This window comes from Candidatus Hydrogenedentota bacterium (assembly GCA_016791475.1).
Lineage (GTDB): Bacteria > Hydrogenedentota > Hydrogenedentia > Hydrogenedentales > JAEUWI01 > JAEUWI01.
Map to the genome: position 1 here is coordinate 1 of JAEUWI010000009.1, position 57,671 is coordinate 57,671.

General features: G+C 61.2%; 52 protein-coding genes and 1 tRNA gene (1 of these 53 running past the window's edge). 33 read left to right on the top strand and 20 right to left on the bottom strand.

All coding sequences use genetic code 11. The annotated features are described in order from the left end of the window. Positions 1–188: 188 nt before the first annotated feature. The 6 genes from JNK74_06535 to JNK74_06560 all read left to right on the top strand — a co-directional run bounded on the left by JNK74_06535 (position 189) and on the right by JNK74_06560 (position 7,947). Positions 189–863 carry a (d)CMP kinase gene (locus tag JNK74_06535; protein MBL7645833.1) on the top strand — a complete coding sequence of 225 codons (675 nt, stop codon included), beginning with the start codon at positions 189–191 and terminating at the stop codon, positions 861–863. Then, complete coding sequence (recJ, locus tag JNK74_06540) at positions 860–2,560, top strand: single-stranded-DNA-specific exonuclease RecJ (GenBank protein ID MBL7645834.1); 1,701 nt, start codon at positions 860–862, stop codon at positions 2,558–2,560. Before JNK74_06535 ends, recJ begins: the two co-directional genes overlap by 4 nt. 765 nt (positions 2,561–3,325) lie before the next feature. Continuing rightward, entirely contained in the window at positions 3,326–4,228 is a 903-nt protein-coding gene (locus JNK74_06545) for an ABC transporter ATP-binding protein (GenBank protein ID MBL7645835.1), read from the top strand. 28 nt (positions 4,229–4,256) lie between these two features. Then, complete coding sequence (locus tag JNK74_06550) at positions 4,257–5,051, top strand: ABC transporter permease subunit (protein MBL7645836.1); 795 nt, start codon at positions 4,257–4,259, stop codon at positions 5,049–5,051. Continuing rightward, a complete protein-coding gene (locus tag JNK74_06555; GenBank protein ID MBL7645837.1) occupies positions 5,045–6,538 on the top strand; it encodes a VCBS repeat-containing protein in 1,494 nt (497 codons plus the stop codon). Before JNK74_06550 ends, JNK74_06555 begins: the two co-directional genes overlap by 7 nt. After that, positions 6,535–7,947, top strand: coding sequence for a VCBS repeat-containing protein (locus tag JNK74_06560; protein ID MBL7645838.1), 1,413 nt, complete (start codon positions 6,535–6,537; stop codon positions 7,945–7,947). Before JNK74_06555 ends, JNK74_06560 begins: the two co-directional genes overlap by 4 nt. A gap of 10 nt (positions 7,948–7,957) precedes the next feature. On the opposite strand, the gene JNK74_06565 is transcribed toward JNK74_06560, so the two are convergent. Together JNK74_06565 and JNK74_06570 are read right to left on the bottom strand one after the other, a co-directional pair. Further along, positions 7,958–8,863, bottom strand: coding sequence for a hypothetical protein (locus JNK74_06565; GenBank protein ID MBL7645839.1), 906 nt, complete (start codon positions 8,861–8,863; stop codon positions 7,958–7,960). Between the two features lie 13 nt (positions 8,864–8,876). After that, positions 8,877–9,824 carry a BON domain-containing protein gene (locus JNK74_06570; GenBank protein MBL7645840.1) on the bottom strand — a complete coding sequence of 316 codons (948 nt, stop codon included), beginning with the start codon at positions 9,822–9,824 and terminating at the stop codon, positions 8,877–8,879. Between the two features lie 122 nt (positions 9,825–9,946). Between JNK74_06570 and JNK74_06575 the strand changes: the two genes are divergently transcribed. After that, the gene (locus JNK74_06575) at positions 9,947–10,126 is read left to right on the top strand and encodes a hypothetical protein (protein ID MBL7645841.1); all 180 of its coding nucleotides are present in this window, start codon (positions 9,947–9,949) and stop codon (positions 10,124–10,126) included. Next, a complete protein-coding gene (locus JNK74_06580) occupies positions 10,123–10,821 on the top strand; it encodes a DUF1080 domain-containing protein (GenBank protein MBL7645842.1) in 699 nt (232 codons plus the stop codon). Before JNK74_06575 ends, JNK74_06580 begins: the two co-directional genes overlap by 4 nt. A gap of 39 nt (positions 10,822–10,860) precedes the next feature. On the opposite strand, the gene JNK74_06585 is transcribed toward JNK74_06580, so the two are convergent. After that, positions 10,861–11,628 carry an ion transporter gene (locus JNK74_06585; protein MBL7645843.1) on the bottom strand — a complete coding sequence of 256 codons (768 nt, stop codon included), beginning with the start codon at positions 11,626–11,628 and terminating at the stop codon, positions 10,861–10,863. 324 nt (positions 11,629–11,952) lie between these two features. Here JNK74_06585 and JNK74_06590 point away from each other — a divergent pair, with 324 nt between their 5' ends. The 10 genes from JNK74_06590 to JNK74_06635 all read left to right on the top strand — a co-directional run bounded on the left by JNK74_06590 (position 11,953) and on the right by JNK74_06635 (position 25,125). Further along, positions 11,953–12,858 (top strand): hypothetical protein, encoded by a 906-nt coding sequence (locus tag JNK74_06590; GenBank protein MBL7645844.1) that lies wholly within the window; start codon positions 11,953–11,955, stop codon positions 12,856–12,858. A 15-nt stretch (positions 12,859–12,873) separates the two neighbouring features. Further along, positions 12,874–13,365 (top strand): YajQ family cyclic di-GMP-binding protein, encoded by a 492-nt coding sequence (locus tag JNK74_06595; protein MBL7645845.1) that lies wholly within the window; start codon positions 12,874–12,876, stop codon positions 13,363–13,365. A 106-nt stretch (positions 13,366–13,471) separates the two neighbouring features. Further along, positions 13,472–14,560 carry an exo-alpha-sialidase gene (locus tag JNK74_06600; protein MBL7645846.1) on the top strand — a complete coding sequence of 363 codons (1,089 nt, stop codon included), beginning with the start codon at positions 13,472–13,474 and terminating at the stop codon, positions 14,558–14,560. Between the two features lie 31 nt (positions 14,561–14,591). After that, positions 14,592–15,437 carry a phytanoyl-CoA dioxygenase family protein gene (locus tag JNK74_06605; protein ID MBL7645847.1) on the top strand — a complete coding sequence of 282 codons (846 nt, stop codon included), beginning with the start codon at positions 14,592–14,594 and terminating at the stop codon, positions 15,435–15,437. A 141-nt stretch (positions 15,438–15,578) separates the two neighbouring features. After that, a complete protein-coding gene (locus JNK74_06610) occupies positions 15,579–16,490 on the top strand; it encodes a dihydrodipicolinate synthase family protein (protein ID MBL7645848.1) in 912 nt (303 codons plus the stop codon). 262 nt (positions 16,491–16,752) lie between these two features. Next, positions 16,753–17,610, top strand: coding sequence for a hypothetical protein (locus JNK74_06615; GenBank protein ID MBL7645849.1), 858 nt, complete (start codon positions 16,753–16,755; stop codon positions 17,608–17,610). A 1,176-nt stretch (positions 17,611–18,786) separates the two neighbouring features. After that, on the top strand, positions 18,787–20,073 hold the full coding sequence (locus JNK74_06620) for a Gfo/Idh/MocA family oxidoreductase (GenBank protein ID MBL7645850.1): 1,287 nt from the start codon (positions 18,787–18,789) through the stop codon (positions 20,071–20,073). A gap of 49 nt (positions 20,074–20,122) precedes the next feature. Then, on the top strand, positions 20,123–22,228 hold the full coding sequence (locus JNK74_06625) for a hypothetical protein (protein MBL7645851.1): 2,106 nt from the start codon (positions 20,123–20,125) through the stop codon (positions 22,226–22,228). 94 nt (positions 22,229–22,322) lie between these two features. Continuing rightward, the gene (locus tag JNK74_06630) at positions 22,323–23,891 is read left to right on the top strand and encodes a putative DNA binding domain-containing protein (GenBank protein ID MBL7645852.1); all 1,569 of its coding nucleotides are present in this window, start codon (positions 22,323–22,325) and stop codon (positions 23,889–23,891) included. Positions 23,892–24,003: 112 nt separating this feature from the next. Next, the gene (locus tag JNK74_06635) at positions 24,004–25,125 is read left to right on the top strand and encodes a VCBS repeat-containing protein (protein MBL7645853.1); all 1,122 of its coding nucleotides are present in this window, start codon (positions 24,004–24,006) and stop codon (positions 25,123–25,125) included. 91 nt (positions 25,126–25,216) lie between these two features. Here the strand turns inward: JNK74_06635 and JNK74_06640 are convergent, their stop codons facing one another. Together JNK74_06640 and JNK74_06645 are read right to left on the bottom strand one after the other, a co-directional pair. After that, positions 25,217–26,926 (bottom strand): glycosyltransferase family 39 protein, encoded by a 1,710-nt coding sequence (locus JNK74_06640; protein MBL7645854.1) that lies wholly within the window; start codon positions 26,924–26,926, stop codon positions 25,217–25,219. A gap of 9 nt (positions 26,927–26,935) precedes the next feature. Continuing rightward, a complete protein-coding gene (locus JNK74_06645) occupies positions 26,936–27,325 on the bottom strand; it encodes a translation initiation factor (GenBank protein MBL7645855.1) in 390 nt (129 codons plus the stop codon). A gap of 220 nt (positions 27,326–27,545) precedes the next feature. Here JNK74_06645 and JNK74_06650 point away from each other — a divergent pair, with 220 nt between their 5' ends. The 7 genes from JNK74_06650 (at position 27,546) to lpxC (ending at position 37,443) form a co-directional block, all read left to right on the top strand. Beyond that, positions 27,546–28,067, top strand: a complete 522-nt coding sequence (locus JNK74_06650) for a UvrB/UvrC motif-containing protein (GenBank protein MBL7645856.1) — start codon at positions 27,546–27,548, stop codon at positions 28,065–28,067. A gap of 3 nt (positions 28,068–28,070) precedes the next feature. Beyond that, positions 28,071–29,243, top strand: coding sequence for a hypothetical protein (locus tag JNK74_06655; GenBank protein ID MBL7645857.1), 1,173 nt, complete (start codon positions 28,071–28,073; stop codon positions 29,241–29,243). Positions 29,244–29,384: 141 nt separating this feature from the next. After that, positions 29,385–31,847 carry an ATP-dependent Clp protease ATP-binding subunit gene (locus JNK74_06660; protein MBL7645858.1) on the top strand — a complete coding sequence of 821 codons (2,463 nt, stop codon included), beginning with the start codon at positions 29,385–29,387 and terminating at the stop codon, positions 31,845–31,847. Beyond that, on the top strand, positions 31,844–34,141 hold the full coding sequence (bamA, locus tag JNK74_06665; protein ID MBL7645859.1) for an outer membrane protein assembly factor BamA: 2,298 nt from the start codon (positions 31,844–31,846) through the stop codon (positions 34,139–34,141). The genes JNK74_06660 and bamA overlap by 4 nt, the downstream gene beginning before the upstream one ends. Before the next feature lie 270 nt (positions 34,142–34,411). After that, complete coding sequence (locus JNK74_06670) at positions 34,412–34,960, top strand: OmpH family outer membrane protein (protein MBL7645860.1); 549 nt, start codon at positions 34,412–34,414, stop codon at positions 34,958–34,960. 117 nt (positions 34,961–35,077) lie between these two features. Beyond that, positions 35,078–36,109, top strand: coding sequence for a UDP-3-O-(3-hydroxymyristoyl)glucosamine N-acyltransferase (gene lpxD / locus JNK74_06675; GenBank protein MBL7645861.1), 1,032 nt, complete (start codon positions 35,078–35,080; stop codon positions 36,107–36,109). Then, positions 36,106–37,443, top strand: a complete 1,338-nt coding sequence (lpxC, locus tag JNK74_06680) for a UDP-3-O-[3-hydroxymyristoyl] N-acetylglucosamine deacetylase (protein ID MBL7645862.1) — start codon at positions 36,106–36,108, stop codon at positions 37,441–37,443. Before lpxD ends, lpxC begins: the two co-directional genes overlap by 4 nt. 86 nt (positions 37,444–37,529) lie before the next feature. Here lpxC and JNK74_06685 read toward each other — a convergent pair whose 3' ends face one another. After that, positions 37,530–39,005, bottom strand: coding sequence for a hypothetical protein (locus JNK74_06685; protein MBL7645863.1), 1,476 nt, complete (start codon positions 39,003–39,005; stop codon positions 37,530–37,532). 575 nt (positions 39,006–39,580) lie between these two features. Here JNK74_06685 and JNK74_06690 point away from each other — a divergent pair. The 3 genes from JNK74_06690 to JNK74_06700 all read left to right on the top strand — a co-directional run bounded on the left by JNK74_06690 (position 39,581) and on the right by JNK74_06700 (position 42,891). Next, on the top strand, positions 39,581–40,708 hold the full coding sequence (locus JNK74_06690; GenBank protein MBL7645864.1) for a 2-aminoethylphosphonate--pyruvate transaminase: 1,128 nt from the start codon (positions 39,581–39,583) through the stop codon (positions 40,706–40,708). 65 nt (positions 40,709–40,773) lie between these two features. Further along, positions 40,774–41,601, top strand: a complete 828-nt coding sequence (locus tag JNK74_06695; protein ID MBL7645865.1) for a phosphonoacetaldehyde hydrolase — start codon at positions 40,774–40,776, stop codon at positions 41,599–41,601. A 93-nt stretch (positions 41,602–41,694) separates the two neighbouring features. Beyond that, positions 41,695–42,891: a redoxin family protein gene (locus JNK74_06700; GenBank protein MBL7645866.1), complete on the top strand. Its 1,197-nt coding sequence runs from the start codon at positions 41,695–41,697 to the stop codon at positions 42,889–42,891. Between the two features lie 22 nt (positions 42,892–42,913). Here the strand turns inward: JNK74_06700 and JNK74_06705 are convergent, their stop codons facing one another. The 14 genes from JNK74_06705 to JNK74_06770 form a co-directional block, all read right to left on the bottom strand. After that, a complete protein-coding gene (locus JNK74_06705) occupies positions 42,914–43,135 on the bottom strand; it encodes a hypothetical protein (protein MBL7645867.1) in 222 nt (73 codons plus the stop codon). Between the two features lie 63 nt (positions 43,136–43,198). Beyond that, positions 43,199–45,199 (bottom strand): cation:proton antiporter, encoded by a 2,001-nt coding sequence (locus JNK74_06710; protein ID MBL7645868.1) that lies wholly within the window; start codon positions 45,197–45,199, stop codon positions 43,199–43,201. A gap of 25 nt (positions 45,200–45,224) precedes the next feature. Then, positions 45,225–45,377, bottom strand: coding sequence for a hypothetical protein (locus JNK74_06715; protein MBL7645869.1), 153 nt, complete (start codon positions 45,375–45,377; stop codon positions 45,225–45,227). A gap of 95 nt (positions 45,378–45,472) precedes the next feature. Further along, positions 45,473–46,624, bottom strand: coding sequence for a methionine adenosyltransferase (locus JNK74_06720; GenBank protein ID MBL7645870.1), 1,152 nt, complete (start codon positions 46,622–46,624; stop codon positions 45,473–45,475). A gap of 59 nt (positions 46,625–46,683) precedes the next feature. Then, on the bottom strand, positions 46,684–47,391 hold the full coding sequence (locus tag JNK74_06725) for a 50S ribosomal protein L1 (protein MBL7645871.1): 708 nt from the start codon (positions 47,389–47,391) through the stop codon (positions 46,684–46,686). A 128-nt stretch (positions 47,392–47,519) separates the two neighbouring features. Continuing rightward, complete coding sequence (gene rplK, locus JNK74_06730; protein MBL7645872.1) at positions 47,520–47,948, bottom strand: 50S ribosomal protein L11; 429 nt, start codon at positions 47,946–47,948, stop codon at positions 47,520–47,522. A gap of 108 nt (positions 47,949–48,056) precedes the next feature. After that, on the bottom strand, positions 48,057–48,704 hold the full coding sequence (nusG, locus tag JNK74_06735) for a transcription termination/antitermination factor NusG (protein ID MBL7645873.1): 648 nt from the start codon (positions 48,702–48,704) through the stop codon (positions 48,057–48,059). 13 nt (positions 48,705–48,717) lie between these two features. Next, positions 48,718–48,945, bottom strand: coding sequence for a preprotein translocase subunit SecE (gene secE, locus JNK74_06740; GenBank protein MBL7645874.1), 228 nt, complete (start codon positions 48,943–48,945; stop codon positions 48,718–48,720). Between the two features lie 33 nt (positions 48,946–48,978). Next, a tRNA-Trp gene (locus JNK74_06745) sits at positions 48,979–49,054 on the bottom strand. Between the two features lie 41 nt (positions 49,055–49,095). Then, entirely contained in the window at positions 49,096–49,245 is a 150-nt protein-coding gene (rpmG, locus tag JNK74_06750; GenBank protein ID MBL7645875.1) for a 50S ribosomal protein L33, read from the bottom strand. A gap of 35 nt (positions 49,246–49,280) precedes the next feature. Then, a complete protein-coding gene (gene tuf / locus JNK74_06755; protein MBL7645876.1) occupies positions 49,281–50,471 on the bottom strand; it encodes an elongation factor Tu in 1,191 nt (396 codons plus the stop codon). Between the two features lie 85 nt (positions 50,472–50,556). After that, the gene (gene fusA, locus JNK74_06760) at positions 50,557–52,650 is read right to left on the bottom strand and encodes an elongation factor G (protein MBL7645877.1); all 2,094 of its coding nucleotides are present in this window, start codon (positions 52,648–52,650) and stop codon (positions 50,557–50,559) included. A gap of 215 nt (positions 52,651–52,865) precedes the next feature. Then, complete coding sequence (gene rpsG, locus JNK74_06765; GenBank protein MBL7645878.1) at positions 52,866–53,339, bottom strand: 30S ribosomal protein S7; 474 nt, start codon at positions 53,337–53,339, stop codon at positions 52,866–52,868. 49 nt (positions 53,340–53,388) lie between these two features. Beyond that, positions 53,389–53,811: a 30S ribosomal protein S12 gene (locus JNK74_06770; GenBank protein MBL7645879.1), complete on the bottom strand. Its 423-nt coding sequence runs from the start codon at positions 53,809–53,811 to the stop codon at positions 53,389–53,391. Between the two features lie 294 nt (positions 53,812–54,105). Here JNK74_06770 and JNK74_06775 point away from each other — a divergent pair, with 294 nt between their 5' ends. The 5 genes from JNK74_06775 to JNK74_06795 form a co-directional block, all read left to right on the top strand. Beyond that, a complete protein-coding gene (locus JNK74_06775) occupies positions 54,106–55,338 on the top strand; it encodes an exo-alpha-sialidase (GenBank protein ID MBL7645880.1) in 1,233 nt (410 codons plus the stop codon). Between the two features lie 278 nt (positions 55,339–55,616). Further along, complete coding sequence (locus tag JNK74_06780; protein ID MBL7645881.1) at positions 55,617–56,060, top strand: hypothetical protein; 444 nt, start codon at positions 55,617–55,619, stop codon at positions 56,058–56,060. A gap of 91 nt (positions 56,061–56,151) precedes the next feature. Continuing rightward, positions 56,152–56,493 carry an XRE family transcriptional regulator gene (locus JNK74_06785; protein MBL7645882.1) on the top strand — a complete coding sequence of 114 codons (342 nt, stop codon included), beginning with the start codon at positions 56,152–56,154 and terminating at the stop codon, positions 56,491–56,493. Positions 56,494–56,762: 269 nt separating this feature from the next. Then, positions 56,763–57,062, top strand: coding sequence for a HEAT repeat domain-containing protein (locus JNK74_06790; protein MBL7645883.1), 300 nt, complete (start codon positions 56,763–56,765; stop codon positions 57,060–57,062). Between the two features lie 264 nt (positions 57,063–57,326). Continuing rightward, positions 57,327–57,671 carry the 5' portion of an alpha-galactosidase gene (locus JNK74_06795; protein ID MBL7645884.1) on the top strand. 1,659 nt of this gene lie beyond the right edge of the window, so the window shows 345 of its 2,004 coding nt (coding positions 1–345); its start codon is at positions 57,327–57,329; the stop codon falls past the right edge of the window.

A 57,671-nucleotide genomic window follows, 5' to 3' on the forward strand; every position in this document is an offset into this window, starting at 1 on the left:
GTATCATGGCAAAGCAAAACGCGGAGGGGACATTTTCATTGAGTTAAGGATGGGGACATTTCTAAAGAGTTCCGACAACGCGCGCCGTGGTCCGTTGAGTGAAGCCGGAAGCCCGTGGTATCATGGGACCGCGAGAGTGCGCCGGAGATCCTGGCGGGCCAAATCCAGCAAGGGGAAGTCCTTACAGCATGAGTGAAGCAACCCAGATTGTGGCCATTGACGGCCCCGCCGGCGCCGGCAAGAGTACGACCGCGAAGCATGTGGCGCGAATCCTGGGCTTTGCTTTTCTGGATACGGGAGCCATGTACCGTTCGGCGACCTGGTGGGCCCTGGATCAGGGAGTGGACCTCGATGATCCCGAGGCGCTGGCCGCGAATACGGCGAAGATGACGCTCGAAATTGAGGAGACGGATCGCGGACAGGTGGTCCGAGTCAATGGCGTGGATGTAAGCGATGCCATACGCACGCCGGCCATCACCAATCTGATCTACAAGCTCGACCAGAACTCCAGCGTTCGTGCCCAGTTGGTGGCGCTGCAGCGCCGCTTCGGCGAGCAGCAGCCCACGGTGGCCGAAGGCCGCGATATCGGCACGGTTGTTTTTCCGAAGGCGAAGTGCAAGATCTTCCTGGATGCCTCGCTGGATGCGCGCACGGAGCGGCGGGCGCGGCAACTGCGGGAAAAGGGTTCCCCGGTGGATTGGGATAAACTCCGGGCGGATCTCCACGAGCGGGACGAACAGAGCCGTAATCGGGCGGATTCTCCTTTGAAACAGGCCGAAGACGCGATTTTGCTCGATACCACGCTGTTGACCTTTGAAGAAGCCGTGGACGAGATCGTCGCGCTGGCGCGAAAGGCACTGTGAACGGACTCGGCGTCAGCAACAAGTGGAATATCGCGCCCCAGGATCATCCGGGGGTTCGGCACTTGTCGACGGCCCTGGGCATCCCCCCCATTCTTGCCCAGTTGTTGATCCGGCGCGGGCTGGATACGCCCGAGGCCGCCCAGACCTTTCTCACCCCTTCCCTGCAGCACCTTTCGGATCCCTTTCTGCTGACGGGCATGCGGGAGGCCGTGGAACGCATTACGCGGGCGCGCGATGCGGGCGAGCATGTGCTGGTCTTTGGCGACTACGACGTGGACGGAATCAGCGGCACGGCGATCCTGGTAAACGGCCTCAAGCGCTTCGGGCTGACCCAGGTGAGCTTCAACATGCCCAAGCGGCTCACCGAGGGCTACGGCCTGGACAATGAGCATGTGGACGAAGCCCTGGCGCAGGGGGTGTCGCTGATCGTGACCGTGGACAACGGCATCGCGGCCCATGGCCCCGCGGCCCACGCCCGGGCCGCCGGCCTCGACCTGATCATCACGGATCATCACTCCATCGAGCACGGACTGCCGGACGCCCTGGCGGTGATCAATCCCCAGCGCGAGCCGGAATCCTATCAGGGCCGCTATCTCTGCGGCGCGGGGGTGGCCTTCAAGCTCTCCACGGCCCTGAACGGCACACCGAACGACCTCGACATCGCGGCCCTGGGCACGGTGGCGGATATCGTACCCTTGTTGGAAGAGAACCGGGTCATCGTGGCGCTGGGCCTGAAGCATATCGCCCGGTATCAGCGCAACGGCATCGCCCGGCTCGCGAGCGTGGCGGGGATCGATCTCCAGTCGATCACGTCGGTGGACATCGGCTTTCAGATCGGCCCGCGGATCAATGCGGCGGGCCGGCTGAACAATGGGCTTGCGGCCCTTCATCTGCTGCTGACGGAGTGCCCCGATCAGGCCGCGGAAATGGCGAATTTTCTCAATGACGCGAATGCGGAGCGCCGCAGTATCGAGAAGGATATTTACGAAGAGGCCCTGGAAGAACTGGATGCCTGCTTCACGCCCGCGCAGCGGGGTATTGTGCTGGCGCGGGAGGGCTGGCATCCCGGTGTTATCGGGATTGTCGCCTCTAAAATCCAGGGCCGCTACCAGCGCCCCGTGGTGATCATCGCGGTGGGCGAAGACGGCCTGGGCCGGGGCTCCGCCCGGGCCAACGGCGGCTTCGACATGGTCAAGGCCTTCCGGGGCTGCCAGGAGCATCTGGTGAAATTCGGCGGGCACCGTTCGGCGGCCGGGCTCACGATCGCTATGGAAAATCTGGAGCGATTCAGCGCGTCCTTCGAGCAGGCGGCCCGGGAGCAACTGGGCGATGGGGAGATCATCTCGGAGCTTGAGGTGGATGTTATCGCGTCGCTGAGCGAGCTCGACCCTGTCTTGTTGAACGCGATTGCGCGTCTGGAGCCGCTGGGGCACCACAATCCCGCGCCGGTTTTCTGCACGCTGGGCGTGGAAGCCCTCGGGGCGTCGGCCCGTATTCTGAAAGATCAGCACCTCAAGGTGTCTTTCCGCCAGGGCGATACGGTGGTTCCGGCCATCGGCTTCAACATGGCGGAGCGCTTCTACACCGAAGATCTTACCGGACTGGTGGATATCGCCTATACGCCCCAGTTCAACGTGTGGCGCGGCGAGACGACGATTCAGTTGCTGCTGAAGGACATCCGACCGGCGGCGGGCTGAGCCAGGGTGATCCCCCCACTTCTCAGGGCTGTTCCCGCTCCGCGTTCGTCGAGGTGGGGATCTCGCTCGATACAGGGGGCGCACATCGAGGGTGGTGAAGCGCCAGTCCAATATCCCACGGGACACGCGGAACGGGCCCTCGATCCGTTCAATGGTGTGTCCGCCTTCTTTAAACTCCGCGCGGACCCAATAGTTGCCGGGTCGGGTGAGCACGGCGGAATAGACGGAGTCGGGTTCGAGCGGTTTCGGCAATCGGTTGGCGGCCCGCTCCACATCCTGTTCGGATAAGCCCACGGCGATAAGGGTGATTGGCGAGTCGCTGGCATTCTCCAGATGAATCCGGGTGACGCTGGCGGAATCCGAAGTTCCGCATCCGGCGCCGAGACTCAGGCACACCAGGGTGGTGCGAAGTATCGTCGAGCAGGTTTTCATGAATACCTCCAAAACTACCGGGGCCCGGGGCGGCCATATGGGAAGGTCATCATCACTGTATCTACAAGAACGCACGAAGTTACAGGCAATTGGACAGTCGCCTTAAAAAAAATGGTATTCCGGCGGGGGCAGGGCGATCCTTTTCGGGTATTCTCACTTCCGAGATTCGGGGCCAAGTATTTTCCTCTCGGGGGTGAGGGCATCTCTCGTCGGGATGCATGGTGGGGCCGTGTCCGCGGACCCGAGGCGGGTTGCCCTGGGGGTATCCTTCGGGTCCCGGTTACACCGCCCGCCGCCTGCATTTGCGGCCCGGATCGTGGTAGACTCTCCCCCATGCCTGCGTGTATTTCTTTCTCAAACGTATCGAAGTTCTACGGATCCCACTTCGCGGTCGGCGGCTTCACCCTCGAAATCGAGCCGGGTGAGACGGTGGGCCTTCTCGGGCCCAATGGGGCGGGGAAGAGCACCGTGCTGCACATGCTGACGGGGCTGGTGCGCCCTACCTCGGGCACGATTACCGTGTTTGGCAAGGACCTTCGGGAAAACTTCGTGGATATCGCCGGGCGCCTGGGCGCGCTGGTGGAGCGCCCGGCGTTTTATGAGTACCTTTCGGTGCGGCGCAACCTGCACATTCACGCGATGCTTTCGGGACGCGAGGTGAATCTGGATCGGGCGCTGGATCTGGCCAACATGCTGGAGCACGGCGATGTGCGCGCGGGTGAACTTTCCCAGGGGCTGCGCCAGCGTCTGGGGCTGGCCATGGCCATGCTGACGGAACCGGAGTTGCTCATCCTGGACGAACCCACGGCCGGGCTGGATCCGGAGGCGACGCAGGATATTCTCACTTTGTTGCGGCGGCTCGGGGAGGAGACGCGGGTCACGCTGCTGTTTTCCAGCCATTTGATGCATGAGGTGGAGACGTTGTGCAATCGCGTGGCGATCTTGAACAAGGGGCGGCTGGTTTCCTGCGAGGACACGGCGGCGCTCATCTCTTTTGACCGCAGCCATGTGGAGGTGCTGCTGGACGGTGCGGAAAACGCGGCGCGGCGGCTGCAGGAGCAGGACTGGGTGGTGAAGGCGACGGCGAAACCGGGCCGGATTTTTGTGCAACTTCGCGACGAAAACGTCCACCAGTTGAACAGCTTTTTGATCCATGCGGGCTATCAGGTTTCGGGCGTTATTCCCCGGCGTCGCACGCTCCAGGACTACTTCCTCAAAGTGATGAATGCGCAATGAGGGCGGGCGTGAAGGGAGGTCTGGGTCTATGATCAGGCGAATCTGGCTGCTTTACCGGATCGAGGTATTCAAGGCGTCGCGGCGGCGTCAGCCCTATGTGGGTCCGCTCCTCCTGACCGCGCTGGTGCTCCTTTCGCCGCTGCTGCGCCCCATCCTGCGGGACGGGATCCAGGACTATGGTTTCATTGCTTATATCACGCCGGTCGCGCTGAACTTTCTGGGCTACATCATGCTGTTGACCTTTGCGTCGACCCTCGTGGTCTCGGAAACGGCGCGGGGCAGCGTGCGGGCGATCCTGCTGCGCCCGGTACTGCGGGAGGAGTTCATTCTGGCCAAGGTGCTGCTGGGCTTCAGCTATGCGGCGCTGCTCACGGCGGTGGTGGGGGTGTGTGCGTGGGCGGTGGCGTGGACGCGGGGCGACCTGATGGGCGTGCATGTGGGCGGCGAACTGGTGTACACCACGGACGAGATGTGGAAGAGCTATGTGGCGGGGGCCCTGCTGTCGCTGCTGCCCCAATGGGCGGGTGTAAGCGTGGCGGTGCTTTTTTCCACGCTGGCGCGTAGCACGAGCATGGCGATCAGCCTTGCGCTGGGGTCCTGGATACTGGTCGATCTCGCCAAGTATCCGCTGGGTATTGCGCCCTATGTCTTTACGACCTATCTGGAGGCGCCCTGGCGGATTTTCTCCGGCCAGTGCGACGCCCTGGCGCAGCCGTGGATGCCTATGGCGGCCTGGTGCGCGGCGAGCTCCGGATTGCTCATTGTGTTGCCCACGGCGCTGGCGATCCTCGTGTTCAAACGGCGGAATCTGGGCGCATGCTGACGCTGGTCGCGCTGCTGGCCCTGGGCCAGATTACGTTGGAGGCGCAGCCCCTGCCGGGCGTGCGGGTCGGCCCGGTGACGCCGTTCACGGGCCAGCCGACCACGAATTATCTCCAGGCGGATCTGGATGGGGACGGGGCGCTGGATCTTATCCTGCCCGAGTACGCAAATCTTCAAGAGGGCGGGCAGTTTCCGGAATCGAGGCGGGCCCCTCTTCCGCCCTGCGACGGGGCCACGGAGGCGGACCTTTTCGGGGGACAACTCTACTATCGTGGCCCGGCTTCGCTGAAGGTTTACACCTGGACCGACGGTCGATGGAATCCGGCGCTGGAGCAATCCCTGGAGCGGCCCGGCAACGATATCTCCTTCAGTCCGGTGGGTGCGGGCGGCGCGGTTCCCGTGTTCCGGCGCTTCACCTGCGATCTTGACGGGGATCAAATTCCGGAACTGGTGGATCTGGATACGGATGGCGTTCACCTCTACCGGCGCGGCGAGGCGCGTTACGAGCGCGCGGGGATGCTTGCGGTTTTTCCTACGACCGTGGTGAACCGCTCGGGCCCTCAGACGATCTGGCCGCCGGCGGACCGGCAACTGGTGCTTCCCGAACAACGGATGTCGTGCAGGCTTCTGCTGATGGAGTATGCCCTGGCGGTGATTATCGATCTGGAGGGGGCGGAAGGACGGGCCCGCTTCCGCCGGGACGATCTTTCGTTGAAACTTGACGATGCGGGGCAGTTTGTTGTTTCGGGCACGGCGAGTTTCACTTCGGAGGAGCTCCCGGAACATGTGCGGCCCTGTTTTCTGAACGGCGACGCGATCCCGGACTATGGGGGCTCTCACTGGGTGATCTCCGACGTGGCGCCGGTTCCAATGCCGGTCCACGAGACGTGGGCGAGCCTGGATGGGGGCAAGACGTTTCAGATCGAGCGGGCGACCACCTTTCACAATTTCCGGCCCTACGCGTCCTTTGTGGATTTCGATTCGGATGGGGATCAGGACATGATCGTGGAGTCCACGGGTTTTTTCGAGCTGGGCCTGCGTGAATCGATCAACCAGTATCTGTCCAGCAAGATTATCCCCCATACGATCCGCATACTGCCGCAGGCCGATGGACGATTCGGCGGCGAAGAACTCGTGTGCGAGTTGTCGCTGGAAATCGAGGCGCCGCCGGTTTCGCCGGGCCCCATGCTGGCGCGCTATCAGGCGGGCGAGCTGGTGAACCTGACCGGGGATTTCAACGGCGATGGCTTTCGGGATCTTGCGTGCCGGCGCAATGCCGCGGAGCTCGAAATACGTCTCGCCCATGGTTGGGCGGGATTCGAGCGAGACCCGGCCGCGAAGATCGCAGTTCCGGTACAGGCCCATGTGGCGGTGGCGGATATCAATGGCGATGGACTGTCGGACCTCCTGGTGCGCTGGGAAGACGAGGGCTCGGAGGGCACGGGCCCGCGAAGCACCGTCCATTTTGCCCGAAAGGCCAAGCCATGATCTCGGCTGTCGCGACGCTGACCCTTCTGGCGGGTGGGGCCCTGCTCCAAGTGCAGATGCTGCCCTGGACGCCGGAAAAGTCCGCCTGTTTCACGACGGACGTGAATCTGGACGGGCGGGCGGAAATCTGTATTCTCCAGGAGCAGTTGCTCCACATATATGGCCGCAGGTCTACCGAGCCGCTCTACTCCATCGCACTTCCCGCCCGGACCACGGCGATCGACATTGCGGACGTGGACAATGACGGGGTGGCCGACCTGATCGCGCTTCGGGGGGAGGATGTGCTGCGCTATGCGCTGTCGGGCAGTGGCGCGCCCGAACCGGAAGTGCTCTTCACGCAACAGAGCCAGTTCAGCCGGGCGGACGGCTATCCCTTTCCCGCGGTGCTGATCGTGGATCGGGGAGATGGCCCGCTTATCGCGCTGCCGACGGAAGAGGCGCTGGAAGTGCGCAAGCTCAGCGGGGAACTGGTGAACAGCTACCCCATTGGCGTCAATGCGCCGTACCACGTATCGATTGGTAAGCCATTCAGCTATTGGGTCAACCAGCACGCCCAGTCCGGCCCGGCGGACGCGCTGGAGTTTCGGGTGAACCGGCTGGCGAGTTTCAAGCCCCTCCTTCCGGACGACGCCTTTCCCATTGATGTGGCGGGACGCCCTCCCCAGCGGCTGGGCCTGAGCCGCCAGCAGTGGGAGGCGGACGCGCACCGGCCCGAGAGCTGGCCCTGGTTTTCGATTGCACACACCGCGACGGAGGAGGTGCGGGGGCTGTATCGCCAGTCGGAGTCCGAACCCGACGCCACATCTATCCGGGTTCGAACGTTGCCCTCGAAAAACAATCCGGAGACCGCAGCGGGGGAGGTCCTGGGGCCCTCCCGGCTCTATCCCGGTTCACTGGTCCTTCACGCGGAGGCCTTTCCAGACTTCAACGGGGACGGATTCAGCGACATCATGCTCTGGAAAGCGCCGCGTCCGGGCCTTTCCGCCGATGGACTGTCCCGGGCGCTCACGAGCAGCCGCTGGCCTCTGAACATCACCACGCACGTGTATCTGCCCGAGAAGAAGCGCTTTTCGCCGCGCCCCCAGACGCTGATAAGCATGGAAATACCCGTGGCGTGGTTCATGGCGCCGAGCCCGCAGGGCCCGCTTCAGGCGCTGGTGCTACGCGATTTCAACGGGGATGGTCGGACGGACTTCGGGTGTCTGACGGCGGAGGACACATTCACGGCGTGGCAGGCGGAAGGGGAAGGCCTGGCGGCGAAGGCGGCGATCGAGGAACGTTTTCCTTCGCGGGTGGACGAGGTCATGTTTGAGACGGATCTGGATGGGCAGGGCACCACGAGTATCGCCCTGCGTTGTGGCGAACAGCTCGCCATCCTGCGTCCCAGTCCGGTTCTGCCTTCCGACTGAGGGGCCACCTTCAGGGCTGGGTCTGGGAGGCGACCTGCATGCGGCTCACCTGTTTCTTAAGGGCGAGGGCCACGTCTTCCGCGTCCTGGTCCCGTTTGGCTGCGCGATACAGGTGGGTCAGCCGCAGGGTTGCGAGCCTGGAGAGGGCGATGGACTCTTCCGGGCTCAGGCCTTCGGGCATCCCCCCCATGGCGTCAAAGACCGCGCGGTAATTCGTCTCCGCGAGTTCGCTCTGTCCCGCACGTTCATGCAACTGGCCCAGGAGCAACTGGAGCTTGTATCCGGCGCCGCCGGTCGGCGGCGCGCTCTTCACTTGGGCGGCGGCGCGCTCGAGGGCTTCCGGATCCCGCCCCGCCTGCATGAGCATCTGGACCATCTCGTGCTGGATTTCCTCGCGGAGACGGGGATCTTTGGCCATTTCCAGGGCCTTTTCAAAGGCGAGCCGCGCCTGCTCAAAATCGGGGGGATCCATTCGCGTGTAGAGTTCCGCGCGGGCCTCGTGAAGTAGGGCGGCCTGCTCCTGATTGTGGGGCAGGGCCAGGGCCGTTTCCACCTGCCGGAGCCCGGACTCGGGCGAGAGGTTGTTGAGTGCCGCCTGGGCCACCTCGTTGGCGGGGCCGCTGCGCGCACTCGAGGCGGTCCCGGAGAGGGACTTTACTTCGAGGACGTCGTCCTCGTGCTCCGGCTTGATCGGTTTCTCGGGGCCCGCGGGCTCGGGATCTTTGGTGGATTTCCGGTCCGCGCTGGTGAGCAGCATGGCGTTCTCGCGGGTGGTACCAGGCTTGGCGGTGAAGCGCTGGCCCTTGTCGAACTCTCCGTCGGCGATGGGGCTCTTGCCAAACTGGGACACGGCGATGGCGATCAAGAGCGCCACGAGAATGACCCCCCCGGCGATCAGAGCGTTTCGCTGGAGCATGCCGCCCCTCCCCTCAGGGATCGCCCAGTGCGGTCTCTTGCACCGATGGCGTGAGGCCGGGCGCCGCTTCGTCGGGGGGGTCTGAACCCTCCAGGGTCGACGGCGCTCCGGTTGCGCCACCGCCGCCTTCCGCAGGCTGCTCTGTGGGCTGCTCCGTAGGAATATTGGGGACGACGATGCCCCCGGCGCGGACGGTGATGGTGTTGCGCACTTCCGTGATGCCCTGGACGTTTCGGGCCACTTCTTCGGCGAGGACGCGCTTCTCTTCGGAATCGACAGTGCCGCTCAGCATGCAGATGCCGTCGTCCACTTCCACGTCGAGCTCGCGCATCTTGAGATGTCGGTTGAGCATGATGGCCGTGGAGACGCGGCTTTCGAGCCACTCATCGGAGATCTGCTGTCCGGTGCCGCGGACCGCGTCGTAGGCGTCGTCTTTTGGGCGAATGGTAAGCTGGTTGACGACGTCTTCAACGCCTTTGGTGTTGGAGGCGATGTTGATCATGGATTCGACATGGGCTTCGGTGGGCACTACGCCGAAGAGCGTCACCACGTTGTTGATGGTGGTGATGCCGATCTTGAGGCCTTTAAATTCGCCGCTGCCGAGCATGCGGCCCCGGACCGCTGCCGTGACGGCCCGGTCCTGCACGCGCTGGCTCCACGTGCGCTGTTCTTTTTCGCCGATGACGGTGTTGATGACGACGAGCTGGTTGTCCACGAAGCGGACGCCGAGGACGCCGAGGGCGAGGTCTTCGGCCAGATCCCGCTGGACCTGATCATTCACGCTGCCGGAGAGCATGACGTTGCCGTCGCGGGTGGTGGTATTGATGTTGAGGGGGTTCAGGTGCTGGTCGAGGAGGTAGAGCGCTTCAATGCGCGCGGTGATCGTGCTGTCTTCGACCCCGGTGACGACCTGGCCCGCCGGCGAAGCGAGAAGAGACGCTATCACAATCAATGCAAACATCAAACGGGTTCCTTGATACACTTGGCCGGCCCGGAGGAAAACTCCGAAACACCGACAACTCCAGCGGGAGGCCCAGCCGCAGACTAACACGTGTGCTGGTGTTATTATAGGGTCAAGTCAGGATGGCTTACAAGAAGATTCGGCGGCGGGCCACCGTCCGCCTTGAGTCCATCCTTCGCTGGGCGGAAAAGTTCCCTGCGCTTCGAAATGGCGGCGCGGGGCCGTGGCGCCGCCGGCCCCTCGTGGGCTATAGTCTGGCAGACACCCCCACCGCCGAGGAACTGGATGCATGGCTGGAATGACGCGAATTAAACGATTTGCCCTTGTCCTGGCGGCGCTCATCGCCCTTGGCGGCGGGATCGGGTACTTCGCCGGTTCCGGCGACCCGGTGCCGTCGGGCAATCCGACTGCCGCGCCCGAGGGCCCGGACTGGCAGGACCTGCTGGGCGATGACTCGGCGCGGGCGTGGCGGAACATCACGGACGAATCCGAGATTTTCGAGATTCGGGAGGGCATGCTCCATATTCCCGGCAACAGCGTGTACCCGCTCCGTTATGTGGCCTGGGGGGATGAGCGCCTCGGGGATTTCGAACTCCACCTGGAGTTCAAGGCGGCGTCGGGCGCGAACAGCGGGATCTTTCTTCGGGCACAGCCCAATGACCCGGTCTATCGGGGCTTTGAAGTGCAAGTGCTGGAGGATTTTGGTGACCCGCCGAACAAAAATGGATCGGGCGCGATTTATGACGTGGTTACCCCGATGTTCAACCTGGCGCGGCCGACCGGCGAGTGGAATTCCTACGACATCACGGTGCGCGGCACGAGCGTCGTGGTCATCATGAATGGCTGGAAGGTGATCGACACGGATCTGGCGCTGATGACGGTGCCGCTGGGGAAGTTTTCGGTGGCCTATGCCGATCTGCCCCGGGAGGGCCTGCTGATGCTTCAGGATCACGGCGGCGAGGTGTGGTACCGGAATATCCGGCTGAAGCGATTGTAAATGGGGCAGCCGCCCGCCGGGACGGCTGCCCGATTCGCATCAGCTCAATTTGTGTTGCAGCAACTCGCTCAACTCTTTGCTCAATTCGGCGATGCGCTGATCCACGCTCTCCGCGGACATGTTTTTCATCTTCTCTTTCTCGTGCACGACCTGATAGTTGTTCAACACGGCGCCGACGACAAGGTTGATAAGGAGGAAGGTGCTGATCATGACCCAGGAGACGAAGTAGGCGGTGACGACCCAGTAGTTTCCATGGGCGAGGCAGGCGCCGCGAAGTTCGGCCCAGGCGTCGCAGGTGAGGATGCGGAAGAGGGTGAAGAAGGACTCCTGGAGATTGCCGAATTCGGCAGGCTGGACCTTGCCGAAGAGTTCCACGCCCATGACCGCGTAGATATAGAAGCTGATGAACATGAGCAGCGCGATATAGGTCATGGAGGTGAGGGACTTGATCAGCACGGTGACGATGAGCCGGAGTTCGGGGAGCCCGTCGACGAGACGGAGCACACGGAAAACCCGGAGGATTCGCAGGAGGGTGGCAATGGTGGTGATGTTGGGGATGAAGGCGGAACCGACGACAATGATGTCGAAGATGTTCCAGCCGCTCTTGAAGAAGGCGGCCGTGCTCTCCCTCGCGTAGAACTTGAGTCCGATCTCCGCCACGAAGATCCAGATACAGATCCATTCGAGGGTGAAGAGAATGGGATAGGGCTCGTAGGTTGAGATGCCGATGAGGACGGCGTTGAAGACGATGACCCCGAGAATTATTTTCCCGAAGGTGCTGTGATTGATCATGGCTTTGGCGTTCATGGGTGCTGGTTCCTCGTCCCCGACTTGCTGCGAATAACGGAATGCCCCGCTGGGGCGGCGCTAGTCTAGCAAACGGACGCGGTGGGAGGAAATGAGCGCGGGGCGGGGTCTTATGGGTCTTATGGGTCTTATGGGTCTTATGGGTCTTATGGGTCTTATGGGTCTTATGGGTCTTATGGGTCTTATGGGTCTTATGGGTCGTATGGGTCGTATGGGTCGTATGGGTCTTGGGGTCTTTTCTTTGGCGGTTTGGCGACCTATAATGGCGAGGTGATCGTCGGATGACGACGCGCCCATACCGCAACCCATAGATCGGCCTGTGCCATGACGAGCAACAATCTCCTTCTCCATTATGATCGGGTCCCCGGCTTTCTTCCTATTTACCGCCGCCTGCTGCTGGGGCGACGGGCACGGCATGTGAAGGGCGAGGCGCTGCCCCACTTCGAGGGCGTTTGGCCTGGCGCAAAGGCCGACGCCGCCCTCATCAAGCGCTATGCGGAGGCCTGTGGCCTGCCGGACGATGGCTTTTATCCCCTGCTTTATCCCCATGTGCTGACCTCGGCTATTCACATCGATTTCATCAGCCGCCCCGAGTTTCCCCTCTCTCCCATGGGCGCGGTACACACGCGAATGCATGTGCTGCAGCATGCCCCGATTGCGGCGGACTCGGTGGTGGATATAGCGTGCGCGCTGACATCGACCCGCGTGCTGAAACCGGGTATCGAATTTGAAATCACCACGACCCTCACCCAGAACGGCGTGAAGGTCTGGGAAAGCCTGAGCGCCAATCTGATCCGGGGCAAAAAGTTCGGCGAGCCTGCGGAGGCATCCGCCCTTTCCAACCTGCCCGATTTGGAGGGCGAGCCCGTTGAAGCGGGCTGGACAGTGCCCAGGGACATGGGCTGGCGCTATGCAAAGATTACGGGGGACTACAACCCCATCCACGTCTCCCGGGCGCTGGCGAAGTTCATGGGCTTTGATCGTGATCTGATCCATGGCATGTGGTCGGCCGCGCGTTGCCTGGCCCACCTCCCGCAGCTGGACACTTCACAGCCAATCCGCGCGGATATTTTGTTCAAGGGTCCGGTGTACATGGAGAGTTCGGTAAGCATGAAGCAGGTCACGGGGGAATCGGGTCAGCACTTTGATCTATACTGCTCGGACAACCCCCGCCCCGTCCTTCGCGGACGCGTGCGTCAAGAAAAGGACGGCGCCACGCTGGCGCCCTGAGAAAGGAATACCCGAATGCCTTCTTTCGATGTGGTCAACAAAGTTGACCTCCAGGAAGTGGACAATGCCGTCAACATCACGACGAAGACCATCACCACGCGCTATGACTTTCGCGATTCGGAGACGGAGATCAACCTGGACCGCAAGGAACTGAAGATCACCATCTCGACCGAAAATACAATGCGTTTGGATGCGGTGAAGGATACGCTGGCGAGCAACTTGATCAAGCGCGGCGTGAGCCCCAAAGCACTGGAATACAAGGAGCCCGAGGGCACCTCCAAGGGGGGAGTGCGCGTGACGGTGTCGCTGAAACAGGGTATCGACAAGGAAATCGCGAAGAAGATCACCAAGCTTATCAAGGAGCAGGGCCTGAAGGTGCAGGCGCAGATTCAGGATGACCAGGTGCGCGTCACCGGCAAGAGTATCAATGACCTGCAGTCCGTCATTGCCATGCTGAAAGGCGAAGAGATGGATATCCCGCTTCAGTATGTGAATATGAAGAGCTGAAGATTGCGCTGATTGCCGGCGAATCCGCAGGGACGGCTGCCTTGCGTTGCGCAAGAATGCTTCCCACCCACTCAATCGACTTTCAAAGAGGAGCAACCGACCACCGATGCGCATCACGATCACGTTCCTGTTCGCCGCCCTCTTCGCCGGCTTCGCGGTTCAGGCCGCCGAGAAGGGTCCACTCACGCTTCACCCGAAAGTTACGCCGCTGCCCACGGATGCCATGGGGCCTTTTGTGCGCCTCGCGGACAGTCGAATCCTGGCGGTGGACAAGGATCTGGTCCGGGCGAGCAGCGACGAAGGGCTGACGTGGGAAACGTGGCCGCTGGAAGTGGGTATGGATTTTGAGGTCAGCAACGAGCGGGCGCTGATCCTGACCCGCGAGGGGACGCTCATCCTGGCGTGCATGAACAATGCGGAGCTGGTGTGGAAGTGGAACAAAGAAATTCACGATGCCGACCCCGGCACGACGCTGCCCACCTATGCCCTTCGCAGCCTGGACAACGGCAAGACCTGGGAGAAGCCACGGAAGCTCCACGATGAGTGGAGTGGCGCCGTTCGCAATATGATCCAGGCGAAGGATGGCAAGGTGGTCTTCACGGCCATGCGGCTGTTAAACAAGCCGGGTCGCCACTCGGTGCTGACCTACGCCTCGACGGATCAGGGCGCAAGCTGGAAGCCGAGCAACGTAATTGATCTGGGTGGCAACGGCCACCACGACGGCGCCACGGAGGCCACGGTCATCGAGTTGAACGACGGCCGGCTTTGGAAACTGATCCGCACGAATTTCGGCAAATTCTGGGAGGCCCATTCAGAGGATGGCTTCTACTGGAAGAGCATGGGGCCGACGTCCATCCCCGCAAGCAGCGCGCCGGGCCAGTTGTTCCGCCTTCAGAGCGGGCGCATCCTGCTGGTGTGGAACCGGCCCTTCCCCGAGGGGCAGACGAGCTTCCCCCTTTCCGGAGGCGACAATGAATGGTCCGAAGTTCCGGTGAGCAATCACCGCTGGGAGCTCTCCGCCGCCCTTTCTGAGGACGATGGCAAGACCTGGACCACGCCGGTGGTGCTGGCCCATCAGGAGGGCGCTTCCCTCGCGTACCCCTATCTCTTCGAGCAGGCACCGGGACGGCTCTGGCTCACGACCATGCAGGGCGGCATCCGCATTGCCCTGAACGAATCAGATCTGCTTCAATAGTCGCTCAACGGGCAAGCGAGGTGAACCGGCTATGGATCTGGACAAGCGTGAACAGTTGGATGTGGACGGTTTCTGCATCATCCCCAATTTGCTGCCGCCGGAGTTGCTGGCGCGGATCCAGGCGGAGTCGATGCGGATTCTGGAGGCGCTGCCCAAAGAGCACGAGCAGGACAACCGCTCCACCGGCAGCATGGTGAGCGTTTACGAGAGTCCGGTCTTTGCGGAATTGATTGCCCTTCCCGAGGCGCAGGCGGCCCTGCGCAGTCTGGGTTTCAGCGAGGCCCGCTTTTCCAGCGGCTACATCATCAGCAAGCCCGCGAAGAGCCCGCGCCTCTTCTGGCACTATGACTGGGCCGGCTGGGACGCGCCCGAGTCGTTTACCGTGCGCCCGACGCCCCAACTGTTCTTCATGTATTACCTGGTTAACACCACGCCCTACAACGGCTGCCTCCGGGTCGTGCCCGGCTCACACGTCGGCGACAATGACCTGATTCCCCTGCTGGACGAGGCCCACGCGCCGGAACTGCGCGCGGCGGCGAATATGGACCGGCCCGCCTTCAGCGATCGGCCCGACGAAGTGAATGTGTGCATCACGGCGGGCGACCTGCTCATCGGCGATTCCCGCCTGCTCCACGCCTCCCACGCGAATGAGAGCGACGAGCGGCGCACGGTGATCACGCTGTGGTTTCACCCCGACCCGCAGACCTTTGGCGGGCGACTTCAGGCCTTCTGCGCAAACATGGCCGCCCAGCCACCGAAAGACTGGCCTGCGGATGCCCGGGAGAAAGTGAGCGAGGTGCTCTGCCGCTACGAAGGCGGCGAGGAGGCCTGGCCCTGGAACCGCAATCGGCCCTATCCCGCGCCGGTGGCGGAGTAACGCCGAAGGACGAAGGACTTAAGGGACGGAAGGGACTTAAAGGACATCCCTGATTTCTTGGTGGTCTCCAATTTCCGTCGTGCGGTCTCTTGTGTCTTTCTTGTTCTTTGAGTTCATCAACCAACCCAAAGGCCCGATTCCATGAACCCCACCACCGACCTCCGCGGCATCATCACGGTGCTCAACACGCCTTTCAATCTCGACGATACCCTCGATCTTCCGGGGCTCGCCCGCAACGTGGAAAACGCGATCCAGGCCGGCGTTGCGGGCTTTCTCGTGCCCGCCATGGCCAGCGAAGTGGGCACCCTGTCGGAAGCCGAGCGGACGGCTGTGGTCCAGTGCACTGTCGGGACGGCAGCGGGGCGCGTGCCGATCATCGGCGGGGCCTCCGCGCCCGATCAGGCCGCGCGGACGAATGCGGCGCGGCGACTAATCGATCTGGGCTGCGCGGGTGTGCTCGTGAGCATGAACTACACCGACGACGCCACCTACACCCGCGACGTGGAAGCGCTGGCAAGTCTGGAGCCCGGCTTCCTGATGCTGCAGGACTGGGACGCCAGCGGCTATGGCCTGCCCGTGCCCTTGATCAAGCGCCTCTTCGAGACGGTGCCCGCGTTCAAGTGCCTCAAGGTGGAGGTCGTGCCCGCAGGCCCGAAATACACCGAAGTATTGCAGGTGACCAGTGGCGGCTTGCATGTTTCCGGCGGCTGGGCCGTGGGCCAGATCATCGAGGGCCTTGATCGCGGCGTTCACGCCTTCATGCCCACGGGCATGCACCCCATTTATACCGCGATTTACCAGCGCTACGTCCGGGGTGAGCGAGAGTCCGCCCGCGCATTGTTTGAGGAGTTGCTGCCCGTGCTGGCTTTCTCCAACCAGCACCTGGACATCTCCATTTACTTCTTCAAGCGCTTGCTCCATGCGCAGGGCGTCTACGCCACGGGAAAGGTTCGCTCGCCGAAGGTGGCTTTCGACGCGGTACACCAGAAGATCGCCGATGGCCTGATCGAGCGCGTGATGGCGATGGAAGCCCGGCTCGCGATCGAGGCGTAGAGCGGATCGCCCTGAGGCTTTGTATTAATCCATCAATCCAGTCGTCAATCAAGAGCGCGGTTTTTCTTACCCGCGTTTCGTGCGACGGAGTCGCACGAAAATCACGGACTGGAAAGTCCGTGCTCCCGCTGGGTGATACCTTCACAAGCTCCCTGGAAACCAGGACTGAATACACTTTCAGTTGCCATGGAAATCGGACGCAAGCGCGTGATACAGTCGGACCCAGTTTTCCACTGTCCGTTAGCAAAACTGGAGAGGGCCGATGGACCACGAAAAAGCACTTGCCGTATTTGAAAACTTCAAGATCCGCCGGGTTTACGACGAGAAGACCGAGACGTGGTATTTCTCCGTCGTGGACATTATCGCGGCACTGATCCAGCAGCCGGAATATCAGGCCGCCCGCAATTATTGGAAAGTGCTGAAGAACCGTCTCAAGAAGGAGGGCAGCGAGTCGGTTACAAAATGTAACCGACTGAAGTTGCCCGCTGGGGACGGGAAGTCCTACCTCACCGACGTAGCGGATCCGGAGACCCTGCTGCGCCTCATCCAGTCCGTCCCCAGCCCGAAGGCCGAACCGATCAAACTCTGGCTCGCCAAGGTCGGCTACGAACGTATGCAGGACATGGGCGACCCCGCCCGTTCGCTGGACCGCGCCCGCGACTACTGGCGCAAGCTCGGGCCCAGCGAGAAGTGGATCCAGCAGCGGATGATGGGCCAGGAGACCCGCAACAAGCTGACGGACTATTGGAAGGACCACGAAATCAGGGGCGAAGAGGAATACGCGATCCTGACCAATATCATCCATCAGGAATGGAGCGGGGTACCGGTCAAGAAGCACAAAGAAATGAAGGGACTCAAAACCCAGAACCTGCGCGACCACATGAGCGAAGCAGAATTGATCTTCACCGCCCTGGCGGAGCTGTCCACGCGCCAGATCGCCGAGAGCGTGGAGGCCACCGGTATGACCGAAAACGCGGCGGCGGGTAAGCAAGGGGGAACGATTGCGAAAGGCGCGCGCGTCGAACTGGAGCAAAAGACCGGCAAGCGCGTGGTGACGGAGGAAAACTTCCTGCCGCCCGCCTCAGCGCGAGGGAAAGTCAAAGGGCCGGCGGACGACTGAAGAACCACCGCCAAAAATTGAGCAGGGCCATGGCGGACCGGGGGCGAATCGGCGCTGCGGCAACTTGTACAACCCCCGAAATTTCAGATAACGTAATCGCCTGAGGGGCGAGTTGTTCGCTCCTGTAACTGGACGTTCGGCACAACTCAGGAACCTACCATGGCAGACAAAGAACTTGAAAAAGAAATGAAGGCGCTCGCGAAGGAACTGATGGACTACACCAACAAGCAACTGGCTCAGTTGGAAAAGAACCTGGTGGCGTATATTGACAAGAAAGCTGCGGGAAAATAGCAGCGTCTTTGGCGCCAAGCAGTGTCCCGATAGTTGCGGCACAATCGCAGACTGGTTGAAGACGCCCATTGGGCGATTCCCCCCTTCGAAAGGCAACACCATGGCAAGTAAAGAACAGGAAAAAGAACTGAAAGAATTGATGAAGGAAACCATGAACTTCATCGACAAGCGCATCGGGGAGCTCGAGAAGAGCCTTCTGAAATATGCGGACAAAAAGCTCTCGAAGTAACGACGTTGCGGCGGGGCTTGCGACGTGCGGACAACACTGCCGCACCGAACGCAGAAACAGATTTTTCCAATGAAACTACCGCCACCGCGCATGGACCAGAATCTGGATCCATGCGCGGTTCTATCTCGTTTACAAGCCGCAGCGGATGGAGCGAGATCGCCGACGCGCCGAAAGCGGGAACGAGCGGAACCTTGGGTCACCGGGCCCCTAGACATTGAAACCCGAAGGGATGGCACAGAAGACCGGGGATGGATTTTCCGGCTCTTCCATGCCGCCCCGCTGGGGCTTGTGAGTTTTCTCCTTAATACCCAGGACTCGCTTCGCTCGCGCCTGGGCTACGATATGACGTCCCTTCGGGACTAAAACAATAGTCTCTTGTCCCGCGAAACTTATGGGTAATGACAAGAGCTCCGCCTGGGAACGAGGAAAATAAACTCTCACCGGCTGAACCGGTGGTTTAGCGTGGGAATTAGTTGGGAACCCTTTACCGGTCCGGTCCATCTGATTCGCTTGATTTCCTACCCCCCTTCTCCCTTCGCCATCAAATTTCCCTTCTTGACAGAATTACGGTATCATGCCCGGATCGGCAACCAACAGCCTGACCGCCGCGAATCCGCGGCCCTGGAGTAGAGCACCCTATGGCACACAAGACTTCCATGAATCGCAGAAAATTCCTCACCCGCTCCTGCCGCGCCCTGGGCGTGGGGGCGGTATTGTTCACGGGTTCGAAATCGGGCAAGGCCTTTGCCGCGCGGGTGGGTCCTTCGGATCAGGTGCGCATTGCGGTCATCGGCAATGGCGGTATGGGCGGACGCCACGTGGAAGCGCTGGCGGAGAACCCCAACTGCCACATCACGGCGCTGTGCGACGTGGCGAAGCAGCGCTTTAATAACTCCCTGGACAAGGTGAATGAGATGACGGGCCGTCGCCCGGAGGGCTTCCAGGATTTCCGCTATGTGCTGGATCACAAGGAAGTGGACGGTATTTTCATCGCCACGCCGGATCACTGGCACCCCCTGCTGGCTATCATGGGCTGCCAGGCGGGCAAGGATGTGTATGTGGAGAAGCCGGCCGCGCCGACGGTGGCCGAGGGCCGCGCGATGGTGGAGGCGGGTCGCCGCTATGGCCGGGTGGTACAGCTCGGCACGCAGCAGCGATCGATGCCGGTTTTCCAGAAGGCGATTGACGTGGTGAAGAGCGGCAAACTGGGCACGATTACTTCGGCAAGCTGCTGGGTGGGTGTGAACGATGCGTGGAGCGTGGGCACGCCGGTGGAGGAGGTCCCGAACGGCCTGGACTGGGATCTGTGGCTGGGACCGTCACCCTATGAGCCCTTCTCGAAGAATCGCTTTTTCGGTTTCATGGGCAATCACGACTACGCGAAGGGTGGCCAGCTCACGAACTGGGGCGTGCATCTGATGGATATTCTCCATTGGGGCATCGGCCAGGACAAGCCGCTTAATGTGCAGGCGATGGGCACGAGCCCCCGGGGCGGCGCGGGCGGCCACAATTTTGAGACGGTGGACGCCATGTGGGAGTATCCCGGTTGCAGCGTGACCTGGGAGCAGCGCCACTCCAATGAACACGGCGGCAAGGGCTATGGCATCAAATTCCAGGGTACCGAAGGCCAGTTGGTGGTGGATCGCGGATCGTTCAAGGTTTTCCCCGAAGGCCTGGGCATTGCGGAGTGGGTCGGCGAGCCGGAACGGAGCTGGGCCAACCCGGATCACCACAACAACTTCTTCGACTGCATCCGTAACCGGAAGCGCCCGGCGGCGGACATCGAGCAGGGCGTGCGCTCCACGATTCCGGTGCTCCTGGCGGGCATCGCCCTGAAGACGCGCCGGAAATTGACCTGGGACGCCGAGGCGGAAAAATTTGTCAACGACGACGCGGCCAACCGCTACCTGAGCCGGGCCTATCGCTCGCCCTGGCACCTCTAGGCCGATAGCCCATTGTCCCCAAAAAAATTGATTTACAGAGGAAATTCCCATGCTGAATAAATTTTCCCGCGCCTGTGCCGTCACCTTGCTGGTGGCCGGTGCGCTTCCCGTTTTTTCGCCGCTTCCGGCCCATGCCGCAGGTGCGGCGCGCCCCGCTTCATTTGATGAACTGGTGGGCGACCTCCGCGGTGCGGATGAACCGAAGCGGAGCCTGGCGCGCCAGTTGATCCCGCGCCAAGGCGCCGCAGCGGTGCGTCCGGTGCTGCCCCTGCTCTTCGACGGTAACGAGACGATCTCCTGGGCCGCTATGAACGTGCTCCTCGATATCGCCAACGACGTTACGAAACCCGGTCTGGAAGCTGAGCGCGCGCAGGTGGCGAATGCGCTGCTGGAATGCTTGAAGGCAACGACCAACGAGCCGCACCAGTTCCTGCTGCTGCGTATTCTTCCGATTGTCGTGCCGGAAGGCGCGGACCTCAGCCCGATCTCGGCCCTGCTCCATTCGGACACGGCCAAGGAGAAGGCGCGCGTGGCGCTGCAGGAAGCCAACACGACGGAGTCGCGCGCGGCTTTGCGCGGGGCACTCCCCCAGGCGGATGCGAACTTCGCGGTTGCGCTGATGGATGCGCTGGACAAGGTTCATGATACGGAGAGCTACGCGCTCTTTCAGCAGAAGCTGCAGAGCGGCACACCGGCGGAGCAGGCGGCGGCGGCTCGTGGCTTGGCGGCTTCGGGCGATCCCGCGCTGGTGGAGCCGCTCCTCGCGCTGGCAAAATCCATCGACATCAACTTCCGATTTACGGCGGAAGACGCGGTATTGCGCCTTGCGGACAACCTGGTGAAGCAGGGTGGCCGCTGGGACGGCGGCATCGCGCTGTACAAGGCGGTGCTGGCCCAGTCGGAGAACCCCGTGGTGCAGGCGGGCGCGTTGAACGGCCTCGGCCGCTTCGGCGATGAGACGGCGCTGGACACGATCATGACCGCGTGGTCCGCGGAACCGACGGGCCTGCTCGAAGGACCGGCCATGGCCGCGATTGAAGCCCTTCAGGGCCCGGCGATTGCAGACAAGCTGATCGCGGCCTATGACGCGCAACCCGCGCCCGTGCAGGAGCGTCTCCTTGGCATCATGGGGCGCAAGCAGGATCCGCGTTACCTGCCCATCATCGAAAAGGCGACGGGCCTGAGCGCCGCCGCGCGCATCAGCGCCCTGCAGCAATCCATGTTGCCGGAGGCGGTTCCCCAGTTGGAGGCGCTGGCCAAGGGCGGCACGGAAGCCGATGCGGCCCAGGCGGACGAGGCCATTTCGCGTCTGGCGAAGGCCTTCCGCGATCAGGGTAATCCCGCGGGTGCGGGGCGCGCCTATCTGGCCCAGTACCGCATCGCGAAGACCGACGATGCACGGAATACGGCGCTGGAAGGCATCAAGAGCTTTCCCGTCCCCGAGGCCTATGACGAGCTGAAAGCGACACTCGGCGAAGAAGGCCTGCTCGCGCTGCCGGTGAACGTACTTTCCGGCATGGCCCAGGCCCTGGCCGGTGCTGGTCGCGGCGAAGAAACCAAAGCCATCCGCACGGCGCTCCTCGCGCGCGCGACGGACACGGCCACGGTGCAGCACCTGATCACGCTGGGGCCGGTGGAAGGCACGCCGGAGGAATTCGCGAAGCAGCTCGGCTTTATCAACACGTGGAAAATTGTGGGTCCCTTTGCCCTTGCAGGCGCACCTGAAGACGGGTCCCCAGTGCTGGTCAACGGAACGGTTGATCTGAACGCGCGCTACGGCACGGAGGCCTCGGCCCCGGTCTGGACGGATAAGGTGGCCGGCGGCGCCTTCCCCCACGTCGATCTTATGGGATACGCCAAGGATCAAGCCCGCGCCTTCGCCGTGACCACCATCAAGGTTGCCGCCGATCAGGACGCGGTTCTGCGGCTCGGCAGCGATGACGGCATCCGCGCGTGGGTCAATGGCGCGAAGGTACACGACAACGTCGTTGATCGCGGCGTCGCGCTGGACAACGATCTGGCGCCCATCAAGCTGAAAGCGGGCGAGAATGTCATCCTGCTGGAAATCATCCAGCACGCCGGCGGCTGGGGCTACATCGCCCGACTGACGGCGGTAGACGGTACGCCGCTGGCTTTCGAGCTGGTGTCGAAGTAAATTGATCACAGGGACGGCAGGGACGACAGCGACGGGAAAAAAAGCCGCGCTTCGCTCTCCTGCTGTCCCTGCAAGTATTGAGAAGATCCCGATCATGGAAAACCTTCGAATTCAACAGTTGCTGAAAGCGGGCGAATCTCGCGCTGTGGAATTCAAGGCATCCCGCAATGCGCTGAACCGCGACATCTATGAAACGGTCTGCGCGTTCTTGAATGGCGAAGGCGGCGACATCCTTCTGGGTGTTGCGGACGATGGCACTACTCTGGGCGTCGCCCCGGAATACCTGGCACAGATGCGGCGGGACTTCGCCAATGCCATCAACAACCCGCAGCTCATCAATCCGCCCTGCTACCTCGGCGTCGAGGAAGTGGACTGCGATGGCGCAACTCTCCTGCATATCCTTGTTCCACCGAGCTCGCAGGTTCACCGTTGCAAGGGTCGGATTTACTTTCGGAACGAAGACGGTGACTTCGACATAACTGATGACCAGGACCGCGTGTCAAGGCTTTATCTGAACAAGCAGAGCCACTACTCCGAAAACACGATTTACCCCTATGCCGAATTGGCGGACCTGCGCCCCGAACTGCTCGACCGCGCGCGGCGGATGGCGGCATCGATTCAACGCAACCATCCGTGGGCCGGTATGGACGATACGGAATTGCTGTCCAGTGCGCGGCTCTTCCAGCGGGACTATCAACGTGGCACGGAAGGTCTCACGCTCGCGGCGATTCTTTTGTTTGGGAAAGACACGACGATTCTGTCCGTATTGCCCCATCACAAGACGGACGCGATTCTCCGCCGGGTTGATGTTGACCGCTATGACGACCGCGACGACATCCGCACGAATTTGTTTGAAAGCCATGACCGGCTGACGGCCTTTGGCGAGAAACATCTGAACGACCCTTTCTTTCTTGACGGGATTCAGCGGGTCAGTGCGCGGAGCCATATCCTGCGGGAGATTGTGGGAAACATGCTGATCCACCGCGAGTACAGCCACGCCTTTCCCGCGAAGCTCGTGATCGAGGCGCATCGCCTATATGCGGAGAACAGCAACCGTCCCCATGGGCATGGGCCCATTGATCCACGGCTGTTTTCGCCGTACCCGAAGAATCCGATCATCGCACGAGTGTTCAAGGAGACCGGTCTGGCCGACGAACTGGGATCCGGCGTGCGTAAGCTCTTCAAGTTCGGAAAAGCCTTTGCCGGACACGACCCGGTGTTGATGGAGGATGATATCTTCCGGGTCAGTCTGCCGATTTCCGAGGTTATGAGAGAAGAAACATACGCTGGGTTGGTAGATGGGTTGGTAGTTGGTACGGAGAAAGGCAGAAGTTCGGTAGAAAGTACAGAGAAAAGTTCGGAGAAAGACAGAAGTTCGGTAGAAAGTACAGAGAAAAGTTCGGAGAAAGGCAGAAGTTCGGTAGAAAGTACAGAGAAAAGTTCGGATGAAAAACTTCCGTTAACTCCTCGGATAACTAAGAATACCGCTGAAGCTATATTGACGCTCGCTGAGGGAAATCCACAGATCACCGTGTTCCAGCTCTCCCAAAAACTGGGTCGCTCAACTAGCGCAATCAATAAGCAAATTTCAAGACTCAAAAAGAACGGCCAGTTGGTACGTGTCGGCCCAGACAAAGGCGGTAGCTGGAGCGTGACCCGTTAAAGACATTGGTGAAGAAATAAATGGACTTGTAGAATGGTGAAATTGGTTTGGAAACACGCACCAACGCAAGTTTCGATTGAACTCAGATCACAACAAGAGATGGACACCCGATATGATTACCTCAACCCTACTCGCGGCCGCCTTCTGTGTCGCTGCCGAACCCTCGGTTCTATTTGAGCGCCAGAAGATCGGTACAACCACTTTTGAAGCCGCGTCGATCTTCGACGTGAATAACGACGGTCATCTGGACCTGGTATCCGGTGAATACTGGCATCAAGGGCCGGACTATGCGAAGGCCCACAAGATCTGCACCATCATGCAGGCCGACGACTACTACGACGACTTCAGCGATTACCCCATGGACGTGAATGGCGATGGCTTCCTGGACATTGTCACCGGCGGCTGGTTTGGCGGCGCGCTTCAGTGGCGCGAGAATCCGAAGGGGCGTCCCGTGGAATGGGTGACGCACGAGGTGGCCAAGACCGGCAATATCGAGCGAAATTCCTTCTACGACATCGACGGCGATGGCTACGAGGAGGTGTTCTGCACCACGTCGCCGGTGCACTTCTTCCGCCTTGTGCGCGATGAGAAGGGTAAGCCGCAGGGCCGCTTCGAGCAGTACACGATTACTGAGGGCGGCGGCGGCCATGGTTTCGGCTGTGGCGACGTGAACGGTGACAAGCGCCCCGATATGATCTTTGCGGGCGGCTGGCTGGAAGCGCCGGAGAATCCCTTTGATGTGAAGGCCTGGAAGTGGCACAAGGAATTCGATCTGGCCAGGGGCATGGCCTCGGTGCCGATTCTTGTACACGACGTGAATCAGGACGGGAAGAACGATATTATCGTAGGCGGCGCCCACAACTATGGCCTCTGGTGGCACGAGAATCTCGGCGGCGGCCAGTGGAAGGAGCACGCGGTCGAGGAACACCGCAGCCAGTTCCACGAGATGCAGTTGTGCGACATCGACAACGACGGTGAACTGGAACTGGTGACCGGCAAGCGCTTCCGCGCGCACCGTGGCCATGATCCCGGCGAGTACGATCCCCTCGGCCTCTATTATTACGACATCGCCCCTGAAGGCTTCACGCGCCACACGCTCGACTACGGTCCCCATACCCGCGCGAGCGGTGCGGGCATCTACCTCTGGATCGCCGATATCGACGGCAACGGGTGGAAGGACATCCTGGCTCCGGGCAAGGAAGGCCTTCACCTCTTCACAAGCCTGGGCCGATAAGGCGGAATAAGAGACCCGAAAAAACAATCGGACCGATCAGTCGGATCAGACTGATCGGTCCGATATTATTTTGAGGCGAAGGTTTGAGCCTTCACTCCCCGTCGTCCTTCTTCTTCAACAGCAACAATTTCCCCATATCCCCCGCGAGCCAGGAGCCGTAGGGCACTTCCTCCACTTTGGAAAAGCCGGGCCGGGGCAGCCAGGAGATCGCATAGCGATCATCCACCACCCACCAGCCGAGGGGGCCCGAGCGCAGGAAGGCCCGCGCGCCGGACTCTTTGATGTAGTCCTGGCTTGTGTACCAGCCATTGAACTCATAGCCCCCGTCGATTTCCTGGGGCTTGAGCCCCTGCTCGTTCATGAGCTTGTTGAGCATGGCCCAGCGGGTGGTGTTCCAGGCGAAGTAGTCTTGCACGCCGAGCAGACTAAAGGCGAAAAGGGCCGTCAGCGTCACGACCTGGAACGCGCGGCCCGCCAGACTGCGGCCGGATTCGGCCATGGCCACCAGCAGCACCACGGGCACAAGGGCCCCGATCAGGTAGCGGTCGAAGCGCACCGGAAGCCAGGGATGGTACAGGGCGAGGATCATGAGGATGGCCCAGAACATAAGGAAACACTGCTGGCGGCGCCGGGGATCGTGCAGAGGTCGGCGCCCGTCGCCGGGAATAAGGAGAAGCCAGCGAAGGCAGCCCGCCACCATCCACCCGGCCACCAGAACACCGGCCAGGGTGGGCAGCCACCACCAACCGCCGATACTGACGGGACGCCACAGGTAGCTTCCCATGAGGATGCCCCGCAGGGTCATGGGCCCGGCGCCGGTGTCGTAGAGGATGTTGCCCATGAAGGGGATCCGATTGGGATCGCCGGTGCAGGCGGTCAGTAAGATGTAGAGCATCGCGCAGGCGAGGGCCATGGCGCGGCGGGCCACGCGGCCCTCCTTGTGGCGAAGCCATTGCCAGCCCTGCGCCGCGGCGAGGGGCAGCACGAGACACCCGAGGAGCAGCATCGAACTGGAGTAGAATTTCAGCCCGCCAAAGAATCGCTCTCCCCAGGAATCCCCAAGCACCTGGGGATCCCAGACGTGCCCGAGCTCCGCGGCGTGAGAAGGGAGAAACTGGAGCAGGAGCCAGGCCGCGAACCAGGGCGCCACGAGCGCGATCAGCAGGGGGAGCATTTCGCGGCGGCGCCAGCGGGTATCCCAGGGGCAGGACGACAGTACGAAGGCGATGGGCAGTAGAACGGCGAACTGGCGGGTAAGCAAGGCGGCGGCGCCGAAGAGCGAACCAAGGAGCACCCATTGCCAGCGAGGCGTTTCGAGGGCGCAGAGGTAGGCCAGACCGGCGAGGGCCATGAAGGCCATGAAGGGCACGTCGGTCATGAAGGTGTAGCCAAGATTCATGGCGATCGGATTGGCGATGATGAGCGCGCCCGCGAGGGCGGCGGTGAAGGGGCGCGCCCGGAGCCGCAGCGCGGACAAGGTGGTGGCGAGGGCGGCGAAGAGCCAGAGCACCAGCGTGGACCAGCGGAGTGCGGTGAAGCTGAAGCCGCCGCCAGCGCAAAAGAGCTTGCCCCACCAGGCCTGACCCACGAGATTGGCGGTGGAAAAGGGGTGACCTTGATAGGTACCGGTGTCAATCCAGTCGCTGACCGCGCGGGCGTAAATCCAATCGTCATTGAGGGGGAATTCGCCCGCGGGCGACACGAGGAACAGGGTGAGTCCCCAGAGTGCCACCACCAGGGCGAGGACGGTGAAGACATGCCTGGGCGCGATGGACGTCACGTTTTCCTCCCGATTTCCCATGGGTATGGTCTACTTCTGGTGCTTGTCGAGGAACGCGGCCACTTTCACGCGGTGGTCGCCCTGCAGTTCGATGACGCCGTCCTTGAAGGCACCGCCGGCCGCGCATTGCTTCTTCAGCGCGGTTACGAGAGCGGTTCCGTCGCCGGATACATTCTGGATGACGGTGGCGAGTTTGCCGCCTGGTCGCTTTTCATAGGTCAGGGGCCAGCCGCCCTTGCGGGTCTTGGCGACGCGCCAGGCGACCTTGGGCGTGTCCACGATGATCTCCGCCTTTGGTTTGGGTGGTGCGACGGGCTCGCGGGGTAAATCGCCGCGCAGGGCGCCCAGTGCTCCGAAGGGGGAATCGGTGAGGGGGGTGCGGGGGGCGTTTGTGTCGATTTTGGGGTTCTTGGCGCTCATGGGGAAATTGTAGCAGTTGATGGTTGATAGTTGATAGCGGGCGGGGGCTTTGGGGGAGAGATGGGTCTTATGGGTCTTATGGGTCTTATGGGTCGTATGGGTCGTATGGGTCGTATGGGTCGTATGGGTCGTGTGGGTCTCTATCAATTGTCAACTGTCAACTGTCTACGTGCACTGGCTCTTTCGGGGGTGGTATACTTCTCACAGAGGATTTTGGGCCATGCTCTGCCAGAAGTGTCACAAAAAGCGCGCCACCATTCGCTATGCCGAAGTCGTTGACGGTCACGTCACCGATCAGTTCTGGTGCAAGGACTGCATGGCCCTTCAGCGGAGTGCGAGTGAGGGCTTTGAGCTTTCGGAGGTGCCTTCGGCGCGTCCCAGCAAGGCCTCGATCCACAAGGTGGTCAGCCGGGTGGTTCGGGCGCAGCGCACGTGCCCGCAGTGCGAGACGCGGCTTCAGAGCGTGCTGGATACCAAAATGATGGGATGCCCGGCGTGCTATGCGCAGTTTGCCGATGAAGTCCCCGCCCTTGCGGCGAAGCTCCACGAAGCCCAGGTCCACCGGGGCAAGACCGCGCATCCATCCGACGTGCGCACCCAGTTGCGTTCGGATTTACAGGCCAAGCGTGCGCTCTTGCGCAGTGTACTCAAGTCAGAAAACTACGAGGCTGCCGCGCAGTTGCGCGATGAAATACGGGAGCTCGAAGGCGGATTGTATGCATCCGGCCCGGGGGCGGACTGAGCCATGACGCTGGATACGATTTTATCGCGCGACCCGCAATGGCAACGGGGTGAAGGGGCCCCCAACACCGAGACGGTGGTGCTTACGCTTTGTAATCTGGGCCGCAATCTCAATGACATGCCCTTCCCCGCGCTGTGCAATCCGGACGAGCGCAGTTCCGTGGAGGACCGCCTGCTCCGGGTTTTCGACCAGTTCAATCTGCTGGCGACGGGCGAATACTTCAGTCTGGTCGATCTCCGGGCTTCGGACGTGCAATTGCTGGCGGAGCGCCAGCTCATCACGTTGAATCTGACGACGCCGCGCAAGGGGCAGGGCATCTATGTTGCCCACGACCAGTCTCTCAGCATTCTGGTGAACGACGAGGATCACTATTGCATTCGGGTGCTTTCTTCCGGGCTGAACCTTCAGGACGCGTGGACCCGGGCCAGCCGTATGGACGACCTTCTCAGCGGTGTGCTGGATATTGCCTTTTCGCCGACGCTGGGTTTCCTGACGCGGAATTTGAATCATCTGGGCACGGGGCTGAAGCTGAGCCTGTTGATGCATCTGCCCGCCTGTGTTCAGGAGGGGGCGCTTCACGAGATTCACGCGCTGACGGAACCGCAGAATCTGGATTTCAGCGGCGTCGGCACGGGCGTTCCCGATTTGCACCCCGCCGACAAGCAGGAGTTGAGTGATCGCTGGCCGGTGTACAGCCAGGCCCTGTACAACGGCATGGGTGGCTTCATGCCGCGAGGGATGCACGAGACGGAGGGGGATCTCTTTCAGCTCAGAAATCGTACCACGCTGGGCCACACGGAAGAGGAGATCATCTTCCGGCTGAAACAGTGCGCCGAGGAGATAATCAAGAAGGAGTCCGCGTTGCGCCTCCGGCTGTATGAAAAGAACGTGGAAGTGCTGCAGGACCGGATAGAGCGGGCCCAGGCGCTGGCCGCGAGCGCCCGGCTTATTCCTTTTGAGGAGAGCTTTTCCCTCCTGTCCTCCTTGCGGCTTGGGGTCGCCCTGGGGCTGCTCCCCGGTCAGACAGTGGCAGACCTGAACGGATCACTGATACACTGTCAGGGAGCCCACGTGGAGCGGCAGCTTCAATCCGGGACGGTCACCCTGGATGATTTGAGCCTGAAGCGGATGCGGGCGAAGCAGTTTAAGACGCAGTTTGCGCCCACTCAGGGCTGATTGGGCCCCGCCTCCGGGCGCCGGGCTTGCAGGTAAAGTGTTGCGCCACAACCATTTGATGTCGCGCACGGGCAGTACGGAAACCAATGGCCTCCCCGCGCCTACCCTGGCGTTGGTCGGCCGTAAAGAAAGGATCACCACATGTGGGAACGATTTACGGAGCGCGCAAAACATGTCGTGAGCGCCGCACGTGAAGAGGCCACCCGCCTGGGTAGCGAATACGTGCGCACGGAGCACATCCTCCTTGGGCTTTGCCGCGAGCCGGAGGGGATTGCCGCCCGAGCCCTCGAAAACCTGGGTGTGGATATAGAAGCCCTGGCCATCGAGATTGAGCAGCAGGTCCAGCCCGGTTCCGCCGTGGTTTCCGGCGACGAAATTGCCTTCACGCCCCGCGCCAAGAAGGTGCTGGAGCTGGCGGTGGAGGAAGCGCGTCGTTTCAACCACAGCTACATCGGCACGGAACACATTCTGCTCGGCCTGTTGAAAGAGGGCGAAGGCATTGCCGCCAAAGTCTTGCAGGACATGAAGATAGACCTTGGCCGCATCCAGGCGGAGGTCATCCGCCTGCTGGGCGATCAGGGCCGTTCGGGCAGCGAGCAGGCGCAGACGGGCAAGAAATCCCAGACGCCCGCGCTGGATAACTTTGGTCGCGACTTGACCCAACTTGCCCGGGAAGAAAAGCTTGACCCGGTCATCGGTCGCGAAGGCGAGATCGAGCGCGTGATCCAGGTGCTCAGCCGCCGGACGAAGAACAACCCCGTACTGATTGGCGAGGCCGGTGTGGGCAAGACGGCGATTGTCGAAGGGCTGGCCCGGGCGATCATCGCGGGCGACGTACCCGATCTGCTTTTGAAGAAGCGCGTGTTGACGCTGGATCTGGCGGGGGTGGTGGCGGGCACGAAGTACCGCGGCCAGTTTGAAGAGCGCCTCAAGTCGGTGATGAAGGAAATCCGCCGCGCGGACAATATTATTCTGTTTATCGACGAACTCCACACGATTGTGGGCGCGGGCGCGGCCGAGGGTGCCGTGGATGCGGCCAACATGCTCAAGCCGGCCCTGGCGCGCGGCGAGCTCCAGTGCATCGGCGCGACGACGATGGACGAATACCGCAAGTATATCGAGAAAGACGCGGCGCTTGCCCGCCGCTTCCAGACGATTATCGTGGAAGCGCCCAGTGTGGAGCAGACGATTGAGATTATCAAAGGCCTGCGCGACAAGTACGAGGCCCACCACCGGGTGAAATTTTCGGACGAGGCCGTCATTGCCGCCGCGAAGCTTTCGAATCAGTACATCGCCGATCGTTTCCTGCCCGACAAGGCGGTGGACGTGATCGACGAGGCGGGTAGCCGCGCTCGTCTTCAGATTACGACCCGCCCCCACGCGCTGAAGGAGATCGAGCTCGAAATCGAGGCGATCACCCAGGAGAAGGAGTCGGCGATCCGCCGACAGGAATACGAGAAGGCGGCGGCGCTCCGGGACAAGGAGCGGACCTACATCAACAAGCTCGAGGACAAGAAGCGCGAGTGGGAGATGAAGCGGGACTCGTCGGAGACGATCATCAACGAAGAGGACATTGCCTATATTGTGTCCAAATGGACGGGCGTGCCCCTTACGAAGCTGGAGGAGAAAGAGTCGGAGCGGCTCCTGCGCATGCGCGAAGAGTTGCACCGCTCGATCATCGGCCAGCACGAAGCCATTGATTCGATCACGCGGGCGATCCAGCGTTCCCGCGCGGGTTTCCGGGATCATGCGCGGCCGGTGGGCTCTTTCCTGTGCCTCGGGCCGACGGGCGTGGGCAAGACGCTCATGGCCAAGACGCTGGCAACGTTCCTCTTCGGCAACGAAGACGCGCTGATCACGGTGGACATGTCGGAGTACATGGAACGCTTCGCGGTTTCTCGCCTGACTGGTGCGCCTCCCGGCTACGTGGGCTACAACGAGGGTGGTCAGTTGACCGAGCAGGTGCGTCGTCGGCCCTATTCCGTGGTGCTTTTCGACGAAATTGAAAAGGCCCACCCGGACGTGTTCAACGCGCTGCTTCAGGTGCTCGAAGAGGGGCAGATGACCGATTCCACCGGACGCCGCGTTGATTTCCGGAATACGGTCATCATCATGACGAGCAACGTGGGCGCGCGCCGGATTGGCAAGGGCGGCGGCACGCTGGGCTTCCAGCGGGACGACCAGGAGTCCATGTATCTGAAAATGAAGGAGCGGGTGATAGAAGAGGCCAAGAAAGTCTTCAATCCCGAATTCATGAACCGCCTGGACGACACGCTGGTTTTCCACCGTCTGACGGACGAGCAGTTGATTGACATTGTCGATATACAGGTCAAGGATATGGTGGAACGGGTGGCGGCAAAGGGTGTACACTTGCGGTTGCGCCACGAGGCCAAAGAGTTCCTGGTTCGCTTGGGAAGTAACGAGGAATATGGCGCTCGGCCCCTCCGGCGCGCGGTACAAACGTACATCGAGGATCCCCTGGCGGAATTGCTGCTTCGGGGCAACTTGGAACCTGGAACCCAAATCGAAGTCTGGCCCTCGGACGCGGAAGACAAGCTCGTGTTCGAACAGGCTGAATTAGCTGCGGAAGGTATCACTACTTGAAGAAACTAGCGTTGGGTCTCGCCCTCGCGCTGTTCACTGTCCTTACTCAATCCCAGGCGGGCGCCCAGGCGGGCGGAACCGTTGGGGAAGTGCGTATCGATGGTCTGGAACGCGTTAGTGAACAGTTGGTCCGTTCGAAGCTGGAAGTGCAGGCCGGTCAGGAGTACAACCCGCTGGCCGTCTCCCGCGACATCCGCCGGTTGAACGAGCTGGGGTTCTTCACCCAGATCAAGGCCGATGCCGCCCGCGAGAACAACGCGCTGACGATCACGTACATTGTTGCCGAGAAGCAGGTCATTGAAAAGGTCCTGGTGATGGGCAACAAGAAGATCAAGGAGCGCCGGATCCTTTCGGCGCTCTCCATGCGCGAAGGGGATCCCTTCATTCCCGAGGCCTACGAGGAGGAGCGCATTGCCATTCTGGGGCTGTATGAAGGCAAGGGCTTTGCGAACACCACGGTGGACGTGGTGGCGGAGCGGGTTGGCCCCTCGCGCATGCGCCTGATCTACACGATCCAGGAAGGTCGGAAAGCGAGAATCCGCAGTATCAAGTTTGAAGGCAACGACACGCTTTCGGGGCGCAAATTGCGCAAGCTGATGGCGACAAAGCAGGCCCGGTGGTTCCTGGGCGGCAAGTATGAGGAAGAGAAGCTCGAGTTTGACCTCCAGCAGATCATCAACAATTATGGCGATTTCGGCCGGCTTGAGGCGGAGATCACCAAGACCGATCTTCTTTACAGCGACAACGGCAAGAAGATGGACCTGACGATCCACGTTCAGGAAGGGGCGGAGTACAAGCTGGACAACCTCGAGATCGCGGGCAACGCGGTATTCGACGACGACGAGCTTCTGGAGCAGGTGGAGGTGACGGCGGGCGAAGTGCACAACAAGTCGCAGGTGGAGAAAGACGCCGCCGAACTTCAGGACGGCTACCAGAGCAGCGGCTATGTCGCGGCCAACGTTTCACCGGTGGTTATCCTGGATAAAGACAACAAGACCACGCGGGTGACGCACAAGATTGAGGAGGGCGACCTCAAGTACATCCGGGAAGTAAAGATTATCGGCAACGAACTCACGAAGGACGAGGTTATCCGCCGCCAGCTCGCGCTGGAGCCGGGGGAGCGCTACGACGGTTCGCGCCTGGAGTTGAGCAAGCGCAACCTCCAGCGCACGGAATATTTTGAGACGGTGCGTACGAATCTGAACTTTGCCGACGACGAGGACCTTTTCACCGATCTGATCTTCGACGTGGAAGAGGGCAAGCAGGGCAACTTCAATTTTGGCGCGGGGTTCAGCAGCGACGAAGGCCTGGGCGGCTTTGCCGAGTTGCGGCTGAACAACTTTGACGCGTTGAACTGGCCCAACTTTACGGGCGGCGGCCAGCAGTTGGCGTTGAAGTTCAACATCGGCAGCCAGCGCGACCAGTACTCCCTGAGTTTCACGGATCCCGAGTTCCTGGGCTATCCCTTCGCGGTGGGCTTTGACGTGTTCGACGATTCCTACGAAGTTCGGGGCGGCGCGGACTATACGGAAGATCGCCAGGGCGGCCAGTTGCGCCTGGGCAAGACCCTTTCGAACTATGTGAGCATGCGGTCGGCGCTGCGCCATGAGACGACCGAGATCACGGGCCTGCCCTTCTTTGTGAACCCGATTATCCGGCGTCAGGCGCAGGAAAGCACGACGATCAGTCTGCAGAACGAGTTTGAGCGCAATACGCTCGATGCGTTCCGGGACCCGACGAAAGGCAGCAAGCACGTGCTTAGCCTGGAATTTGCGGGCCTGGGCGGGGACAACGACTTCTATAAGGTCTTCATGGATTCCCAGTGGTACCGGGCGCTGGACGAGAAAGAGAAGTGGATCTTCTCCTTCCGGTCTCGCGAGGGTTACGTAGCGGAGTACGGAAACTCGGACTACGTGCCTCTTACGGACAAGTTCTACGCGGGCGGCACCAACACGGTGCGCGGCTATGACAACCGCGACATTGGCCCCAAGGCGAAGGAGTATATCTTCTTTGGCGACGAGTTCCCGCTGGGCGGCAACATTACCTATATCGGCAATCTGGAGTTGAAGTACAAGCTCACGGAGCAGATGCGTTTCTACACCTTCATCGACGCGGGCGGGGTGTGGGACGACAGCGATTTCGACTTTGGCGAGATGCGTTACAGCGCCGGTATCGGCATTGGCATGGAAGTGCCGCGCCTTGGACCGATTCGCGTGGATTACGGCATCCCGCTGAACGCGGACGAGGATCAGGGCAGCGGACGTCTCCACCTGATTTCGGGCATCCGGTTCTAGGAGTTTCCCCCACCGCCCCGCGGGCCTCAATCGGCCTGCGGGGCTTGTTTCTTGCATGAATTTTGCGGGTCTTGATATAATCCCGTATTACCCCCCGGATAAAACTCCGGGCTCCGTCACACATTCACGGCGGACAGGCCGCACTGGGCTGTCCAATGGAGACCGGGCGGGGTGGGGCCTCTGAGAAGCCCCGGCCAACGCCGCGCGGCAGAGCTCACAAGATCCTGGTTGCGCTTACACTAACGACTCTAGAAAGAAGGAACGAAACTCGTGACACATGCACTGAAAAATTTCGTGATCGCGTCCGCCTGCTGCGCACTCTTTGCCGCTTTTGGATCCACCCACGCGTTCGCCCAGGATACGAGCTACAAGATCGGCGTGGTGAACATGCAGGAAGTGCTGGCCAAGTACGACAAGCGCAAGTCCAAGTATGACGACCTCCAGAAGCAGGTGGATGCCCTTCAGTCCGGAATCGACGCGAAGTCCAAGGCGATTGAGGCGGCCAAGGCGGACTACGAGAAGAAGCAGAAGGAAGGCAAGATTCCCGCCGAAGAGTTGTCGGCGCTGGAACTTAAGATCCGCAGCGACTATGTGGATTACCAGGCCGAGCTGACCCGCAGCCAGCAGAAGATCGACAGCATGGAAGAGGAAGTGCTGAAGGAAGTCCTGAAGGATGTTCAGGAGAAGCTGGAGTCGATTGCGACGGCGGGCAAGTACCACCTGATCCTGAACCACCGCAGCGGCCCGAACGGCGCGGTGCTCTATGCGGCTCCGGCCATCGACATTACCTCTCAGGTGCTTGCCGAGTTGAACAAGTAACCCAGGCGGTTGCTCTTGATGTTATTACAGCTTGCATAATCGCGGCGCGTACCAGGCGGATGACGCCTGGTACGCGCTTGATTATAGGACCCGTTGCGCGCTAGAAATGGAATTCCCATGAATCTGACCGTCGGCGACATAGCCGCCCTGGTGGGTGGAAAGGTCTCCGGAGACTCCTCCGTCACGATCACCGGCGTCAACGGTGTCGACGAAGCCGGCGACGGCGACCTCTGCTTCATCCGGAATGCGCAATACCTGCCCCAGTTGGCGAAGTCGGGTGCGTCGGCCGTCCTCATTCAGGAGGCCCCGGCGGACCTGACGATTCCGGCGATCCTGGTACCGAAGCCGGATCTGGCCTTCGCCATGGTGTTGAAGTATTGCGAGACGCAGCAGCTCCGCCACCCTTCGGGCATCCACCCGGCGGCGGTGATTGACCCTTCGGTCATGCTGGGTGCGAACGTGGCGGTGGGCGCGTGCGCGGTGATTGAAGCGGATGTGCAAATTGGCGACGGTGCCATCATCTATGCGGGCGTGTATGTGGGGCATGCCTCGCGGATTGGCGCGGGCAGCATCATCTATCCGAACGTGACGATCCGGGAAGAAACAGAAATTGGCGCGGGTTGTATCGTACATGCGGGGGCCACACTTGGCAGCGATGGATTCGGCTATGCGCCGCTTGAAGGCGCCTGGATGAAGATCCCCCAGGTGGGCCGGGTGGTGCTGGAGGATGAAGTTGAGATTGGATCGTGCACTTCGGTGGACCGTGCGACCTTTGGCGAGACGCGCATCGGAAAAGGTACGAAAATTGACAATCTGGTGCAGATCGGACACAATGTTCGCATTGGCGAACACTGTGCTCTGGCGGGCATGGTGGGCGTCGCGGGCAGTGCGCAGTTGAGAGATCGCGTCCAGGTGGGCGCGTCGGCGGGGTTAAAAGGCCATATCACGGTGGGCGAGGGCGCCATCGTCGCCGCACGTAGCGGTGTTGTGAAGTCTGTGGAGCCCGGCGCGATCGTATCGGGATTCCCGGCCATCGATCACGACGAAGAGCGGCGGGTGATGGTCGCACAACGACGTATTCCAGAGCTGATCCGGCGGGTCAGAAGCCTGGAGCGCGAACTGGAAGCATTGAAAGAACAGCTTACATGAGCAAACAGAAGACGATCAGCAAGCCTGTTTCCTTCTCCGGTATCGGACTCCACACGGGAAGTCTGACCACGGTCACCTTCAAGCCGGCCCCGGAAAATTCGGGGATTACGTTCTTCCGTGTGGATATCAAAGACAGCCCCCCGATTCCGGCGAATATCGACTATGTGGTTGATGTCTCCCGGGGGACGACCATCGGCATTGGCGAGGCGAAAGTTCACACGGTGGAGCATGCGCTGGCGGCGATGGTGGGGCTGGGCATCGACAATCTGAACATTGAGCTTGATGCCGAGGAAATTCCCAATGGCGACGGCAGCTCTCTTCCTGTGATGTCCACGCTGCAGAAGGCGGGCATTGTGGAACAGGACGCGGAGAAGCAGTATATCCAGGTGGACCGCCCGGTGTACTATCGTCAGGGCGACGTTACGCTGAGTATTCTGCCTTCGGACGAACTCCGGGTATCCATGACGATTGCCTATGACCACGTGGCCATCGGCACGCAGTACGCTTCGTACACGATTACCGAAGACACCTTTGCCCGGGAAATTGCCCCGGCGCGGACCTTCTGCTTCCTTCGCGAAGTGAAGATGCTCCAGGAGAAGGGCCTGATTCGGGGCGGCAGCCTGGAGAGCGCCGTGGTCATCGGCGACGACACGATTCTTAATGACGAGCTCCGGTTTCCCGACGAATTCGTGCGCCACAAGATTCTGGACCTGATTGGCGACATGTACCTTCTGGGACGTCCGGTGAAGGGCCACGTGGTGGGCGTAAAGGGCGGTCACGAGAAGAACGTGTTGTTCTCCAAGCAGATTCGCGACACGATGGCGAACGGCAATGGAAAGCGTCACGTGGACCGGCGCACCTTGCCGACGTTGAACACGCCGCCGGCGCTGGACGTGAACAAGATCATGAAGATCCTCCCCCACCGCTATCCGTTTCTGCTGGTGGACCGGATTCTTTCTTTCGTTCCGATGGAACGGGTGACGGGCATCAAAAACGTCAGCGTGAACGAACCCTTCTTTCAGGGGCACTGGCCCGAGACGCCGGTCATGCCGGGGGTCATGATCATCGAGGCCATGGCGCAGGTTAGCGCGGTGTTGATTTTTGGTGATAATCGCGATCCCGACGGCAAGCTGGCGTTCTTTCTGGGGGTGGACAAGGCCCGTTTCCGGCGGACGGTGGTTCCCGGCGATCAGCTCGTGATCGAGTGCGAAATGGTCCGCCGCCGCAAGAACGCGTGCAAGGTGGCGGCGAAGGCGCTTGTGGATGGCGTGGTCGTTGCCGAGGCGGTGATGACCTTTGGTCTGATGACGCCCGACAGCCGCCTGGCGGAATAACGTTCGAAGTAGCTGATTACACAACAGGCGCTCCCCGGTGGGAGCGCCTGTTTTTTTTGTTGCGGTTGGGGCGACGGGTTGGCGGATCAGCCCTTGGCGGCCAGCCATTCCTGGGCCCGCTTCAAAACGATATCTTCCCGTTTCTGGAAGAGGGCGGCTCCATTGACCCGATCCAAAGCGACGGTTTCCTCGGGCGTCACGGCACCCTCGCCTTTGGCGTCCGCCGTGCCCTGAATCCTGCCACGGGCATCGAGGGAACGCCGATTCGGGACAAAGACGACGTAGCCGCCGGGCAGGGTGATCTCCAGGCTCGGGGTGCCGGGCGATCCGCAGGTTGGGGAAAGGCCACAAATTCGGACGTTTTTCCGGTTCTGGAGGAAGTTCGCGAGGGACTCCGCCGGGCCCATGGTGTAGCCATCGACGAGGACGACGAGAGGCCCTTCCCAGGCCGGCAGTTGAGGCTCCACTTCTATGGTGTCTTCGCTCTCCACGAGAAAGGTTTCCAACTCGCTGTCCCACAGGGAGGGGGTCTCATAGAACTCGGGCTGGGAGACGAAGGAGGAAAGCAGCTTTGGCGTCAGGGCTGCGTCGCCCCCCTGGGTGCCCCGCAAATCGAGGATGACGCCTCGGGCCTTCCCGTCGATGGCGGCCTTGACGGCCGTGCGAAAATCCCGCGTGGGGAAGGGTGTGGAGAACGTCGGGGCGATGGCGGCGATGCGAATGTAGTGAACTTCACCCGGAAGGGCGCGCGATTCTATGGGGCTGTCGAAGAGCTCCACGGGCTTCCAGAGCGGTCGTGCGAGGGCGAGGGTGGCATAGTCGTCGAATTCCATTTCGAGCTGCGCGGAGGCTTTCTGCGCGGCATCGGGGTTCTTCCAGGTCAGCTCGCAGGTTTCGCCGTTGCGCCCCCGTGGGAGCCAGGCAAGCTGCTGCTGCAGGCGACCGGCCGGGGTTGCGGGCGGGGCGTCGGCCCAGAAGAGGGAGGTCTCCGCGAGGGCCTTGGCGATGGGCTGCCCCCCCCACTCCAGCATGGTGGCGCCCCACTGGATACCGGCCCGTTCCGCGGGCCCGCCGGGCGTGATGCCGCAGACCATTACGGCGCCATCGGCAAGCTGGGCGAGGGCGAGACCGGCCGAAGCGCCCTCGGCTTCGCCGCGCATGAACTCATTGGGGTCGAACTGGATGTTGCCATCGGGGATGGCGTAGAAATATTTGCGCAGGGCGAGATACCAGCCGTCGGGATCCTTGGCGGCTTCGGCGGCGGCGACTTCGGGGGCCGTGGCGGCGTAGAGGGCGTTCCAGTCGATGGCCTTGTGCTCGGTGTAAGCGTATTCGAGGGCGAGTCGGGTATGGAGGATATCGAAGGCTTTGGTCCAGGAACGGCTACGCAGGTCGTTCTGGGTGCGCAGCAGGGCGGGCAGGGGAATGTTGGGTACGGGGACTTCGATCCCGGTGACGGGTATCCGCGCCTTCGTGGTGCAGCCGCCGAGGGCAACCGCAACCACACCCAGGGCCAACAGGGCCGCCAGACCCGATCCCGACGTATGCACTAACCGCTTCATCCGATTCCCCTGACGCAATTAAACTCTGGTTTATCCGACCGGCCGTTTCAACGGAGCGCGCCCCAAGAATGCGCGCTGACTATACGATAGCACATTTAACCGGGGGGATGAAGGATGAAGTTGGACGAAACTGTCGCGCGGAAATTGCGGTCCCGGCCCCCGCGCCACCTTGACGCAAGCACGAGGGTCTTCACGTCGATTTTTTTCGTAACTGGAGGGCGACCCGACGTTCGAAACGGTAACCACCGACGGATACGAACGTGCGCGGCACGCCACCTGCCAAAGCCAAATCTTTCACCACGAACGGACTCAGCGCAGCCTGCAGCCGCAACCAGAGTACTTGGACCACGGCGACACGGAGGCGCGGAGAAGATAAGGCGGATAGAGGCGCGGGCGCCGAGTCGCGGTAGGCGTGTTTTGTTCCGCTTGGAATCGGAGTAACGAATCTCGTCACTCGTGAAGTTGGTCTCGGAAGCCTGGCTAACCAAATACTCACTTGACAACATATACAGGCGCTTTGAGATACTCCCGCGAATTTTCGACCCCGCGCCCCAACCCCGACAGGAACGCCCGCCATGCCCTCCCCGATCAGCGGATGGAAAGACAAAATTCTTTTTACGCCCGGCCCCCTGACGACAAGTCAGACGGTAAAGCTGGCGCTGCTTCGCGATCTGGGATCGCGCGATGGGGACTTCATCGCCCGGGTCGCGGACATCCGCCGTCGGCTGCTGGATCTGGGGGGCGTGTCGCCGGATGAATTTACGGCCATCCCGATGCAGGGCAGCGGGACTTACGCGGTGGAGTCGGTCTTTTCATCCACCGTTCCGCGCGACGGCAAGGTTCTGGTAATCATCAATGGCGCCTACGGCCGCCGGATCGCCCAGATGTGCGCGACTCTCGGCATCGCTACGGGCACGCTGGAGTTTCCCGAGTATCAGACTCCCGAGCTTGCCCGGATTGAGACGGAACTGGCGGGTGGCGCGTACACGGATGTCGCCGTGGTTCACTGCGAAACCACGACGGGCATCATCAATCCCATCGAGGCCATCGGCGCACTCGTGCGACGCGCGGGCGCGCGATATATTGTGGACGCGATGAGCAGCTTCGGGGCTGTGCCAATCGATATTGCCGGTGCGGGTATTGACTATCTTGTCTCGTCCGCGAACAAGTGCATTGAAGGGGTGCCCGGATTTGGCTTTGTGATCGCGCGGCGGGCGGCGCTGCTGGAGACGGAGGGACGAGCGCGCAGCCTGAGTCTGGATCTCCTGGCCCAGTGGAAGGGTCTGGAAACCAGCGGCCAGTTTCGCTTCACCCCGCCGACGCACGTGTTGCTTGCTTTTCATCAGGCCCTGCTCGAACTGGAAGCGGAGGGCGGCGTTGCGGGGCGGTCGGCGCGCTACAGGGAGAACTACCGGGTGCTGGTGGAGGGCATGGGCGCACTGGGCTTCGAGGCGTATCTTCCACCGGCGCTTCAGGGCTATATCATCACGTCCTTTCGCTACCCCGCGACGCCGGGCTGGGACTTCGAAACCTTTTACGCGCGACTCAATGAACGGGACTTCGTCATCTATCCCGGCAAGGTCAGCGATGGGGATTGTTTCCGGATCGGAAATATCGGGCGCATCTTTCCCGCCGACGTGAAGGCCCTGCTGGCCGCGATAAGGGATGTCCTGGCAGCAATGAACGTCGCGCCGGGCACTTGAATGGCGGGTGCGCTGAGAACCACCGTTATGCCGTTTGAAAATCCTGAACTCCGAAAGGTCTTTTGATGTCTTCCATTCGCAGCCCATATCGTGGGCCCCTCAAAGCGGTTATCTTTGACTGGGCCGGCACCACGGTCGACCATGGATCCCGCGCGCCGGCCGGGGCCTTCCAGGCACTGTTTCGGAATCATGGCGTGGAGGTGAGCATCGCCCAGGCCCGTGGCCCGATGGGAATGCACAAGCGGGATCATATCGCGGCGATGCTGGCCATGCCCGAGATCGCTTCCCAGTGGAGGGCGGTCCATGGCGGGGCGTGGACGAATGGGGACCTTGACGCCCTTTTTGAGGCGTTCATTCCATTGCAGATGGAGGCCCTCCCCCATTTCCTCGATGTCATCCCCGGAATCCCGGCGATGGCGTCGGCGCTGCGCGAACGGGGCCTGAAGATTGGTGCGACGACGGGCTACAACGAGGCCATGATGGGGTTGTGCCAGCGTGCCGCACGGGACGCGGGTTACACGCCCGATGTGAGCGTGGCGGCCAGCCAGGTGCCCGCGGGGCGCCCCGCGCCGTGGATGGCGGTCACAGCCGCGATGGAGATGGAGGTCTATCCCTGGTCGGCGATTGTGAAGGTCGGCGATACGGTAACGGATATAGAGGAGGGGCTGAACGCGGGGATGTGGACGATTGGCGTCACGCGTACGGGGAACGAAGTGGGTCTCTCCCTCGAAGAGGCCGCGCGCCTGGACAGTACGGCGCTGACCGCGCTGGTCTCTCGGGCCGAGGAGAAACTCCGTGCCGCGGGCGCGCACTATATTGTGGAGAGCGCGGCGGATATCCTGCCGGTGCTCGATGCAATCGACGCCCGATTGTCGGCGGGAGAAACGCCCTGATCCACGCCAGGGAGGGGGCGTGATGACCATCGATGTGCTATGATAGGGCATGAGTCACCGCAGCCTTGGCACCCCCGTGCTGGAAAGAACGTCATGAGAGCTCACTGGTCTGTCTTTACCTTCGCCCTGTTCCTTTTCGCCTGCGGAGCGGTCCATTCGCAGGAGGCCCCCTCGCCCCCTTCGCCGGAGAAGGCGCTGCTTCAGGGCAGCATCGATTTTCTGAGCGGGCTTCCCGCCTTTTCGACGGAAATCCAGATGAACTTTGAACTGGCGGACAAGGCGGGACGAACCCGCGACGGAAGCATGAAGGGGAAGCTGGACTTCTCGGGGACGGACAAGGTCCGGTTCCGCGTGGATATGGAAGACGGCTACATGGAGCTTTTCTTCTCTCCCGCGGGCAAATTCCTGTATATCTCTCAGGAAAACCAGTATGTGGTCGGAAAGAATTTCGGGAATCGGCAGCGTGCCCTGACGCTGATGCCGGGGCGCGAATTCGGTCCCGCGCAGATCATGCTGACCGATTTCCTGCACAATGATCCCTCCCTGATGAAATCCATGGAGACGGCGACGCTGGTCAAAGCGGAAACGGAAGACGCGGAGGCGCCGGAGCGGGTTCAGACGAGTGGCGGCGGGGTAACCGCCGACTTCTGGCTGCGCCGTGGCGCGGAGCCCTTTCTGGAGAAGCTTCAACTGGATCTGCTGAAGATGGCGAACGAAGGGAACCCCGAGCTCACGAAGGTGCTGGTGACCTACACCTTCAGCAATTGGAACACATCGCCGGAGTTTGGTCCGGAGCATTTCGCCTTCACCAAACCCGACGGCGCGACGGAGCTTGACCCGACCGGGGGTCGCCCGGAGGATCCGCTGAAGGGCAAGCCGGCGCCGCCGATCACGCTTTCGCTCCTGGGCGAGGGAACGCTCGACCTTACGGCGCACGTGGGCAAGAACGTGGTGATTCTGGATTTCTGGGCGTCGTGGTGCGGTCCCTGCCGCCAGGGCCTGCCCATTGCTTCTTCGGTTGCGAAGGAGTTTGAGGACAAGGGCGTGGTGTTCTACGCGGTGAACATTGGGGAGAACGCGGAAGTCGCCAAGGCGTTCCTGGCCCAGACGGGCCTGGATTTCCCCGTGGCGCTGGATCTGAATCGGGAAGCCCAGCAGAAGTATCAGGCGAACAGCATCCCCAAGACGGTGATCATCGGCAAGGATGGTGTGGTGCATACGGTCCATCTGGGTGTATCGCCTACGTTCCGGATGGATCTCACGGCGACGCTTCAGGAACTCACCCAGTAGTGCCTGCGGGGCGCGCACGAAATCAGGCGCCGCCCCAGAGCTCGATAAAGATGTCGCCTTCGGCAGGCTGGAGCAATTCCGGGCGGATAAGGCGCTTGACGATGGGATCGGGCACGCGGGTAATTTCACCGGTATCGGGGATGTGGGTCAAGGTGCGCAGGACCTTTTGTGCGTCGTCGCACTCATAGTACATCCAGGCATTTCCTTTGCCGGGGACAAACTGTGATGTCTTGAAGTACTGCATGGGGATCCTCGTGCGCCCGGGGCGCGTGTTGGCGGTTTTCTTCCGGCTGCTGTTGGCGGGGTATTACTCGACTTCGGTCGCTTCTTTTTCAGTGGGGTTCAGACAGCCCTGGGCGGCATCCAGCTCGGCGTGGCTCCCCACCAGTACCAGCACGTCGCCCAGCGAAAGCTCGAAGGCGGCGGCGGGGTTGGTGTTGGGCTTTCCGCCCCGGACGACCGCAATGATCGTGACCCCGGAGCGTGCGCGCAGGTTGAGCTCGGCGATCGTCTTGCCAACGGCGGCACTGCCCTCGCCGATGTAGTAGGTCTTGGTGGCGGTGAGCCGGAAGACTTCGAGCAGTTCCTGCATGTTGTTGGACAGCTCGACGGTTTCGTCTCTGAGGAGGCCGTAGCCGCCGGCGCGGACGGAGGCGATCTGGGCCTGGATGATGTTGTCCGGCACGCGGAATTCTGTCAGCACGGTGGCGAAGAGCTTGATGGAGACTTCGAAATCGGCGGGAATCACGGTGGTTGCGCCGGCGGACACGAGGGGCTCGAGTTCATTGATATAGTCCGTGCGGACGATGATGGGCACATCGGGCCGCAGCACGCGGGCCTGGGCCACCATGCGGCGGGTGGCTTTTCTATCGTTTACGGCGATCACGAGGGCGCGCGCCTGGGCCAGGCCGGCCTCGGCGAGGATGCGCATGCGGGTGCCGTCCCCCACGAAGACCTCCTGCCCGTTGTCCCGACCTTCGCGGGCGAGCATGGGATTCATTTCGAGTACGCAGCAGGGAATGTGGGTGGCCTTGAGGACGCGGCACAAGTTCTTTCCGTTGATGCCATAGCCCACGACGATGACGCGCTGCACGGCATCGTCGTCGCCGCCCGGGCCCTGCTCGTCCTTTGCGCCGCGCCGGAGGAGGTTTTCCGCGAACCGGCTGATGGCTCCGGACATGGGCAGGAGGGCCGCGCCGACCATCATGGTGCCCACGATGATGGGGATGAGGCTGTCGAGGATTTTCACGTCGAGGAGTTGGGCGCTGTTGGCCTCGCGGGCGAAGACGTAGCCGAATTCGCTTACGGTGCAGAGCCCGATGCCCGCCTGCACGCCCACGCGAAGGGGCCAGCCCGCGATGATGACCGCGGCGGTGTTTATGAGCGTCTTGGCGACGAGGATGGCGAGGACGATGCCGAGGAGGCCAAGCCAGTGGTCGAGCACGTAGTGCATATCGACGAGCATGCCGAGTGAGATGAAGAAGAGGGCGTTGAATACGTCGCGGAAGGGGGTTATCTCGGCGACGAGCTGGTGGCGCTGATCGGCCTGGGCCAGGAGGAGCCCGGCCATGCAGGAGCCGAGTGCGAGGGGCCAGCCGACGAGGCCGGCAAAGGCGGCGCCGCCGAAGGCCATGAATACGGCGAAGAGGGTGAGCAGTTCGGGTCCGCCGTAGCGTCCGAGCCCCGAGAGGACCTTGGGGAGGACGATTCTGACGGCGACGACGGCGAGGACCATGGCAATGAGGCCGATGAGGGCCTGAATGATGGAGGCGCTTGCGGAGGAATCGCCGGATTTTGCGAAGAAGGGGAAGAGGAGCATGAGCACGATGACGTAGACGTCCTGCAGGAGCAGGTTACCGGTGCTGATGTGTCCCGCCGGGGTGCGAATTTCGTCGCGGTCGCTGAGGGTTTTCAATACGATGGCGGTACTGCTGAGGCTGATGGCGATGCCCATGAGGAGGGCGGGAATGGCCCCCATGCCGGTGAACAGGGTGAGGCAGGCGAGGGCGGCCACCGCGACGCCGACAAGTTGGATTGCCGTCATGACCAGGAGTCGGCGCCCCGCGTGGAGGAAGTGCTGGGGGGAGAGCTCGAGGCCGATGACGAAGAGCAGCAGCACCAGACCGAACTCGGCGAAGGACTCGACCTCTTCTTCATTGACCATGTGCAGTACGGAGGGGCCGATGAGTATGCCGGTGCAGAGGAAGCCGAGAATGGACGGCGCCTTGATAAATCGAAACGCGAGTGCGGCGATGAGCGCCGTGCCGAAGAGGACGGCGGATTGTGAGAGCAATTCTGCACTGTGCATGAAACGGGGGGCTCCTGTCTGAAGGTCAGGTCGCGCGATCGAGCAGGATATCCACTTCGCCGCGGATTAGCTTCAGGATCTCTTTTCGGTGCTCTTCGGAGACTTTGTAGTGTTGCTTTTCTTCGAGGAGTTCGATTGTTCGCATCGCAACCTGATGGGCGAAATCATGTACTTTCATGGAAAGCTCCCGTGAATGTAAAAAAGCCATCTGACGCGTGTGAGTGTGTCAGATGGCCTGGGTGAATTCAATCGTGGACGATCATGCGCGGAATATTAGATCCCCGCCTTTTGCTTCAAGGCGGCCGCCTGATCGGTCTCTTCCCAGCGGAAGCCCTGATCTTCGCGACCGAAGTGACCCAGGGCCGCGGTCTTGCGGAACTGGGGACGGCGAAGGTCGAGGGTCTTGATGATGGCGGCGGGGCGGCAGTCGAAGTGGTCCTTCAGCAGCGCGCTCAATTCGCTGTCCTTCATCTTGCCGGTACCGAAAGTGGTGGCGTGGACGGATACCGGTTCGGCGACGCCGATGGCGTAGGCCAACTGCACTTCGCAGCGATCAGCGAGGCCGGCGGCCACGACGTTCTTGGCGATGTAGCGCGCCATGTAGGCCGCGCTGCGGTCCACCTTGGACGGGTCCTTACCGCTGAAGGCGCCGCCTCCGTGGCGTCCCATACCGCCGTAGGTATCGACGATGATCTTGCGACCGGTCAGACCGCAATCGCCGACGGGGCCGCCGATAACGAAGCGGCCGGTGGGGTTGATGTGGTACTTGATTTCGCCTTTCACATACTCCTGCGGGAGAATGGAAGCGATCTCTTTGATCAGGGTCTCGCGGATCTCGTCGTGGGTAACTTCCGGAGAGTGCTGGTTGGAAACCACGATGGTGTCGATGCGAACGGGAACGTTGTCGATGTACTCCACGGTCACCTGGGACTTTGCGTCGGGCTGAAGCCACTTGATGGCTCCGGTCTTGCGCAGCTTTGTGATGTGGCCCAGGATTTTGTGGGAGAGCGAGACGGGCAGGGGCATCAGCTCGGGGGTTTCATTCGACGCATAGCCGAACATCATGCCCTGATCGCCGGCGCCCTGCTCCTTGTCCAGACCTTCGCCTTCGTTCACGCCCTGGGCGATGTCGGGCGACTGCTTGTCGAGGGAGACCATGACGGCGCAGGACGCGCCATCGAAGCCGGAGTCGCCACCGTGGTACCCGATGTCGAGAATGGTGTCGCGCACGATGCGCGGGATATCCACCTGGGCTTTGGACGTAATTTCGCCCGCGACCATGCAGATCCCGGTGGTCACGAGGGTCTCACAGGCCACGCGGCTCATGGGATCCTGGGCCAGCATGGCATCCAGGATAGCATCCGACACGTTGTCCGCGACCTTGTCGGGGTGGCCTTCACTGACTGATTCAGAGGTGAAAAGCATGCGATCTTCCTGGCTCACGGTGGTCTCCTTAATTGGCCCTGGGGGCTGCTTGCGGGTGCTCAGGTCAACTGGGAAGCGAGAGAGGCCACATCGAGACGCACGCCGGGTCCCATGGTGGTGCTCATGCAGCAGCCTCTGAGGTAGATGCCTTTGCACGCCGACGGCTTCGCCTTGATGATGGCGCGGATGACTTCGACGGCGTTTTCCTTGAGCTGCTCTTTGGTGAAGGAAGCACGGCCCACGGGAACGTGGATGTTCGCGTTCTTGTCGACGCGGAACTCGATCTTACCCTTCTTGATGTCCGTGACGGCCTGACCGACATTCGGCGTGACGGTGCCGGCCTTGGGGCTGGGCATCAGGCCGCGGGGTCCGAGGACTTTGCCGAGGCGACCGACGAGGGCCATCATGTCGGGGGAGGCGACGGCGCTGTCGAAATCCGTCCAGCCGTCCTGAACGCGCTGGACGAGGTCTTCGGCGCCGACGGCTTCCGCACCGGCTTCCTTTGCCGCCGCGATCTGGTCGGCCTGCTTGCAGAAGACGACGACGCGGGCGACTTTGCCGGTGCCGTGGGGCAGGGACACGGAGCCACGGACCATCTGGTCCGCGTGGCGGGGATCGACGCCGAGGAGGAAGGCGAGGTCGACGCTCTCGTCAAACTTGGCGGTGGCGCATTCCTTGGCCTTTTCGGCGGCTTCTTCGATGCCGTGGAGGCGGTTGGGGTCGATTTTGCCTTCGAGGGCCTTGCGGCGCTTGCTGAGCTTTGCCATGATGAATTCTCCCGTGGTGCATGCGAAGCCGGGGCTTCTCCCACTGTTGGCATTCACTATCGTTTAAGAACAACACCGTCTCGGTGATTCCGAGACGGTGCAAAAGAACGGTTTTACATGAGCGGAACTTATCCTTCGACGAGAAGGCCCATGCTGCGGGCGGTGCCCGCGATCATGCTTTTGGCCGACTCGATGCCGGATGCGTTCAGATCGGGCATTTTGATGGTGGCGATTTCCTCGATCTGGGCGGCGGTGACGGTGCCGACTTTGACCTTGTTGGGCTGGCCGGACGCGGAGGCGAGCTTGGCGGCTTTTTTCAGCAGAACGGCCGCGGGCGGCGTCTTGGTGATGAAGCTGATGCTGCGGTCGTCATAGATGGTGATGACGACGGGGATGACCATCCCGGACTGCTCGCGCGTGCGTTCGTTGAACTGGTTGCAGAAGTCCATGATGTTTACGCCATGTTGGCCGAGGGCCGGACCCACGGGGGGTGCGGGGTTGGCCGCACCGGCGTTGACCTGCAACTTTACGATGGCTTTTATAGGTTTTGCCGCCATGGCATTAACGCTCCATTCTTAGTGATTTGGTGCTCAAGAGCCTCGAACTGGATTCCGTTGTATTCCAGCATGGGCAGCACCAGGTGTTGTTGGCTTGCGCCCGGTACCCTAGACTCGCTCCACCTGCCAGAATTCGACTTCCACACTGGTCAGGCGCTCAAAAATCTCTACCATAACCTTCATGTTACCGCGCTCGGCGTTGATCTCGTCGATCTTGCCGATGAAGTTCGCGAAGGAACCGTCAATAATCTTGACCCGTTCACCTTCGTCGAACTCGACTTTCGGCTTGGGACGGGCTTTTTCGCCGCGGCTCACCTCAACGATCTCGGCGATTTCCGAGTCTTCGAGGGGCACCGGCAGGGTGCGGGACCCGATGAAACCGGTGACGCCGGGCGTTTCCTTGATGAGGTGCCAGAGCTCGGCGTAGTTTTCCGGGTGCTCGGGAAGCTGCACGAGAACGTATCCCGGATAGGACTTCCGGCTCGGGCTGGCCTTGGTGCCGGGCCGAAGGTCGGTGTTCTCTTCCATCGGGACGAGCACGTTCGAGATCAGGTCGGAAAGGCCTTCCTGCTCGGCGGCGGCGATGAGCATATTCTGCACGTTCGCCTCCTGACCGGAGTGGGCGTGCAGGGCATACCAGCGCCGCCGGATGCCGTCCTGCGGGACGGGCTTCAACCGGATGCCGGAAACATCATCGTCATCACCATCGTCGAGCACATTCGCGTCTTCGATGTCTGCGAGGGGCTTGTCGGTCACGGTGCGGCCTCCATTATCCCGAAATTGCAAACAACAGGAGCACAAACTGCTCGAACACTTTGTCAAACAGGAATACGACCGCAGCCATGGCCAGCAGGAGGAACATGGTCACCTTGGTGGACACCTTGAGGTCATCGAGCGTGGGCCATGTCACCTTGCCCATCTCCACCAGCACGTCGGCGTAAAAACTCTGAATCCGCGCGATGAGACCCGGTTTCTGTTGTTCTGTTGCTGTCGCCATGAATAACCTTTGCGTCGTACGAAAAAACTTAAATGGCAGGCCTGGAGGGACTCGAACCCCCAACCTTCGGCTTTGGAGGCCGCTACACTAGCCATTGTGTTACAGGCCTGCAGTACCATCCGGGGTAAGGATGGTAAAGATCGAGTTGGATTAGCGCGTTTCCCGGTGCAGGGTGTGCTTGCGGTCGAACTTGCAGTATTTCTTCAGTTCGAGGCGCTCGGGATGCTTGCGCTTGTCACGCATGCCGGTGTAATTACGGCGCTTGCACTCGGTGCATTGTATCGTTATTTTCTCTCTCATGCAACTATACCCACTGGTTGTGGACCGCGGAGGGTCTACTTAATGATCTTGGTAACGACACCCGCACCAACGGTGCGGCCGCCTTCGCGGATGGCGAAGCGGAGCTCTTCGGTCATGGCGATGGGCGCAATAAGTTCGGCCTTGATCGTCACGTTGTCGCCGGGCATGACCATTTCCACGCCTTCGGGAAGGTCCAGCTTGCCGGTCACGTCCGTCGTGCGGAAGTAGAACTGGGGGCGGTAGCCGGTGAAGAAGGGCGTGTGACGGCCGCCTTCTTCTTTCGTCAGCACGTAAACTTCGCCTTCAAACTGCGTGTGGGGCGTGATGGAGCCCGGCTTCGCGATAACCTGGCCGCGCTCGATGTCGTCGCGGTTCACGCCGCGCAGCAGCAGACCCACGTTGTCGCCCGCCTGGCCTTCGTCCATCAGCTTGCGGAACATTTCAACACCCGTTACCGTCGTGTCGATCTTGTCCTTGATACCCAGGATTTCGACCTTGTCGCCAACCTTGACGATACCCTGGTCGATTTTGCCCGTGGCCACGGTGCCGCGACCGGTGATGGTGAACACGTCTTCGACGGCCATCAGGAAGGGCTTGTCCAGGTCGCGCTTGGGCGTGGGGATGAACTCGTCCACGGAGCGCATGAGTTCAAGAATCTTGTTCGCGCCGATTTCCGGATCGCGGTCTTCCATGGCGGCCAGGGCCGAACCCATGGTGATCGGCGTGTCGTCGCCGGGGAATTCATATTTGCTGAGGAGTTCGCGGAGCTCCATTTCGACCAGGTCGAGCAGCTCGGGGTCGTCCACCATGTCCACCTTGTTCATGAAGACCACGATGGCGGGCACGTTCACCTGGCGGGCCAGCAGGATGTGCTCGCGCGTCTGGGACATGGGGCCGTCGTTGGCCGCGACCACCAGGATCGCGCCGTCCATCTGGGCGGCGCCGGTGATCATGTTCTTCACGTAGTCCGCGTGGCCGGGGCAGTCCACGTGCGCGTAGTGACGGTTTTCCGTCTGGTATTCCACGTGCGCGATGGAGATCGTGATGCCGCGTTCTTTTTCTTCCGGAGCCTTGTCGATGTCCGCGAAGTTCATGGCGGTGGCGCCGCCGGTCTTGGAAAGCACCTTGGTGATGGCGCTCGTAAGCGTCGTCTTGCCATGGTCAACGTGACCGATGGTGCCCACGTTCACGTGCGGCTTGTTGCGCTCGAATTTTGCCTTCGCCATGTCTTCGTTTCTCCTTCTTTACGGCTGCCGCGGGGTTGTCGCGGCGATTCCAAATTTACGGTCTTCGGTAACGCAGTGCCGGATATTAGAACCGGAAGCTGTTGCCAGCCTTTTCCATGATTTCGTTGGCCACGCTGGTGGGCGCGGGTTCGTAGCTCGCAAATTCCATGCTGTAGGAAGCGCGGCCCTGGGTGCGCGAACGGAGGGTGTTGGCGTAGCCGAACATTTCCGCAAGGGGCACATAGGCCTTGATCGTCTGGGTCGTGCTTTCGCTTTCCATACCTTCGAGGCGGCCGCGGCGGCTGTTGAAGTCGCCGATCACGTCGCCGGTGTATTCGTCGGGGGTAATCACTTCCACCTTCATCACCGGCTCAAGCAGCACGGGGGACGCCTTGGGGGCGGCCTGCTTCAGGGCCATGGACCCGGCGATCTGGAAGGCCATTTCGGAGGAGTCCACTTCGTGGAACGAGCCGAAGGTAAGGGTTACCTTCACGTCCACCATGGGGTAGCCGGAGATAACGCCGGATTCCACCGCTTCCTTGCAGCCTTTTTCCACCGCGGGAATGTATTCCTTGGGGATCACGCCGCCCACCACCTTGTTTTCAAAGGTGAAGCCGGAGTTCGGCTCGCCGGGTCCCAGGGTAAGGACCACGTGGCCGTACTGACCGCGACCGCCGGACTGGCGGACGAACTTGCATTCGGCTTCGGCTTCCTTGCGGATGGATTCGCGGTAGGCCACCATGGGCTTGCCCACGTTGGCTTCGACCTTGAACTCGCGCTTCATGCGGTCGACGATGATGTCGAGGTGAAGCTCGCCCATGCCGGCGATGATGGTCTGGCCGGTTTCTTCGTCGCTGTAAACGCGGAAGGTCGGATCTTCTTCGGCCAGCTTGACCAGCGAGTCGGACATCTTGTCCTGATCGGCCTTGGTCTTGGGCTCGATGGCGATGTGCACCACGGGCTCGGGGAAGTCCACCTTCATCAGAGCGATGGGATTCTTTTCATCGCACAGGGTGTCGCCGGTGGTCGTGTTCTTGCAGCCGATTACCGCGCCGATGTCACCCGCGCGCAGCTCCTGAAGGTCGGAGCGTTCGTTCGCGTGCATTTCCAGCAGGCGGCCGAGGCGCTCGCGCTTGCCCGTGCGCACGTTGATCACCTGGTCGCCCGCCTTCAGAACACCGGAGTACACGCGGATGAAGGTAAGACGGCCAACGTGGGGGTCGGTGATGATCTTGAAGGCAAGGGCCGAGAAGGATTCGTCGTCGGAGGGCTTGCGGACCATCCGGTTTTCGGGGTGGTGGGGTTCCGCGCCGACGATCTCATCCACATCCACGGGGGAGGGAAGGTAGGCCACGACATTGTCGAGCATGAGGCGCACGCCCTTGCTGCGCAGGGCCGTACCGGCCATAACGGGCGTAAAAGCGCCGTGGAGAGTGCCCTTGCGGATGCCGGCCTGAATTTCTTCGATGGTCAGCTCTTCCTCGGCGAAGTACTTTTCCATGAGGGCCTCGTCCGCTTCCGCAGCCGCTTCCACCAGGGTATGACGCCATTCCTCGGCCTGTTCCTGAAGCTCCGCGGGAATCGGGATTTCGACCTGTTCGGTGGCGGCGCCCTCACCCTTCCAGGTGAAGGCCTTCATGGTCACGAGGTCAATCACGCCGTTGAACTGGTCTTCGGAACCGATGGGGAGCTGAACCGGAATCGGGTTGGCGCCCAGACGGTCCTTCATGGTCTTGATGGCTTTTTCGAAGTTCGCGCCCACGCGGTCCATCTTGTTGATGAAGGCGATACGGGGAACGTGGTAGCGGTCGGCCTGGCGCCACACCGTTTCGGACTGGGGCTGCACGCCCGCCACCGCGCAGAACACGGCCACCGCGCCGTCGAGCACGCGCAGGGAGCGCTCCACTTCGGCGGTGAAGTCCACGTGGCCCGGGGTGTCGATGATATTGATCTTGTGGCCCTTCCATTCGCACGCCGTTGCGGCCGACGTAATGGTGATGCCGCGTTCGCGTTCCTGGGCCATGTAATCCATGGTCGCGGCGCCGTCGTGCACTTCGCCCACGCGGTGCACGCGACCGGAGTAGAACAGCACGCGCTCGGTGACGGTGGTCTTACCCGCGTCAATGTGCGCCATGATGCCGATATTCCGAACTTTGTCCAGGGGAAGTGAACGAGCCACAATATATTCCTCTTAAATTAGCTGTAAAACGCCTCGTGTGCGCTGCGCATCTGTCTGCGCAAACCCTGAATACGCCCATACCGGGCGTCAGGCACACACAACACAGCCCGTCACCCCGCCTACGGAAAGACAGGGCGCAAGACTGGCAATTCTCCTACGAGGGCCCGGGTCGGACGACATGTCACAAGGACACGGCGCAACCTCGAACCACGAAACTAGAATCGGAAATGGGCAAACGCTTTGTTGGCTTCCGCCATACGGTGCGTATCTTCTTTCCGCTTGATGGTGGTACCCTGACGCCCGTAGGCATCCAGAAGCTCACCCGCGAGACGCTCGCGCATCGTCTTCTCGCCGCGCTTGCGGGAGAATTCGATCATCCAGCGGAATGCGATGGCCGTGCGGGTCGCGGGCGCGATCTCCACAGGGACCTGATACGTCGCACCGCCAACACGGCGGGACTTGACGTGAAGCAGGGGCTTCGCGTTGTCGATGGCCGTGTTGAAGACAGACAGAGGATCTTCCGAGGGCAGTTTGGCCTTTACCAAATCCAGTGCGCCATAGACGATGGATTCGGCCACGCTCTTCTTGCCATCAACCATTACGGCATTGATGAACTTGCTGAGCGTGATGCTGCCAAACTTCGGATCAGGCAGGATTTCCCGTTTTTGAATTTCTCTCCGTCGAGCCATTTTATTATCGTTCCATTAGCTTCTAGCTACTCGTAAATACAGACGAAAATTATCGCTTGGGCCTTTTAACGCCATATTTCGAGCGGCTAACCCAGCGACCAGCGTGAATTTCTTTACCACCATCCATCTTGACGCTCGCGGTACCGCCGCAGTCGCCCTGGGAATCCAGAACGCCACGGATCAGGTGATAGCGAACGCCGGGAAGGTCTTTCACACGGCCGCCACGGATCATAACCTGCGAGTGTTCCTGCAGGTTATGGCCAATGCCCGGAATATACACAGTCACTTCCATGCCGTTTTTCAGGCGCACACGGGCCACTTTCCGCAACGCCGAGTTTGGTTTCTTCGGCGTCATGGTGTAGACACGAGTGCATGTCCCCGAAGCCTGCGGACAAGCTTTCAGGGCCGGTGACTTTGTCTTCGAAACCTTCGTCTTGCGACAGTTTCGTACCAGTTGATTAATTGTAGGCAAAACGACTACTCCTCATTGGGAAACGGATTGTGCGGACAGAAGAACTCCGCCCAGACAACGGCCCAGAAGCATAGCAAAATTTGCTGGCTTTGTCAACACCCTTGTTCTTTCCAAGGGCATTAACTTTGCCTGCAGGTTCAGGGGACTTCGGGGCAAGACGTGTATTATCCCTTTTATGCGGTGGTCATGTCAAGTTTCACGCAGCTTTTCTTTTCTCGGTCGTTTCCCGTTGACCCGGAGCGCCATCCCGGCCTACCATCCAATGGTGTATGAACCGGGTTTGGAGCTGCCTCTATGAACACCTTCTCCGTGCTTGCCTGCCTCCTCCTCCTCGCTGCTGGCCCGCTGCCGTCGCCCGGCCCCCATGCCGTTTCGGGTAGCGATGGCCTGACCTATACCATTGATTTAACTACAGTTATCGAGGATTTTGATGGGGAAAAGTGCTGGTTTCACCCCCGCGCCGGCATCCTGCCCAATGCCAATGGCGACCCCACCGTCCTCTTGACGATGCAGCGCTGGCAGGTCAACGTTTCGGACTATTTCTCGGGCCTGAGCATGGTCCAGTCGGTGGACCTCGGGCGCTCGTGGACCCCGCCGGTCGTGGTCGAGGCGCTCGCCATGCGCCGGGAAGACGATCAAGCCACGGTCGGTGTTTGTGACTTCACCCCCGGCTGGCACCCGCAGACCGGGAAGCTCCTCGGCTTTGGACATACCGTGCGCTACCAGGGTGGCAAACTGATGAAAGACCCGCGCCCCCGCGAAACGGCGTGGTCGGTCTATGACGCCGAGGCGGGCACCTGGCGCGCGTGGCAGACGATCAACATGCCCGATGTGCCCGAGTTCTATAACAGCGGCAACGGCTGCGGACAGTGGCTGGTGGACGACAGCGGCGACCTGCTCGTTCCATTCTACTTCAAGGAGAGGGGAAGCAACGTCTACGCAAGCGCCGTGATGCGGCTTCGTTTCGATGGCAACGCCATGACTTATATAGAACATGGTGCGCCACTGCGTGTCGAGACGCCGCGCGGCGCGTACGAACCGTCGCTCACGCGCTTCCGGGGGAAGTACTACCTCACGCTGCGCAACGACGATCGCGCCTACGTTTCTCGCGGCGGGGACGGCCTCAACTTCGAGCCCATCCGCCCCTGGACCTTCGACGATGGCGAAGAGATCGGCAGCTACAACACCCAGGCCCACTGGGTCACCCACAGCGACGCGCTGTTCCTCGTCTACACGCGCAAAGGCGCGAACAACGACCACATCCTGCGCCACCGCGCGCCCCTGTTCATGAGCCAGGTGGACACCGAACGCATGTGCCTGATTCGCGCCACGGAACAAATCGTCATCCCGGAACGCGGCGCCATGCTCGGCAATTTCGGCGTGGTCACCGTCAACCCGCACGAGACCTGGATCACCGACGCCGAAGGCATGCACAAGTCCGGTGAGCCGGAAAAACACGGCGCCACCGGCGCGGTCTGGGCCTCGAAGATTCGGTGGTCGAAGCCGAATTTGCTGCGGTTGCCATAGGACTGGATGGGGTTTTTCTGTTGCGCAAAATGGTGAGAAAAAGGTGTACAATGGCGTGCGGGATCGACTGTGGTTAACGCCAGGCCCGAGTGTATTCAATGAAGGATAGCAACACGCAATGACCTCAATCCCAACCAATCGAATCTGCACCAGCCGGGTAATTCGCCCCGGCGCAACGCCGCAGGACGAGCCGCAGCCAGCCCCCTCAACACCGGGGGAACGCATGGAAGCTGTATGGACATTGACGCTGGCTTGTCTGGCCTGGAACGGGGGCATTGATGGTGAACCAAGACTTCAGCGATCTGTTGTCCGAATTCAACGCCCAGAGCGTTGAGTACCTCGTCGTGGGAGCCCATGCACTGGCCGCCCACGGGCATATCCGGGCCACCAAAGACCTCGATGTATGGGTGCGTACTGATCCAGCCAACGCACGGCGTGTATTGAAGGCCCTGCGAAGTTTCGGCGCGCCGTTGCTCGACCTGAGCGAGTCCGACCTTTCAGAACCGGGCATCACATTTCAGATCGGCGTGGAACCGCTGCGCATTGATATACTGACTCGGATCGATGGGGTGACATTTGACGAAGCTTGGGATGCTCGTGTGCTTGCCACATTCGCCGGAGTTCCCGTCACGGTGCTATCGAAAGCCTATTTGATTCAGAACAAACGTGCATCGGGTAGAAAGCAGGACCTTGCGGATGTCGAGTGGCTGGAGAAAGCATAAAGGACTCTGACCGTAGCGAGTGTATGGGTTTTCGAGTGTACGAATTCAACTCAGTTTTCTGAGTAACGAAACTCATGTTGGAATTAACGATATGGCCGCAGAAGAGACGATCAAGGAGTTCAAATGCACCGAGAATCCGTTTCGTGACTTTGGCGTACGAAATCCGGACCAAGCCATGGCGAAATCCATGTTGGCTATGTACATTCAGGATGCCATCGAATCCAAAGGCATCAGCCAACGTGAGGCGGGCGAACTCATGGGCGTCGACCAGGCCAAGGTCTCCGCAATCATTCACGGCAAGCTCAAAGGCTTTACCATGGAGCGACTGTTGCGCTGCCTGAACGCTCTGGACCTCAACGTCGAAATCAAAGTCACGCACAAGCCCAGCCGCGCCAAGCAAGCCCACACTGTGGTAACGGGCATCGCGGGATGAGGTCCATGCGGACGGCGATGCGTCTATTGGCACAGGGTTGTTCTTGGCGCATGCGACCGACCAGTGCCAAAGCCTCTCGCTCTCCGCTTGCCAATTGGCTCGCCCTCTACAACTCGGCGAACCCAGACGTCAGACTTCGCGCTGCCCAGGCGCTGGTCAAGCGTCCAGACACCCCCCTGCGGGTACTATTGGATACGTTGGACACATTATCCCACAGGGGCCTTGGGGCCGACGTCTGCGAAGCACTACTATCGCGCCAAGATCCCGATTTGTACAAAGAAATGGTTGGACGGCTTGAATCCAACGACCATTTCCTTCGCGAAACGGCATGTAAGGTGCTCGGTCGTTCTGGGAATCCGAGCATTTCGGCAAGGTTGCTGCCCATGCTTGACGACCCCCACGTCGCGGTCCGGCAAGCCGCCGGGCATGCCCTCGCCGCCCTTGCCGATCCCGCTTCAACCCCGGAAATAAGACGGCGGCTTGTGGCACATCAGAATGACAACATCAACGTCGTAGTGGCCCTGCAAGCCGCTCTAAATGCCCTCGATAGTGAAACTGACAGCGTGTAGTTGCTCAGTTGGTTACTGGCGTAGCGATGGGACGTCGCCAGTTGCCGCGGCCAGTCATATTCGAACGGACCCCCTTCCGTGTATTTCCGTGCCCTTCCGTGGTCAACTCTTATCCTCGACCGCAGGAAGAAGGTACGGAAATTCGCGGAAACGCTATTGAAGCAGACTGTCATACGCCAAAGATGCTACTCTTTGTGCAATGTGCGTTTTTTCGCGGCAAATTCCGATAACACCGCGCACCATATCACCCTTTGGAGCCTTCCCATGTTTCGAGACCTCTTTCACCTCGTCGCGACGCTCTGCATGGTAGCCAGTTCGTCCCACGCAACGGATCTGAATGACTTCCCTGGCAAGAGTACCGCCCCCTTCTCCGTGACTTACGGCGGCGAAACCCACGCCGGCACCTTCCCCGACACCTGGGTTGTTGCTCACAAAGCCAACGCGGATCTCCCGGCCGACCGCCAGCAGCGAAGCACCCAGTGGACCGACCCTGCGACGGGCCTGGAAGTGCGCCTTGAGATCACGCGCTATACCGACTTCGACGCCATCGAGTGGGTGCTCCACCTCACCAACCACGGCAGCGCGGACACGCCCATCCTCGAAAACATC

Excerpts from the sequence above, each read along its gene's own strand:
- JNK74_06535 (MBL7645833.1), top strand. The coding sequence starts at position 189 with ATGAGTGAAGCAACCCAGATTGTGGCCATTGACGGCCCCGCCGGCGCC.
- JNK74_06545 (MBL7645835.1), top strand. The coding sequence starts at position 3,326 with ATGCCTGCGTGTATTTCTTTCTCAAACGTATCGAAGTTCTACGGATCC.
- JNK74_06550 (MBL7645836.1), top strand. The coding sequence starts at position 4,257 with ATGATCAGGCGAATCTGGCTGCTTTACCGGATCGAGGTATTCAAGGCG.
- JNK74_06555 (MBL7645837.1), top strand. The coding sequence starts at position 5,045 with ATGCTGACGCTGGTCGCGCTGCTGGCCCTGGGCCAGATTACGTTGGAG.
- JNK74_06560 (MBL7645838.1), top strand. The coding sequence starts at position 6,535 with ATGATCTCGGCTGTCGCGACGCTGACCCTTCTGGCGGGTGGGGCCCTG.
- JNK74_06565 (MBL7645839.1), bottom strand. The coding sequence starts at position 8,863 with ATGCTCCAGCGAAACGCTCTGATCGCCGGGGGGGTCATTCTCGTGGCG.
- JNK74_06570 (MBL7645840.1), bottom strand. The coding sequence starts at position 9,824 with ATGTTTGCATTGATTGTGATAGCGTCTCTTCTCGCTTCGCCGGCGGGC.
- JNK74_06575 (MBL7645841.1), top strand. The coding sequence starts at position 9,947 with ATGGCTTACAAGAAGATTCGGCGGCGGGCCACCGTCCGCCTTGAGTCC.
- JNK74_06580 (MBL7645842.1), top strand. The coding sequence starts at position 10,123 with ATGACGCGAATTAAACGATTTGCCCTTGTCCTGGCGGCGCTCATCGCC.
- JNK74_06585 (MBL7645843.1), bottom strand. The coding sequence starts at position 11,628 with ATGAACGCCAAAGCCATGATCAATCACAGCACCTTCGGGAAAATAATT.
- JNK74_06590 (MBL7645844.1), top strand. The coding sequence starts at position 11,953 with ATGACGAGCAACAATCTCCTTCTCCATTATGATCGGGTCCCCGGCTTT.
- JNK74_06595 (MBL7645845.1), top strand. The coding sequence starts at position 12,874 with ATGCCTTCTTTCGATGTGGTCAACAAAGTTGACCTCCAGGAAGTGGAC.
- JNK74_06600 (MBL7645846.1), top strand. The coding sequence starts at position 13,472 with ATGCGCATCACGATCACGTTCCTGTTCGCCGCCCTCTTCGCCGGCTTC.
- JNK74_06605 (MBL7645847.1), top strand. The coding sequence starts at position 14,592 with ATGGATCTGGACAAGCGTGAACAGTTGGATGTGGACGGTTTCTGCATC.
- JNK74_06610 (MBL7645848.1), top strand. The coding sequence starts at position 15,579 with ATGAACCCCACCACCGACCTCCGCGGCATCATCACGGTGCTCAACACG.
- JNK74_06615 (MBL7645849.1), top strand. The coding sequence starts at position 16,753 with ATGGACCACGAAAAAGCACTTGCCGTATTTGAAAACTTCAAGATCCGC.
- JNK74_06620 (MBL7645850.1), top strand. The coding sequence starts at position 18,787 with ATGAATCGCAGAAAATTCCTCACCCGCTCCTGCCGCGCCCTGGGCGTG.
- JNK74_06625 (MBL7645851.1), top strand. The coding sequence starts at position 20,123 with ATGCTGAATAAATTTTCCCGCGCCTGTGCCGTCACCTTGCTGGTGGCC.
- JNK74_06630 (MBL7645852.1), top strand. The coding sequence starts at position 22,323 with ATGGAAAACCTTCGAATTCAACAGTTGCTGAAAGCGGGCGAATCTCGC.
- JNK74_06635 (MBL7645853.1), top strand. The coding sequence starts at position 24,004 with ATGATTACCTCAACCCTACTCGCGGCCGCCTTCTGTGTCGCTGCCGAA.
- JNK74_06640 (MBL7645854.1), bottom strand. The coding sequence starts at position 26,926 with ATGGGAAATCGGGAGGAAAACGTGACGTCCATCGCGCCCAGGCATGTC.
- JNK74_06645 (MBL7645855.1), bottom strand. The coding sequence starts at position 27,325 with ATGAGCGCCAAGAACCCCAAAATCGACACAAACGCCCCCCGCACCCCC.
- JNK74_06650 (MBL7645856.1), top strand. The coding sequence starts at position 27,546 with ATGCTCTGCCAGAAGTGTCACAAAAAGCGCGCCACCATTCGCTATGCC.
- JNK74_06655 (MBL7645857.1), top strand. The coding sequence starts at position 28,071 with ATGACGCTGGATACGATTTTATCGCGCGACCCGCAATGGCAACGGGGT.
- JNK74_06660 (MBL7645858.1), top strand. The coding sequence starts at position 29,385 with ATGTGGGAACGATTTACGGAGCGCGCAAAACATGTCGTGAGCGCCGCA.
- lpxD (MBL7645861.1), top strand. The coding sequence starts at position 35,078 with ATGAATCTGACCGTCGGCGACATAGCCGCCCTGGTGGGTGGAAAGGTC.
- lpxC (MBL7645862.1), top strand. The coding sequence starts at position 36,106 with ATGAGCAAACAGAAGACGATCAGCAAGCCTGTTTCCTTCTCCGGTATC.
- JNK74_06685 (MBL7645863.1), bottom strand. The coding sequence starts at position 39,005 with ATGAAGCGGTTAGTGCATACGTCGGGATCGGGTCTGGCGGCCCTGTTG.
- JNK74_06690 (MBL7645864.1), top strand. The coding sequence starts at position 39,581 with ATGCCCTCCCCGATCAGCGGATGGAAAGACAAAATTCTTTTTACGCCC.
- JNK74_06695 (MBL7645865.1), top strand. The coding sequence starts at position 40,774 with ATGTCTTCCATTCGCAGCCCATATCGTGGGCCCCTCAAAGCGGTTATC.
- JNK74_06700 (MBL7645866.1), top strand. The coding sequence starts at position 41,695 with ATGAGAGCTCACTGGTCTGTCTTTACCTTCGCCCTGTTCCTTTTCGCC.
- JNK74_06705 (MBL7645867.1), bottom strand. The coding sequence starts at position 43,135 with ATGCAGTACTTCAAGACATCACAGTTTGTCCCCGGCAAAGGAAATGCC.
- JNK74_06710 (MBL7645868.1), bottom strand. The coding sequence starts at position 45,199 with ATGCACAGTGCAGAATTGCTCTCACAATCCGCCGTCCTCTTCGGCACG.
- JNK74_06715 (MBL7645869.1), bottom strand. The coding sequence starts at position 45,377 with ATGAAAGTACATGATTTCGCCCATCAGGTTGCGATGCGAACAATCGAA.
- JNK74_06720 (MBL7645870.1), bottom strand. The coding sequence starts at position 46,624 with ATGCTTTTCACCTCTGAATCAGTCAGTGAAGGCCACCCCGACAAGGTC.
- JNK74_06725 (MBL7645871.1), bottom strand. The coding sequence starts at position 47,391 with ATGGCAAAGCTCAGCAAGCGCCGCAAGGCCCTCGAAGGCAAAATCGAC.
- rplK (MBL7645872.1), bottom strand. The coding sequence starts at position 47,948 with ATGGCGGCAAAACCTATAAAAGCCATCGTAAAGTTGCAGGTCAACGCC.
- secE (MBL7645874.1), bottom strand. The coding sequence starts at position 48,945 with ATGGCGACAGCAACAGAACAACAGAAACCGGGTCTCATCGCGCGGATT.
- rpmG (MBL7645875.1), bottom strand. The coding sequence starts at position 49,245 with ATGAGAGAGAAAATAACGATACAATGCACCGAGTGCAAGCGCCGTAAT.
- tuf (MBL7645876.1), bottom strand. The coding sequence starts at position 50,471 with ATGGCGAAGGCAAAATTCGAGCGCAACAAGCCGCACGTGAACGTGGGC.
- rpsG (MBL7645878.1), bottom strand. The coding sequence starts at position 53,339 with ATGGCTCGACGGAGAGAAATTCAAAAACGGGAAATCCTGCCTGATCCG.
- JNK74_06775 (MBL7645880.1), top strand. The coding sequence starts at position 54,106 with ATGAACACCTTCTCCGTGCTTGCCTGCCTCCTCCTCCTCGCTGCTGGC.
- JNK74_06780 (MBL7645881.1), top strand. The coding sequence starts at position 55,617 with ATGGTGAACCAAGACTTCAGCGATCTGTTGTCCGAATTCAACGCCCAG.
- JNK74_06785 (MBL7645882.1), top strand. The coding sequence starts at position 56,152 with ATGGCCGCAGAAGAGACGATCAAGGAGTTCAAATGCACCGAGAATCCG.